Origin of the sequence: Alteromonas sp. KS69, from assembly GCF_003989595.1 — a bacterium.
Taxonomy (GTDB): Bacteria; Pseudomonadota; Gammaproteobacteria; order Enterobacterales; family Alteromonadaceae; genus Alteromonas; species Alteromonas naphthalenivorans.
In genome coordinates this window covers 230686-288356 of the sequence record NZ_PYHU01000005.1, presented here as the reverse complement: position 1 = coordinate 288356, position 57671 = coordinate 230686, and the positions used below count along the sequence as shown (strand labels likewise).

49 protein-coding genes, 1 tRNA gene, 3 pseudogenes and 1 riboswitch (2 of these 54 only partly in view) are annotated in these 57671 nt (G+C 42.9%); of the genes and pseudogenes, 42 read left to right on the top strand and 11 right to left on the bottom strand.

The annotated features are described in order from the left end of the window. Both C7Y69_RS04595 and C7Y69_RS04590 read left to right on the top strand, forming a co-directional pair. Positions 1-938: pseudogene (locus C7Y69_RS04595) on the top strand (tryptophan 2,3-dioxygenase family protein); it begins 151 nt to the left of the window's first position. A gap of 298 nt (positions 939-1236) precedes the next feature. Beyond that, on the top strand, positions 1237-1443 hold the full coding sequence (locus C7Y69_RS04590) for a hypothetical protein (protein ID WP_126871947.1): 207 nt from the start codon (positions 1237-1239) through the stop codon (positions 1441-1443). Between the two features lie 145 nt (positions 1444-1588). On the opposite strand, the gene C7Y69_RS04585 is transcribed toward C7Y69_RS04590, so the two are convergent. Further along, the gene (locus tag C7Y69_RS04585; RefSeq protein ID WP_126871946.1) at positions 1589-2761 is read right to left on the bottom strand and encodes a hypothetical protein; all 1173 of its coding nucleotides are present in this window, start codon (positions 2759-2761) and stop codon (positions 1589-1591) included. Positions 2762-3108: 347 nt separating this feature from the next. Here C7Y69_RS04585 and C7Y69_RS21785 point away from each other — a divergent pair. From C7Y69_RS21785 to C7Y69_RS04555, 7 genes and pseudogenes are all read left to right on the top strand, one after another. Then, positions 3109-3234, top strand: a pseudogene (locus C7Y69_RS21785) (carboxypeptidase-like regulatory domain-containing protein); the annotation flags it as partial. 3 nt (positions 3235-3237) lie between these two features. Beyond that, positions 3238-5859, top strand: coding sequence for a TonB-dependent receptor domain-containing protein (locus tag C7Y69_RS04580; protein ID WP_312847915.1), 2622 nt, complete (start codon positions 3238-3240; stop codon positions 5857-5859). Positions 5860-6166: 307 nt separating this feature from the next. Next, the gene (locus tag C7Y69_RS04575; RefSeq protein ID WP_013785041.1) at positions 6167-8971 is read left to right on the top strand and encodes a TonB-dependent receptor; all 2805 of its coding nucleotides are present in this window, start codon (positions 6167-6169) and stop codon (positions 8969-8971) included. 67 nt (positions 8972-9038) lie between these two features. Further along, positions 9039-10160 carry a prolyl hydroxylase family protein gene (locus C7Y69_RS04570; RefSeq protein ID WP_126871945.1) on the top strand — a complete coding sequence of 374 codons (1122 nt, stop codon included), beginning with the start codon at positions 9039-9041 and terminating at the stop codon, positions 10158-10160. Positions 10161-10173: 13 nt separating this feature from the next. Beyond that, positions 10174-10446, top strand: coding sequence for a hypothetical protein (locus C7Y69_RS04565; protein WP_126871944.1), 273 nt, complete (start codon positions 10174-10176; stop codon positions 10444-10446). A gap of 34 nt (positions 10447-10480) precedes the next feature. Next, complete coding sequence (locus C7Y69_RS04560; RefSeq protein WP_126871943.1) at positions 10481-11482, top strand: aspartyl/asparaginyl beta-hydroxylase domain-containing protein; 1002 nt, start codon at positions 10481-10483, stop codon at positions 11480-11482. Further along, positions 11482-13284 (top strand): putative 2OG-Fe(II) oxygenase, encoded by a 1803-nt coding sequence (locus C7Y69_RS04555; protein ID WP_126871942.1) that lies wholly within the window; start codon positions 11482-11484, stop codon positions 13282-13284. Before C7Y69_RS04560 ends, C7Y69_RS04555 begins: the two co-directional genes overlap by 1 nt. A 7-nt stretch (positions 13285-13291) precedes the next feature. Here the strand turns inward: C7Y69_RS04555 and C7Y69_RS04550 are convergent, their stop codons facing one another. Next, the gene (locus tag C7Y69_RS04550) at positions 13292-13849 is read right to left on the bottom strand and encodes a 2OG-Fe(II) oxygenase (protein ID WP_126871941.1); all 558 of its coding nucleotides are present in this window, start codon (positions 13847-13849) and stop codon (positions 13292-13294) included. 306 nt (positions 13850-14155) lie between these two features. Between C7Y69_RS04550 and C7Y69_RS04545 the strand changes: the two genes are divergently transcribed. The 7 genes from C7Y69_RS04545 (at position 14156) to C7Y69_RS04515 (ending at position 19619) form a co-directional block, all read left to right on the top strand. Then, positions 14156-14359: a 2OG-Fe(II) oxygenase family protein gene (locus C7Y69_RS04545; protein WP_083820159.1), complete on the top strand. Its 204-nt coding sequence runs from the start codon at positions 14156-14158 to the stop codon at positions 14357-14359. A 316-nt stretch (positions 14360-14675) separates the two neighbouring features. After that, positions 14676-15437, top strand: coding sequence for a DUF3450 domain-containing protein (locus C7Y69_RS04540; RefSeq protein ID WP_013785035.1), 762 nt, complete (start codon positions 14676-14678; stop codon positions 15435-15437). A gap of 6 nt (positions 15438-15443) precedes the next feature. Beyond that, positions 15444-16802, top strand: a complete 1359-nt coding sequence (locus C7Y69_RS04535; RefSeq protein WP_126871940.1) for a MotA/TolQ/ExbB proton channel family protein — start codon at positions 15444-15446, stop codon at positions 16800-16802. Between the two features lies 1 nt (position 16803). Then, entirely contained in the window at positions 16804-17328 is a 525-nt protein-coding gene (locus tag C7Y69_RS04530; protein WP_013785033.1) for a MotA/TolQ/ExbB proton channel family protein, read from the top strand. A gap of 11 nt (positions 17329-17339) precedes the next feature. Continuing rightward, entirely contained in the window at positions 17340-17738 is a 399-nt protein-coding gene (locus tag C7Y69_RS04525; RefSeq protein ID WP_013785032.1) for an ExbD/TolR family protein, read from the top strand. A gap of 1 nt (position 17739) precedes the next feature. Then, a complete protein-coding gene (locus tag C7Y69_RS04520) occupies positions 17740-18351 on the top strand; it encodes an energy transducer TonB (RefSeq protein WP_013785031.1) in 612 nt (203 codons plus the stop codon). Between the two features lie 2 nt (positions 18352-18353). Beyond that, positions 18354-19619 (top strand): tetratricopeptide repeat protein, encoded by a 1266-nt coding sequence (locus C7Y69_RS04515; RefSeq protein WP_126871939.1) that lies wholly within the window; start codon positions 18354-18356, stop codon positions 19617-19619. Positions 19620-19696: 77 nt separating this feature from the next. Here C7Y69_RS04515 and C7Y69_RS04510 read toward each other — a convergent pair whose 3' ends face one another. Then, positions 19697-22075, bottom strand: coding sequence for a GNAT family N-acetyltransferase (locus C7Y69_RS04510; protein WP_126871938.1), 2379 nt, complete (start codon positions 22073-22075; stop codon positions 19697-19699). A gap of 68 nt (positions 22076-22143) precedes the next feature. Here C7Y69_RS04510 and C7Y69_RS04505 point away from each other — a divergent pair, with 68 nt between their 5' ends. The 10 genes from C7Y69_RS04505 (at position 22144) to C7Y69_RS04460 (ending at position 29754) form a co-directional block, all read left to right on the top strand. Further along, positions 22144-22572, top strand: a complete 429-nt coding sequence (locus C7Y69_RS04505) for an acyl-CoA thioesterase (protein WP_013785028.1) — start codon at positions 22144-22146, stop codon at positions 22570-22572. A gap of 113 nt (positions 22573-22685) precedes the next feature. Beyond that, positions 22686-22795: riboswitch (TPP riboswitch) on the top strand. Positions 22796-22849: 54 nt separating this feature from the next. Then, positions 22850-24949, top strand: coding sequence for a TonB-dependent receptor (locus C7Y69_RS04500; protein WP_126871937.1), 2100 nt, complete (start codon positions 22850-22852; stop codon positions 24947-24949). Between the two features lie 9 nt (positions 24950-24958). Then, positions 24959-25237 carry a hypothetical protein gene (locus tag C7Y69_RS04495; protein ID WP_013785026.1) on the top strand — a complete coding sequence of 93 codons (279 nt, stop codon included), beginning with the start codon at positions 24959-24961 and terminating at the stop codon, positions 25235-25237. After that, complete coding sequence (gene pnuC / locus C7Y69_RS04490) at positions 25234-25878, top strand: nicotinamide riboside transporter PnuC (protein ID WP_013785025.1); 645 nt, start codon at positions 25234-25236, stop codon at positions 25876-25878. The genes C7Y69_RS04495 and pnuC overlap by 4 nt, the downstream gene beginning before the upstream one ends. After that, the gene (locus C7Y69_RS04485) at positions 25835-26626 is read left to right on the top strand and encodes an LPS biosynthesis choline kinase (RefSeq protein WP_013785024.1); all 792 of its coding nucleotides are present in this window, start codon (positions 25835-25837) and stop codon (positions 26624-26626) included. The genes pnuC and C7Y69_RS04485 overlap by 44 nt, the downstream gene beginning before the upstream one ends. A gap of 115 nt (positions 26627-26741) precedes the next feature. Beyond that, positions 26742-26818: transfer RNA gene (locus tag C7Y69_RS04480), tRNA-Trp, on the top strand. Positions 26819-27015: 197 nt separating this feature from the next. Then, positions 27016-27675, top strand: a complete 660-nt coding sequence (locus tag C7Y69_RS04475; protein WP_013785023.1) for a hypothetical protein — start codon at positions 27016-27018, stop codon at positions 27673-27675. 23 nt (positions 27676-27698) lie between these two features. Next, positions 27699-28148 carry a ribosomal protein S18-alanine N-acetyltransferase gene (gene rimI / locus C7Y69_RS04470; protein WP_126871936.1) on the top strand — a complete coding sequence of 150 codons (450 nt, stop codon included), beginning with the start codon at positions 27699-27701 and terminating at the stop codon, positions 28146-28148. 179 nt (positions 28149-28327) lie between these two features. Then, positions 28328-28627, top strand: coding sequence for a 2OG-Fe(II) oxygenase (locus C7Y69_RS04465; RefSeq protein ID WP_126871935.1), 300 nt, complete (start codon positions 28328-28330; stop codon positions 28625-28627). A gap of 191 nt (positions 28628-28818) precedes the next feature. Then, positions 28819-29754 carry a DMT family transporter gene (locus tag C7Y69_RS04460; RefSeq protein WP_126871934.1) on the top strand — a complete coding sequence of 312 codons (936 nt, stop codon included), beginning with the start codon at positions 28819-28821 and terminating at the stop codon, positions 29752-29754. 62 nt (positions 29755-29816) lie between these two features. Here the strand turns inward: C7Y69_RS04460 and C7Y69_RS04455 are convergent, their stop codons facing one another. Then, a complete protein-coding gene (locus C7Y69_RS04455) occupies positions 29817-30704 on the bottom strand; it encodes a LysR family transcriptional regulator (RefSeq protein WP_126871933.1) in 888 nt (295 codons plus the stop codon). A 636-nt stretch (positions 30705-31340) separates the two neighbouring features. On the opposite strand from C7Y69_RS04455, the gene C7Y69_RS04450 reads away from it, so the two are divergent. The 5 genes and pseudogenes from C7Y69_RS04450 to argS all read left to right on the top strand — a co-directional run bounded on the left by C7Y69_RS04450 (position 31341) and on the right by argS (position 36107). Continuing rightward, positions 31341-32180, top strand: a complete 840-nt coding sequence (locus C7Y69_RS04450) for a type IV toxin-antitoxin system AbiEi family antitoxin (protein ID WP_126871932.1) — start codon at positions 31341-31343, stop codon at positions 32178-32180. Positions 32181-32182: 2 nt separating this feature from the next. Beyond that, a pseudogene (locus C7Y69_RS21780) lies at positions 32183-32328 on the top strand (nucleotidyl transferase AbiEii/AbiGii toxin family protein); the annotation flags it as partial. Between the two features lie 21 nt (positions 32329-32349). Beyond that, complete coding sequence (locus tag C7Y69_RS21775; protein WP_244360026.1) at positions 32350-32610, top strand: hypothetical protein; 261 nt, start codon at positions 32350-32352, stop codon at positions 32608-32610. Positions 32611-32772: 162 nt separating this feature from the next. After that, the gene (gene prfC, locus C7Y69_RS04440) at positions 32773-34362 is read left to right on the top strand and encodes a peptide chain release factor 3 (protein ID WP_013785014.1); all 1590 of its coding nucleotides are present in this window, start codon (positions 32773-32775) and stop codon (positions 34360-34362) included. Between the two features lie 14 nt (positions 34363-34376). Beyond that, the gene (gene argS, locus C7Y69_RS04435; RefSeq protein ID WP_126871931.1) at positions 34377-36107 is read left to right on the top strand and encodes an arginine--tRNA ligase; all 1731 of its coding nucleotides are present in this window, start codon (positions 34377-34379) and stop codon (positions 36105-36107) included. Positions 36108-36211: 104 nt separating this feature from the next. On the opposite strand, the gene C7Y69_RS04430 is transcribed toward argS, so the two are convergent. Beyond that, complete coding sequence (locus C7Y69_RS04430) at positions 36212-39400, bottom strand: EAL domain-containing protein (RefSeq protein ID WP_126871930.1); 3189 nt, start codon at positions 39398-39400, stop codon at positions 36212-36214. Positions 39401-39748: 348 nt separating this feature from the next. Here C7Y69_RS04430 and C7Y69_RS04425 point away from each other — a divergent pair, with 348 nt between their 5' ends. After that, a complete protein-coding gene (locus C7Y69_RS04425) occupies positions 39749-40330 on the top strand; it encodes an NADPH-dependent FMN reductase (protein WP_126871929.1) in 582 nt (193 codons plus the stop codon). Between the two features lie 73 nt (positions 40331-40403). Here C7Y69_RS04425 and C7Y69_RS04420 read toward each other — a convergent pair whose 3' ends face one another. Continuing rightward, positions 40404-41312, bottom strand: a complete 909-nt coding sequence (locus C7Y69_RS04420; protein ID WP_126871928.1) for a LysR family transcriptional regulator — start codon at positions 41310-41312, stop codon at positions 40404-40406. Positions 41313-41408: 96 nt separating this feature from the next. Here C7Y69_RS04420 and C7Y69_RS04415 point away from each other — a divergent pair, with 96 nt between their 5' ends. The 4 genes from C7Y69_RS04415 (at position 41409) to C7Y69_RS04400 (ending at position 44526) form a co-directional block, all read left to right on the top strand. Next, positions 41409-42617, top strand: coding sequence for a TauD/TfdA family dioxygenase (locus tag C7Y69_RS04415; RefSeq protein ID WP_013785009.1), 1209 nt, complete (start codon positions 41409-41411; stop codon positions 42615-42617). 3 nt (positions 42618-42620) lie between these two features. After that, complete coding sequence (locus C7Y69_RS04410; protein ID WP_013785008.1) at positions 42621-43241, top strand: HD domain-containing protein; 621 nt, start codon at positions 42621-42623, stop codon at positions 43239-43241. Positions 43242-43368: 127 nt separating this feature from the next. Beyond that, entirely contained in the window at positions 43369-43995 is a 627-nt protein-coding gene (locus tag C7Y69_RS04405; protein WP_013785007.1) for a DUF6515 family protein, read from the top strand. A gap of 93 nt (positions 43996-44088) precedes the next feature. After that, entirely contained in the window at positions 44089-44526 is a 438-nt protein-coding gene (locus tag C7Y69_RS04400; protein WP_013785006.1) for a DUF2177 family protein, read from the top strand. Positions 44527-44616: 90 nt separating this feature from the next. On the opposite strand, the gene C7Y69_RS04395 is transcribed toward C7Y69_RS04400, so the two are convergent. Then, positions 44617-44964, bottom strand: coding sequence for a DUF6768 family protein (locus C7Y69_RS04395; RefSeq protein WP_013785005.1), 348 nt, complete (start codon positions 44962-44964; stop codon positions 44617-44619). Beyond that, a complete protein-coding gene (locus C7Y69_RS04390; protein ID WP_013785004.1) occupies positions 44954-45511 on the bottom strand; it encodes an RNA polymerase sigma factor in 558 nt (185 codons plus the stop codon). The genes C7Y69_RS04395 and C7Y69_RS04390 overlap by 11 nt, the downstream gene beginning before the upstream one ends. A gap of 508 nt (positions 45512-46019) precedes the next feature. Between C7Y69_RS04390 and prfB the strand changes: the two genes are divergently transcribed. Together prfB and lysS are read left to right on the top strand one after the other, a co-directional pair. Further along, a protein-coding gene (prfB, locus tag C7Y69_RS04385; RefSeq protein WP_126871927.1) for a peptide chain release factor 2 occupies positions 46020-47118 on the top strand; the annotation gives its coding sequence in 2 pieces (ribosomal slippage) (positions 46020-46094 and positions 46096-47118; 1098 coding nt in all). A 25-nt stretch (positions 47119-47143) separates the two neighbouring features. Beyond that, positions 47144-48700 carry a lysine--tRNA ligase gene (gene lysS / locus C7Y69_RS04380; protein ID WP_126871926.1) on the top strand — a complete coding sequence of 519 codons (1557 nt, stop codon included), beginning with the start codon at positions 47144-47146 and terminating at the stop codon, positions 48698-48700. 90 nt (positions 48701-48790) lie between these two features. Here the strand turns inward: lysS and C7Y69_RS04375 are convergent, their stop codons facing one another. Genes C7Y69_RS04375 through C7Y69_RS04365 form a run of 3 tightly spaced genes read right to left on the bottom strand, consistent with a single transcriptional unit; the run spans position 48791 to position 51267 of the window. Beyond that, entirely contained in the window at positions 48791-49867 is a 1077-nt protein-coding gene (locus C7Y69_RS04375; protein WP_260563421.1) for a ketopantoate reductase family protein, read from the bottom strand. Positions 49868-49872: 5 nt separating this feature from the next. Next, the gene (locus tag C7Y69_RS04370; RefSeq protein WP_126871925.1) at positions 49873-50709 is read right to left on the bottom strand and encodes a pseudouridine synthase; all 837 of its coding nucleotides are present in this window, start codon (positions 50707-50709) and stop codon (positions 49873-49875) included. Further along, complete coding sequence (locus C7Y69_RS04365; protein ID WP_126871924.1) at positions 50710-51267, bottom strand: Hpt domain-containing protein; 558 nt, start codon at positions 51265-51267, stop codon at positions 50710-50712. It abuts the gene before it with no gap. 230 nt (positions 51268-51497) lie between these two features. Between C7Y69_RS04365 and C7Y69_RS04360 the strand changes: the two genes are divergently transcribed. The 4 genes from C7Y69_RS04360 to C7Y69_RS04345 all read left to right on the top strand — a co-directional run. Further along, a complete protein-coding gene (locus C7Y69_RS04360) occupies positions 51498-54335 on the top strand; it encodes a M16 family metallopeptidase (RefSeq protein ID WP_126871923.1) in 2838 nt (945 codons plus the stop codon). Between the two features lie 91 nt (positions 54336-54426). After that, positions 54427-56025, top strand: a complete 1599-nt coding sequence (gshA, locus tag C7Y69_RS04355; protein WP_126871922.1) for a glutamate--cysteine ligase — start codon at positions 54427-54429, stop codon at positions 56023-56025. A gap of 66 nt (positions 56026-56091) precedes the next feature. After that, on the top strand, positions 56092-56730 hold the full coding sequence (locus C7Y69_RS04350; protein WP_013784996.1) for a hypothetical protein: 639 nt from the start codon (positions 56092-56094) through the stop codon (positions 56728-56730). Positions 56731-56984: 254 nt separating this feature from the next. Beyond that, a protein-coding gene (locus C7Y69_RS04345) for a transposase (RefSeq protein ID WP_041452569.1) crosses the window boundary here: on the top strand, positions 56985-57671 show its 5' portion. Its footprint extends 261 nt past the window's final position; only the first 687 of its 948 coding nucleotides appear in the window; its start codon is at positions 56985-56987; the stop codon falls past the right edge of the window.

Sequence of the window (57671 nt, the reverse complement as noted above, 5' to 3'; positions counted from 1 at the left end):
TTAAGCAACTGTTGCACGAACTCAATGCGGTTATCGACACATTCAATCAAGCAGCAGTAAAAGATCAGCAACTCACTTCAGTAGTACATAGGCTGCACCGTGTTATACAAATTCAAAAGCTGATGAATGACCAAATAGGTATTATGGAAACCATGACGCCTCAACAGTTTCTTTCATTCAGAGATTATTTGGTTCCCGCCTCAGGCTTTCAAAGTATCCAATTTAAACAGCTTGAAATTTCATTAGGCCTTAAAAGGGAATATCGTATCGATTTCGATAAGCAAAGTTTTTATAACCGATTAAGTGATGATGATCGCAGCCTATTGGAAGCGTTAGAAGAAAAACCAAGCTTGTTTGAACTAGTGGATAAGTGGTTGGCACGTATGCCACTACTTAAAACCGAGGATTTCCACTTTTGGGATTACTACCGAAATGCAACAGATGAAATGCTTAACGATGACAAAGAAACCATAGAAAAGAATGCGTTTCTGTCGGAAGTAGAACGTCGACAAGAGCTTAAAGACTGGCAATCGACCAGAGAGAACTTTGACGGGCTATTTAATCATGATACGTATGAAGCCCTTCTTAATCAGGGTAAATTCCGCTTATCACATGAAGCATTATTGTCGGCTTTATTTATAAAGCAGTATTCATAAGAACCCGTTTTTAATCTGCCTTTCCAACTCATTACCGCACTAACAGAAATTGATGAACAATTAACGTTGTGGCGTTATCGCCATGCCATGATGGTACAACGAATGCTGGGAACAAAAATAGGAACGGGCGGCTCATCCGGCCACCATTATTTGAAGAAAACGACGGAATCTAACAGGGTGTTTTTAGACTTTTTCAACATGGCTACGTTCCTTTTACCAAAAAGTTCACTTCCAGAACTGCCTGAATCGGTGAAACGACGCTTAGGCTTTTATTTACAATAGACGAAAAATGCGACATTTCTGCATTTGCGACGAATGTAATTCGTCGCAAATGGGGAACTTCGTTAATACCCCCCCCAAGGCCAAGCCACTCAATAGATTGCGTGGAATTTCCCTACTTCACGCCCATGCCATTCATCGTAAAAATTTCCATTTACGCTTGCTTTATCCCCTTTACATATGTCAATTATACTTTCGGATAATCATAAAAATCCGTATAAAAAACAATCGTTTAGATTATCTTTATGGTTTTTTTAAATAAAGTTAAGACTAACGAAAACACACATCCAGGGAGTTATACATGCTTCAATATAAAAGAAGTGCAGCGGCTTTTGCCGTAGCGCTCAGTCTTGGTGTTTCGGCACCAGTATTTGCAAACGACACAAATGGTTTTATTCAAGGTAATACTGCAGAAATTAGCGGTGCAGAAATTAGTGGCGTTACTGTAACTATCACTAATGTTGATACAGGTCTAGTTCGTACAGTTACCACCAGCAATTATTGGTGAATAGGGATGTTAATGGGCAACTAAGACTTTTAGCTTAAATTTCAACCTAAAGTTCAATGGATTTAGCTGCTCCACCTAATTTCACTTTATTTCAGGCACCGTTAATCCTACGCCACAGCGCATTCTATTTTTCTTAACTTAAAGCTTAGGGTCGATAATAACTTTCCTCCGTGATGTCTGGATCAGATAACAGGTTTTCCATCAAGCCCTCCCAGTCATCAAATAGTAAAAAACGAACTGTGACTCTAAAGTTCTCCCACATATGGGCTTTTGAACCATAACGCTCTCGACAGGCTTGATACATGCCATCAGTCAGCTCAAAGATTTGGTGAAAATAAAATGCCAATAATGTCAGGATATACATGTTGTCACTGAGGTGCTTTTTCCCATGACCGAAATTGTGCGTGATGTGATAACCTTGATTTTTTAAGGTGTTAAAACACTCATTCTCAATTTTCCATCTACAACGACCACCACTGACTAATTGTTCAATATTATCTTGTGTCACTTCAACATCTGTCACCCAGCTGTTTTTATAGGTAACTTTCTTTTTTGAATTAATTAGCTGATAAGCTAAGTAGTTAACTGTTATTGCCTTTTCTCCTCCATGAAGCGGAACTTGGTTTTGCCATTGGTATCGGTGAGTTCGCCCTTTTTCATCTTTAAACTCAACACTCGGTATGTCTTTGTACGCTGCTATCCATTCCATCATATAGGTGTGGTCATCTGGCTTAGCCACATACAGAAAATGCATGCCCTGTGCTAAGGCTTCTTCTATCATGGGTTGATGCGAAAATAAGCCATCACCGCATATCATTAGCCTTAACCGTGGATGGGTTGCTCTTAATTGGCCTATAAAACGTTTAGCTGCATTGGTTTCACAGTCCTGCTTTTTATGACCATCTTCATTTCTTATCATCTCTGGCATCAAGGGGATAACTTGACGTTGGGATGGGTGCATTATAGCTCCCTGTAATACGCTGTGACTGTAGGTGATACTCCCGTTTCTATGTTGTTTATGTAAACAATGTTCACAATTTACTTGTTTTGAGCTGTGATGCTGAGTGCCATCGATTGAACATAAATAAACCCCAGAAAGAAGTTCAAATTGTTTTAAATGGTTGTGTCGACGTAGTCGTTCAAACAAGTCTGAGAATATATCGGTAAATTGGTGAGTTGGAATTTCATCTAAAATATCTCTCAGTTGTGTTTCTTTGGGTATGCGCTTTACATCAAATAGGGTTTTAATATTGCTGCTCTGATATTTGCTTTCTAGTCTTCTTTGATAAGCTAAGAATGAAGGGTCTTGAAAATACATACAACCAAAAGCGCTCATTAGGGCGTCATGTTGGCTATATTCACACTTTCCCTGCTGTCTTGGATCAGGTATGGCTCGAACTATTTTTGAGAAACTTTCTCTTAGTGCCGTGAATTTCAGATGCTTTTTGGGTTTCTGTTTAGGTATCAAAGGCAATGACGACTTAAATTATAAGTAATATGTTTGATCTGATCGTAGGTTTTGGAAAAAGTTCCATGAAAAGTTATTTTTTTTGAAAAAAAGCGATGATATATCAAATAGCGCGAAAATTATTTTTTCCTAATGGCTAATAAGCCCTAAATATAAGGTGTTAGGATTACACAGATAATTGCTGAGTTACCACAGATGCTAACGGCGATTTTCGTTTTCCATTGTTACCGCCAGGTATCTACAATGTGGTTGCTGAGAAAGACGGCTTTCGTAACACCATCCAAGAATCTGTAAAAGTTGGTATTAGTGGTAAAACTAACTTAAACATGAAACTTGCCGGTGACGATGTTGAACGAATCGAAGTAACTGGTTCAACAATTGCCATGGTAGATGTAACAAGTTCAAGCACTGGTATCGTTGTAGACACTGTTACCCTTGATAGAGTTCCTGTTCCTCGTAACTTAACGTCAGTTGCGCTATTGGCACCAGGTACAACCCAAGGTGACTCAGCGTTTGGTGACCTTCCTTCCATTGGTGGTGCATCAGTTGGTGAGAACGGTTATTACATTAATGGTCTAAATATTACTAACTTTAGAACGGGTGTGGGTTCAAGTGAGCCACCTTTCGACATGTACGAAACCTTTGAAGTTAAAACCGGTGGTTACTCAGCGGAATACGGCCGTGTAACTGGCGGTGTTATTAACGCTAAAACTAAAAGTGGTAGCAACGAATTTAAAGCTGGCGTTAATGTTTACTGGGAGCCTGATGCACTTCGTGAGCAGAAAAGTTCTTACAGAAGAACAACTGACGGCAATTACCGCATTGATAATACCGGCGATGAAAAAGATTCGTGGGATGCAAACGTGTGGGCTAGCGGCGCGCTAATTGAAGACAAATTATTCTTCTATGCGTTGTTTAACCCGCGCTCTGTAGAAGAGAAATTCGTAGGTGAACAGCAGATAAACAGTACTGGCTTAGTTCAGAACGGTTTTACAGAAACCGATGAAGATGCGTTTTGGGTAGCGAAAGTTGATTGGTATGCTACTGAAAACAACATATTGGAAGTGACAGTATTTTCAGATGAGCGTTCAACCGAAATCCAAACGTTTGATTCGACTGATGGCGTTTTTACCACAGACTCGAGAGTTGGTTACGAAGATGAAGGTGGCCTGAACTACACGGCTAAATGGACCAGTATCATCAATGATGATTTCTCTATCTCTGCCCAGTACGGTGTGAACAAGCAAGACCGGACCGTGCGCAGTGAATTAGATGCTAATCCAGTAGCATACTTTACTTACGATAGTACTGGTGCTTTTGTTCCAACAAGCACGTGGGCTGGTTTTACTGTTGAGCAGGGGGACGATAAACGCGAAGTTATCCGCATTGATGCTGACTGGTATATTGGCGACCACTCAATTCGCTTCGGTTACGATTACGAAAACTTAACAGCAAGTAGTTATACGATTAACTCAGGCGGCGCATACTATCTTTATTATGTAAATGATGACGATTTAGCTAACGAAGAAATCTACCAAGTGCGTCATAGAGATTACGAAGTTGGTGGTGATTTCGATTCAGAAAATATTGCATTCTACGTACAAGACCAATGGCAGGTTACTGATGACTTAGTGATTAATGCCGGTATTCGTAACGACTCTTTTGAAAACTTCAATGCAGATGGTGAAACCTTCGTAAAACTTGATAACCTTTGGGCACTTCGTTTAGGTGCGGTATGGGATGTGCGTGGCGATGGTGAAACGAAAGCATGGGCAAGTTTCGGTCGTTACTACCTTCCAGTTGCAGCCAACACGAACATTCGCTTAGCCGGTGCAGAAACCTATACGCAAGAATACTATGAGTTTGACGGATACGCTGATGAGTCTTTATTCATTCCTAATCTTACCGGTGATAAAACTCAGCCTGACGATGTTTTCGCTAACGGTGAAGCAAAATCTCCAGCTGAATTAGTTGATCAAAATATTTATGCAATGTACTCAGATGAATTTATTGCTGGTTATCAGTTCCAATTGAACGACGAGTGGAGCATGGCGATTCAAGGTACTTACCGAGAATTGGCGACTACTGTTGAAGATATGGCAATTGATGCAGCGGTTATCGAATGGGCTGCGGCTAATGGCTACGGTGACGTTTCTGGTATTTGGGACGGTTTCCATCAATATGTATTAACTAACCCCAATGTAGACATGCGTATTGGTACCACTGAATTGCCAGGTACTAACGGCGAATTGGTTTATATGGATTTGTCAGCCGAAGACTTAGGCTACCCAGATTCAGTACGTAAATATGCAGCCGTTGACTTTACCTTCCAACGTGCTTGGGACGGCGTTTGGATGTTCAATGCTGCCTATACGTGGTCGCATAACTGGGGTAATAACGAAGGTTTTGTGCGTTCTGACAACGGTCAAGATGACGCAGGCTTGACAACATTGTTTGACCAACCTGGATTGTTAGATGGCGCCTACGGCGACCTTCCTAACGATCGTCGTCATCAAGTTAAAATGTACGGTGCCTATGCGGTTACCGAAGACTTAACGTTAGGTGCTAACTTGCAGTTCTGGACCGGTAAGCCAGTGAATGCATTTGGTTATCACCCGACTGATAAATTTGCACAAGCATATGATTCAGAGTCATTTTATGCCGGTGGTGAGCTTGCCCCTCGTGGCTCTCGCGGTCGCACAAGTAGCTACTACTCAATTGATGTTTCGGCGTCATATAATATTGATATTGGCGAAGATCAAACATTGGTTGTTCGTGCAGATGTCTTTAACGTGTTGAACAACGATAAAGTGACAGAGGTTTATGAAATCTATGACAGTGAATCGTCTCAAGACCCATTAGACCCAGATGTAGATCCTAACTATGGAACGCCTACACAATGGCAAACTCCTCGTTATGTTCGCTTTAGTGTGAACTATACGTTTTAAGACCTAATGCTAGGGAAGTGCGACTTATCGCGCTTCCCTAGCAATTCATCCTGTATAGGTCGAAAAATAATCGCTTCAAGACTTTAGTTGTAATATTTACGTAAATTGTAAGTAAACATTTACAGAAAAAGTAAAAAAACTTAAAAAAAGTTGAACTTTTAATTATTCCTCTCCCGATCTCAGTTGACCGTTTACGCTTGTTGTGTTTATTATCTTAGTGAGGCTTTGACCTTACTAATAATAATTCGTTATAAACGATTTTAGAAATACACACTAAACAAGTTTTAGTGGTCCAGGGAGACAACACATGTTTACAAATTCTAAGCTGGCTAAGTCAGTTAGGTTGGCCTGCGCGTTCGGCGCGGTTTCAACAATAAGTTTTTCTGGTGCAGTTGCTGCACAAGAAGCCGAAGAAGCAGCCGATACTGTTGAAAAAATCGAAGTAACCGGTTCACGTATCCGTCGCACAGACATTGAAGGCGCTAACCCAGTAACGGTTATGTCACGTGTAGATATCGAAAAATTCGGTATTACTTCAATCGGTGATGTTCTTCAAGCTATCCCATCTGCTGGTTCAGCAATCAACACAAACAACAACAACGGTGGTAATGGTACAACTACTATTAACATTCGTGGTATCGGCTCAAACCGTACTCTTGTTCTTGTAAACGGTAAGCGTTGGGCTCCAGGTCTAACAGGTTCAGTTGATTTAAATAACATCCCAGCATCAATCATTGAGCGTATCGAAGTACTTAAAGATGGTGCTTCAGCGGTTTATGGTTCTGACGCAGTAGCCGGTGTTGTAAACATCATCACTCGTCAAGATTTCGAAGGCGTTCACGCTTCTGGCTATATCGGTCAATATGACGAAGGCGACGGTAACAAAGAACAGTGGGATGTTGGCTTTGGTGCTGCGAACGACAAAGGTAACGTTTATTTCAACGTTAGTTATGTAGAAGAAGAAGCGACACTTGCTGGTGACCGAGCTATCTCTGCAGTTCCAGTTTTCGGTACGCCTGAAGGTTTCGGTGGTTCATCTGCGCCGCCTCAAGGTCGTTTTTGGACTTTTGATCAAGCTGGAACGTCTTTTAGTGAGCAAGGTGATAGTGCCGGTGGTTTAGAGCCATGGGTTGAGCCAGATAGCCGATTCAACTTTGCTCCTTTCAACTACCTATCTACGCCACAAGAAAGAACAAATATTTACTCTCAGGCGCGTTACGAGTTAACAGATAACCTAAGTGTAAACGTAACTGGTTTCTACGGTAACCGTAAATCAGAACAGGCTTTAGCACCTACACCTTTGTTTATCGGTACGGCATTTGGTGATTCAGGCTTTACTCTTTCTGCTGACAACCAATACAACCCATACGGTGTTGATATTTCTACAGACCAATCAGTTCTAGATGCAGATCCAAATGCACGTGAATTGTTCTTGTTTGGTCGTCGTATGATGGAAGCAGGCTTCCGTAGCTTCAAACAGAACGTTGACCAATTCCAGTTTAATGGTGGATTTGATGGTGTTCTTGAATTTGCAGACAGAGAATTCTACTGGGATGCAAACTACACTTATGCTGATATCACTCAAAACCAGTTAACAGATGGTCTTCTTAATATGAACCGCGTTGCGCTTGCAATCGGTGACCCAGCTAACTGTACTGGCGATTGTACTCCGCTAAACCTATTTGGTGGTTCTACTGCTCTTGGTGAAGGTACAATCACGCAAGAAATGCTTGATTACATTACTTTCACTGCACAAGATGAGCAGAGCACATCGCTAGAAAGTTACTCTGCAAACATCTCGGGTGAAGTACTTGAATTACCAGCAGGTTATTTAGCATTTGCTGCTGGATACGAAAAGCGCTGGCAAGAAGGTTACGACCAACCAGATGCAATTATTGCAGCAGGTATAACGTCGGGTAATGCACGTCAACCAACTGAAGGTTCGTTCAGCGTTGAAGAAGCATATCTAGAGCTAGCTATTCCACTTCTTTCAGACCTTGAGTTTGTTGAACAGTTAGACCTTGAACTTGCTACACGTTACTCGGACTACAGCAACTTCGGTGACACTACAAACTCTAAAGTTGGCTTGAAGTGGCGTGTTAACGACGACTTAATCATTCGTGGTACGTGGTCTGAAGCATTCCGTGCACCATCTCTAGATGAATTGTTCTCTGGTAACAGTGATAGCTTTGCTCCGCTTACCGATCCATGTAACGGCGGTGCAGCAGCAAACCCAGACTTACCTGGATGTGCTGGTATACCAGCAACGTATGAGCAGCCGAACTCACAAATTCGCACGACTGTTGGTGGTAACGCTAACCTTCAAGCGGAAGAAGCTGAAAGCTTTACTTACGGATTTGTATACTCTCCAGAGCAAGTTGATGGCCTATCAATCACGTTTGACGTATTTGATATTGAAGTAGACAACGCGGTTTCAACAGTAGGTGCGCAAACTATTCTTAACGCATGTGCGGAAACGGGCGTGAACTTATGTTCACTAATCACTCGTGGTGCAGGCGGTAACGTTGTTGACTTGTTCAACGGTGCGGTAAACCTAGGTGGACAAACTACTTCAGGCTTCGATTATAACGTTGCTTATAACTTCGAAACTGACTACGGTGATTTCCGAGTAAACTGGGATGGTACGTATGTTGACGAACGTACAACTATCGTTATCGATCCAGTTACCAACACAACCGCTGAATTTAACGATGCTGGTTTAGCGGGCGACCGTGATGTTGTTCCACGTATTCGTACTAACTTAGCAGTAACGTGGAGCTATGAAGACTTTACAGCTAACTGGTTGGTTCGCTTCATCGGTCATACTACTGAACTTTGTTCAATTGACGGTGATGTGTTAGATCAACAATTATGTAGCGACCCAAGTCTAGAAGTTGGCGGAACTAGCTACAATGAGTTAGATGACATGGCCTACCACGATGTGTCACTAGGTTATGCGGTTAACGATAACCTTCGTATCACGCTAGGTGTTAACAACTTATTTGATACAGATCCTGAGGTTTCTTACTCGACGTTTGCTAACAGCTTTGACCCGTCTATGTATGAAATTCCTGGACAATTCTTCTACACACGTTTGAATGTAAACTTCTAATTTAAAGTGTAGTTTGAATCTTTAAAAAGCCTCTTCGGAGGCTTTTTTGCTATATGGTGCATACGTTATGAATATTCAACAATTGATCGCTAAAGCAAATAAAGCACATGCTGCGAACGATATCTCTTTGGCAATGGGTTTTCTGAAGCAAGCTGGCGAAGCAGGAGACATAAATGCCGCTTTAGATTATGCATATTATCTATCGCACGATAAGCCTATTGAGTCTGTTCAATATTTAGAGAGCCTCTCATGCGTTGAAAGTCCAATTGTTCAATATCACAAATTATTGATAGCTTATTTCTACGATCTGATTACAGATTCAAATTGTGTAGCAAAAAGCTTAATTGATCTTGGTGAGAAGGGGGTGATTGAAGCATATTTAGTTGTTTTGTCTTATTTAGAACAGAGTAGTAGTGAGTTTTCTTTTATATCGAATAAAGTGAAAAAAATTGCACCAAATATATTCAGCCAGCTAAAGCTCAATGAGCTTGTAAATGACAAAATTAGTGAGTCAAACAAAGAGAAAGTTGCTCAGAGCTTGGAGACTAAGCTGTTCGAGCTATTACCAATACCGACGACACTTGACGAAAGACTCCCTATAAATTTATTTGAAAGTATGTTGTCGGATTTTGAGTGTAATTACCTAATTGTTAAGTTTAGTGGGTTATTACAACCGTCAATGGTGGTAGACCCAATTACAGGTCAAGGTCGAATAGACAAAATTAGAACCAGTTACGTAGCATTAATTTCGCCGGAGCACTGTGACTGGCTAACCCGTAAAATTGATAAGCTCGTTGCCAAAGCGACTGAAACACGATTCTGTCAGGGTGAGGCTCTAAATTTACTTAGATATGTTCCTGGCCAAGAGTACAAACCCCATTATGATGCTTTGAATAGATTACAAGATGTGAAGACTTTCGAAGATGGGGGACAAAGAACAAAAACTGCAATTATATATTTAAATACAGTTAGTGAAGGTGGCAATACCACGTTCCCCAAATTAGACATTCGGGTATCTCCTATTAAAGGAAACATGCTTGTTTTCAATAACAGTGATGACAAGGGCAACATTTTGACCAATAGTTATCATGCTGGAGAATTGACTCAAAAAGAAAATAAATGGTTAGTTACAAAATGGATTAGAGAACATAAAACAAATTATGGTAAATTCTTATATGGTAATCACTAAAAAGGGAGTAGGGATGAAAAAGCTAAATCAGGTATGTCTAGTTGTAGGTCTAGCGTTAACGCTTGGCGCTTGTGGCTCAACGAGTAATGAGTCTTCTCAATATGCTAAGTCTGATAGTAATGCTACAGATGATGGTATGAAGTGTAAGATGGAAAAGAAGATTGGCTCCAATCGCATGCAGCGTGTTTGCTATTCGGCAGAAGAAAGAGAACAAATGCGTGAGGCAGGTAGAGAGGGTTGGACCCGAATGCAGCGCGGCACAGAAACAAGTGGCGGTGATATGTAATTGACAGTCATTTTAGTTTAAGATGGGAGGCAAAATGCTTCCCACTTTTATGAATCAGAAAAAAAGCAAAATAGACTCAATACTCGCTAACATTGCCAATTTGATTGAAAATGGCCTTTACGACACTGCTCTTGCGGATTATAGGCGTCTGTATCAGCAGGCACCAAGTTTTTTAGAACCCTCTGAAGAATTTTCCATCACGAAGTCGCAAGCGACTCATATACATAATGCCGCAAACTTGGCACGTCGTGATCTAATCATCAAGACAAAATCCATATGCTCGACGAAAAGAATTGAAGAATCAGTAAGTGCGCTATGTGGGTTGTCTCAAAAAGCTTTTGACAAGCAGCACCAGTCACCTAGTTTTCTGTTTGTACCCCAACTGCCATCTAGCCCTTTTCCATCAATAGATTCCGTTGAAAATCTTCGCGACTTTATCCAGCAACTTTCGTATCACAAGGGATATTTTTTATCGTGTGTTTCAAAGGTAAATGAAAAGTATATACACGATATAGATGAAGTGCCGGATACACAAGAATGGCGTAATCTAACGAAATGCTGGAATTCGTTGCATTTAATGAAAGGTGGCAAGTTGACTCCTGTTGGAGAAACGTTGCCTGATGAAATTAAAACGATAATAAGATCCCCCTTATTAGCAGATTGTCCGGAACATGCTCCCGAGATTGTTATTTCAGTGCTTGATGCAAAAACCAAAATACCACCGCATTTTGGTATATCTAATATTAAGTGGACACTTCACATACCTCTGTTAGTCAATGAATTATCATACATAGAAGCCGCTGGTGAGCGCCAATATTGGACACAAGATAAAGAAGCTCTTCTATTTGATGATAGCTACAAACACAGCGCGGAAAACGGGGCCGATGAAAAAAGAGCAGTATTGATTTTAGACATTTGGAATCCTCACCTGTCCATAGAAGAGCGTAGTGACATTAAAGCCCTTATGGAACTATATAGTAAATGGTCTTCCGATTACGGCAGCTTAGCATCACTGGATCGGAGACTTTATAAGTAATGCAGAATTCCCCTTCTATAATTATTCCTCAACTTATCCAGACGTTTAATAAACGCGAATATCATGTTGTGTTAGATACGATTAAATTAAATCCAACTTTGTTGCGTGTAGATGCAGTTGTGCCTCAGTTACAAGCAAGTGCTTTGCGAAAGTTGGGCTTCGTCAATGAAGCAACGAAAGCTTACGAAAAAGGGCTAAAGCGCTTTCCTAATGCGTGTGATTTAATGAATAGTTACGGAAACCTGTTACTTGAGGTGGGGCAGAGCAAAAAAGCACTACTGTTATTTAGCAAAGCCAATAAAATAAATCCAAAGGCCTATGATTATAAATACAATTTGGCGAGAACTCTTTTTGCTGAAGAACGTTTTGATGAGGCTGAAAAACACGTACGGGAATTACTAAAGGTTCACACAGTAAAGTTGGACCTGCTATTAATGCTATCGTCTATTTTGAGCCAGAAAGGGCAGAACGTAGAAGCAGAAGAGTATTTACTAAAAATAATAGAGATTGATCCGGTTAACATAAAGGCGCTCAATAATTTAGGCAACATTAAACGTAGCATTGGGCTACAAGACGAAGCGCTCATTTTTTACAGACGCGCCATGGATACTGGCGCAGCTGGTGCAGAAATATACCAGAATCTTGCGGCTTTATTAGCACTTAAAGGCATCCACAAAGATTCACTTGAAGTCTATGAGCAGGGATTGTCGAAATATCCTTTGAATGTCACGCTTCATAAGGAGTATGCGCATTTTGCATGGATACAAAATACTGATAGTCCCTTTGCGCTTTTAGAGAAAGTGTTATCTACTGAGCAACCTGGTTTAGTATTAGCTTATGCGGAATTGATGCTCAAGGTCGATGATTTTGAAAAAGCTAAACTTTGGTTAGAAAAGCTTGTGGCGAAGCAAGACCCGTCAATTCAAATTGCAGCAGTAGCTAGTCTATCTAATGCTTTGAGGGGGCTTGGTCAATTCCAAGAAGCGCTCGATGTTATAAATAGCCTTCCTAGCACCAATAGTGCTGAGTCACTGCCATTATTTATCGAAAAAAGTTATTCATTGTTGAGCCTCGACCGAGCTAAAGAAGCGATCAGCGTACTCGAATTAGTATGTCGAATTGCTCCTTTGAATCAAGGCTACTGGACACTGTTATCTACTGCTTATAAAGCAAATGGTAATGAGGCAAAATATGAAACGCTTTGTCATTATCAAGATTTTGTGAATGTCACATCGCTATTAGAAAATTCAGAAGAAAACACGCTCTTTATTAATGAATTGGCTGGATATCTAAATTCATTGCATAGCAGTACCAAGCATCCCATAGGGCAGTCGCTGAGAAATGGCACTCAGACATTTGAAAACTTACTAGACAGTGAGCACTATTTAATTCAAACCCTTAAGACTGCCCTTAAAAAAAGAGCAGAGTCGTTTGTATGCTCTCTTCCAACGGTAAAAAAACATCCTTTTCTATCTCGTATTCACTCTAACTTAGCGTTTATTGGAAGTTGGTCAGTTAGGCTTAGAAAGGCGGGCTTTCACAAGTCGCATTATCATTCTGAAGGGTGGTTGAGCGGTGTGCTTTACGTCGATGTTCCTGATGAAGTAAGGGAAAATGGCAACGGTTGGCTGGTGTTCGGACGCCCTGATATTAAGGGTATCGATATGTTAGAAGACTTCGCCATTAAGCCTAAAGCCGGAAATGTTGTCTTTTTCCCATCTTACATGTGGCATGGAACTAATCCAATTTACGCTGATACCCAAAGATTAACCGTCGCATTTGATATAGTACCTGAGTCATAACCAAAAGTTATGCAAGTTCTAATTTAAAGGCCAATGTGAATCTAGGGGTATAGCAGATTCGATTTGGCGGCCTGCCTACATGTTTGATCGCGCCATGAAATATGACAGTTCGACCAGGTTTTGGACTGCACGCGAATTCACAGTCATCTTCTTGGTTGTAAAATAAAGTTTCTCCACCCCATTCGATATCCCACTCCGGACACAAGAATACCAATACGGTGAGTTCATCAGCTTCGGGCATACAATCAGTATGGGTGAAAAGCATATCACCATAGGATGCATAGTTAACATACCCACGATAAGCACGATACTGTTTACCTGTAGTATGACTAATTTGACGAATAGCTCGTTGATAAACGGCTAAGCCCCTAATTTGTTCTTCAGAAAGAGAAACGGCCCAATGGCGGAACTGAGCAGTATCTGGGCGAGCAACTTCGTTTCGTTTAAATGCACTGATTTCTAACCCTTTAAAAATAGTATTTGTTTCATCTATTGTGCATAGGTTATCAAAAACCCATATTGGCTTATCATTAATCAGGCAACTGTATTTCGGTGTTTGATTCATAAATAATTTTGATTAGTTGTTTTATTGTTTAAGGCATTCGTATTATTACCAAATCAAAACCCATACGCCAATAAATCGTGCGCAAATGAAAAAGATAAAAAATTGAATCTCGGTGCGAGATTGTTTCTATGCTTTAGTGATATTAAATAAAACTCCCACATAACTAAAAATTCTCAGAAATGGGATAACTAAAAGTACGACAGAATTTAAAGGGTTATAACGAACATATAAAGCGCAGTGGTCGGTTGATTTTCAAGCGGGTGTGAAATGATAAGGGTCAATAATGGGCGTAGATAGGACAATGTCATAAACCTTGCACCAAAATGGCACCCTGATTGGGGAGGTTTGCTTCAATACTTTGAACCAGATGGTACAACGACCGAATCTTGGTCACCTGAATTTAACACTTTGAGCTTATTTGATGTAAAACACATTCATAGTGTGACTTATGTCACTCCATTTGCCAAACAGCCTCGATATGCCCTGACAGGTTGGATTAAAGCAAGGTAAAAGCGGGGTTTATCTTTGCTCGTAAACAAAAAAATAACCGTGTATTTGCCAGTTATTTGTACGTTGGAATGAATTCTGCAGGAGAATTCGAACGTATATTAAACAGATGATAAAAAATCTACTTGGTGTAAACAGGGTGTTACTTGACTCAGTGCTGTAATCCGTGTGAGTATAATACGTTCGTAGTACTGGAAGCTAAGGTCCGTGCTACATTCCTAAAACATAATTGTGAAAGTTTAATACGCCCCTTGCCCGAACGGTTTTCCTTTATCGGCGAGGATTCAAATAAGAAATTTGGTTGGGAACTATGTCCAAAATGAGCAAGAGAACTCTTATTGCTTCTACTGTTATCGGTGCTTTCGCACTAACAGGTAGTGCAGTCTCTGCAGATACGCTTGAAGACCTTCATAAAGAAGAAGCGAAAATCCACGCAGCTGCAGCGAAATCTCAGGAAAAAATCAACACGTTGTTTGAACAGTCTCAAGAATTACTGGTTGAGTACCGTCAAACAGTAGATGAGACAGAAAACCTCAAAATATACAATGACTACATTGCGAGTCTTGTAGCAGATCAACAACGTGGTATTGATTCTTTGCAACGTCAAATTGACAGCATTGAACAAACTAAGCAGGGCATCGTTCCTCTTATGTTCCGCATGATCGATAGTCTTGAGAAATTCATCAAACTTGATCGTCCTATTCACTTAGACGAGCGTCTAGAGCGTGTTCAGCGTTTACGTGATGTTATGTCTAACTCTAACGTAACTGTTTCAGAACAGTTCCGCCAAGTAATCGAAGCATACTTGGTTGAAGTTGAGTACGGCACTAAGATTAACTCTTACCAAGGTACTATTGATAGCAACGGCACTGAGGTGACGGTTGACTTCTTTAACCTAGGTCGCACTGCACTAGTAGCATTGTCTCTTGACCAAGAAAACGCTTGGGCATGGAACAATGAAAGCCGCGCTTGGGAACAACTTGGCGACGAATATCTGTCATCAGTTGTTGACGCAGTTAAAATGGCTAATAACGTCATTCCTGCGGATCTGATCAAACTACCAATTAGTGCAGCGGAGTAATTGTTAATGAAACCAGTATTCAAATCTCTTTTAACCGCTGCCACTCTTGCGGTTGTAGCAACCGGAGCTCAGGCTCAGGAAGCAAAGAGCCTTAAAGAACTTTTAGACCAAGTTCAGGATAACCGTGTTTCTGAAACACGTATCAACAAACAGCGTGAAGCAGAGTTCCAATCTGCTCGTGCAGACAAGCAAGCGCTTCTTCGTAAAGCAGAATCTGAATTGAAAGCTGAACAGGGTCGTGGTGACCGTCTTCAACAACAATTCTCTGACAACGAAGTAACGCTTAACGAAAAAGCCGCTGAGCTTGACCAGGCAACTGGTACACTTGGTGAGATGTTCGGTGTGGTTCGTCAAGCTTCTTCAGAAGCTTATGGCCGTGTTGCTACATCAATCGTTAGTGCTCAATTCCCAGGCCGTGGTGAGTTCCTAGCTGGAATGGCAGAAGATTCTAAAGGTCTTCCTAACATTCAAGAACTAGAAGACCTATGGTTTGCTCTTCAGAAAGAAATGACTGAAGGTGGCGAAACAGTTCGTTTCACTACAGAAGTTGTAAACCTTGACGGCGGTTCTTCACAGCAAGAAGTTGTTCGTATCGGTACTTTCAACCTTGTAGGTGAAGACGGCTACCTAACTTATGATGCTGAAAACGAAATCGTTCAGCCTCTAGGTCGCCAACCAGATAGCCGCTTTGTAGGTTCAGCTGACGATTTAATCGCAGCGACTTCAGGTATGGTTCCTTTTTATGCTGACCCTTCTCAAGGTGCAATCCTTGGTCTGTTGAAGCAAAAAGCAACAATGTCTGAGCGTTATCATGCGGGTGGTGTAGTAGGTTACACAATCACTGTAATGCTAGCGATTGGTCTACTTATCGGTCTTTACAAGCTAATTACGCTTACCGTAGTTGCTGGTAAAATGCGTTCACAGCTTAAAAACCCAGGTAACCCTTCAGATGGCAACCCACTAGGTCGCATCTTGAAGGTTTATCAAGAGAACAAAGCTGCTGATGCTGAAAACTTAGAACTTAAACTTGATGAAGCTATCCTACGTGAACTTCCACGTATCGAAAGCGGCATCAACGTAATCAAGATCTTTGCTGCAATCGCTCCGTTACTAGGTCTACTTGGTACGGTACTTGGTATGATCGCAACGTTCCAAACAATCACATTGTTCGGTACAGGCGACCCTCGTATGATGGCTGGCAGTATCTCTATGGCGCTTGTAACTACGGCTCAAGGTATTATCGCGGCGTTGCCACTGATTCTTACTCACAGCATCGTAGCTTCACGTAGCAAATCAATCATCCACATTCTTGATGAGCAAACTGCGGGTATCGTAGCAGCTCATTCAGAGTCGGAGAAAGCGTAATATGAATTACCTGATTGGATTAGTTGAATCGGTCAGGGATTTTATCGCTACCGGCGGTGACGTGCTTTATTTCGTTGCTGCCGCGCTCTTTCTCATGTGGGTTTTAATGATTGAGCGTTATTGGTATTTAACCTCGGTCTTCCCAACGGTGAAGAAAAACATCATCAAAAATTGGGATGCCCGAGCAGATACCACATCTTGGTATGCGCATAGAATCCGTGACGCGTGGATTTCTCAGGCGTCAGATGATCTGAACGCTAGAATGCTGATTATTCGCACCATTATTGCAATGTGTCCGTTAATCGGGCTACTGGGAACAGTAACCGGTATGATCGGTGTTTTCGAGACGATGGCGACACAAGGCACCAGCAATGCACGTTTAATGGCAGCTGGTATCTCCATGGCAACAGTCCCGACTATGGCGGGAATGGTAGCCGCGCTTTCTGGACTGTTCATCAGTTCTCGTCTTGAAGCGAAAGTGAAGCTGGCACGCGAAGGGTTAGTTGATAGCCTGCCACATCATTAGAGAGAGATATTATGGCTCGAAAAGTCAGAATCGAGGAAGAAGACGCACAGATTGACATGACACCCATGTTGGATATCGTGTTTATCATGCTGATCTTCTTTATCGTTACCACTGTTTTCGTTAAAGAAGCAGGGATTGAAGTTAATAAGCCCGACGCGAGCCAGGCGGTTCTTCACAAGAACGCAAACATTTTCATAGCGGTAACAGAAGATGGAAGCGTTTGGTTAGATAAACGTGAAGTAGCGCCGGACAGCGTTAGAGCGAATATTGAACGACTGCTTACCGAGCAGCCAACTGACTACGTAATCATTCAGGCTGATGTTAAAGCCAAGCATGGTTTAGTAGTAGAAATTATGGATCAGGTTAAAGCTGCAGGCGTTAATCGTGTTTCGGTAGCGGCAAGGGGTTAAGATGTTACGTATAATTGTATCTATATTCTTAGGTGCTGGTGTTGCATTTGCCCTGTTCGTACTTATGGCTAAGTTGATTGAAAACTCAGCCAGACCTGCGGACGAAGTACCTGAAGCACCGGTAATCGATATTGTGATGCAGGAACCAGACGATCAGACGCAAACGCGTCAACGTGTTCCGCCTCCACCTCCACCTCCGCCTCAACAGCCTCCTAAAATGGAGCTTGTTGAGCCAGAAGCAGCTGAACCGGATGCAGATGGCTTTAGCCTAGCAATCCCAGCTATTGATACGGGTGGTGTTGGTGTAAACATTGGTGGTGTTGGCGCTATGCAGCGTGATGGCGATGCTACTCCAATCGTTCGTATCGATCCGAAATATCCGCCTGATGCAGCCCGTGATGGCCGTGAAGGTTGGGTAAGATTGTCTTTCACTATCAATGAAATTGGTGGTGTAGACGACATCGAAGTAATTGAAGCTGAACCTAAGCGTGTATTCGACCGTGAGGCACGACGTGCATTACGTAAGTGGAAATACAAGCCTAAGATTGTTGACGGCAAAGCTGTTAAGCAAACTGGCATGTTCGTACAGCTAGACTTTAAACTGGAGCAATGATCATGATGAAAAATAAATTCAAAATGTCTGCATTTGCTTTAGTGCTTGGTGCCGGTGCAGTATTTACTGCGCCAGCGGCACTAGCACAGTCTTCACCTGTAATGTGTCCTGGTTACGAAAAGCCAAAAACAACCTTAGTAGGCGAGCGTACAGGTAAAAAAGTTCAAAAAGCGTTTGAATTTTACAACGAAGATCAAGTTGATGAAGCGTTAAACATTCTATATGAAATTGACCCTTCTGAAGACTTCGATGCGGCGTATGTAAATCGCTTTATTGGTAACTTATTAGCTGCACAAGAAGGTAAAGGCTCTAAAGCACTTGGTTATTTGAACCAGTCTGTAGAACCGAAAGTATTGAATGATCTCGAGCATTCTCAAACACTTAAGTTATTAGGTGATTTGAACATGCAAGAGAACAAATATACTGATGCGATTAAATGGTATAACGCGTGGATGGACTTTACGTGTAAAGAAGATGCGGACGTTTATACCCGTTTAGCGCAAGCTTATTATGAAGCAGGCCAATTGGATAAGATGATTGAGCCAGCTGACAGAGCAATTGCTTTGTATGATAAGCCAAATAAAAACCCTTATGTGTTAAAGCTAACGTCATATTACGAACGTAAGATGTTTCCTCAAACAGTGGCAGTTGCAGAAGAACTTGTTCGCAACTTCCCTGAGGAGCCGCGTTGGTGGACTCAGCTTGGTTTCTTCTATCTTTCAGTAGAAGACTTCGAGAAAGGTTTGTCTACGTTCGAAATGGCTTACATTCAAGGTTACCTTAAGAAAGTAAATGAGATTAAAACGTTATCTCAGTTGTTCCAAACCAACGGCATGCCTTTTAAAGCTGCTCAAATTTTGGAAAAACACGTTAAATCTGGTTTACTTGAAGAAGATGCCGATATGCTAGCGAGTATTGCTAACGCATATCACCAGGCGAAAAACTATGACAAAGCAGCTTCGCTTTACGCTAAGGCTGCCGCGAAAAGTTCAGATCCTGAGCATTACAGAAAGCAAGGTACCTTGTTGTTAGTTGCTGAAGATTACAAAGGCGCGATTAAAGCATTAAACAATGCATTAGAGCGCGGCGTTGAAAATCCTGGCAAAGTTCACTTCACCCTAATGGAAGCGAACTTCTACGCAGGCGACTTCAGAGAAGCTTATAAGCACATTCAAGAAGCGAAGAAAGATCGCTCACTACGTCGTAATGCGGCGGCTTGGGAGCCTTACATTAAAGAGAAGGCTAAGAACCGCGGTATTAACATTTAGTAGTTATATCGATAAATAGAAAGGCCTCCGTATGGAGGCCTTTTTTTTCGTTTAGTTTGCTTAAAACAATTAATGCCTCAGGTCATTACACAGGACAACAAATAGCGTACTTTTTTTCTTAGTGCGTCGGTTAATGCCTTACGACCACTTACGTTTAACAGCTGAATAAGCTGATTAGTGGGGAGGGGGGATGAGCCAAGTAATAAAAGAAGTTGAGGTGTAACTGCTTCAGTTTCATTCTTACACATCTTAGTTGGCATCTTCGTAGACTTTTCAGCATTGCTAATATACTTATTAGATACAGATAGCTCAGCGGCCAGCGCGTTTATCGCAAAACCAACTTGGTTTAGCGGCCTAGTAGCATTCACAAAATGCTGTAGCTTTTTCATTAGCGTTTTTCTTACGATATCCGGTAAGGCACTCAAAAGTACGCTTTCGTTTTTTTGGCTATAGGCAAACAAGCAAGATAGTATTTCTTGTTGCGGCCGATAGCGTTCAGATATGGCTTTTACCACCAACGCACTAGTCTCTCCACTTGCTTTGTTAGGTTTTTCACCCATATCCACAAGTTTGAATCCGCATTGTTGCCAAAACTTATTAAGCTTATAAGAGGTGCCATAGGAGCTTGTCAGTGCATCAATGTCTTGTGAAAGGGCTTGCGATTTAATAAAGCGTATAAGGCCTGTACCTATACCTTGGCCTTGAAGATAAGGAGCTACTGCTATGCGGTTTATTCGCCAATAACGATAAGCTGCAGTCTCCGGATGGGCCGTGAGTAGCGTAAGCCTTTGCGCACCTAAATGTCCTTTAGGCCGGCGGGAACCATCTGCAATCCCTTTTTGTACATCAGCTAAAACCTCGCCGCCTTCACAATTTATTACTGCAGCTGCGGTTAAACGACTTGCATTCCATTCGGTGAACAATATGATATCTGGGCTGTCACAGAGCCGCATGAAGTCATCGGGTGTGGTCTGATAGTGGGCAGTGGCCAACAGTTGCATAACACTCTGTAATTGGTGTTCTGATAATGCAGACACCAAACCCATCCTGTAGTCATTGCTACATTTATTTGTCGATGGTTTATGCGGTACTTCTATCGGTACTTCTCTTGGTACTTCTTGCGGTGCTTGCCGCGATACTTCTTGTAATACTTGCCGCGGTGCATCACTGACAGTATTTAATGATTCTGTACCTTCAAATAAGCAAATATTATGTATCAGGTTTTCTAGCTTATCGTGCTTAGGCCAGCGCAGCGGTGTGCGCAATGAAAGGTGTACAGCGCCTTCAGTTTCAAAAGCAGGTAGCATGCGTTGCATAAAGCCTTGCCCACTCCCTTCGTATCCCTGCAATGTTGTGGTGATCACATAGTTATCATGAGCGCCAATTAACAAGTTAAGAACAGGCAAGGGGAAGGATGCTGCTTCATCAATAATAAGTAAGTCAAAGTCACCATTAATAAGCGTGGGGTTATCTGGTGCAAGCCACTGTGCGCTGCCGCCTTTCTCAATACTAAAAATCTCTTTAGTGGCCGATTTAGCCGCGTTTGGCTCAGTGTCATTACTATCGGGGGGATTAGCAGTGCAGTCACTAGACTGACCTGCTTGGTCTTTGTCCTCTGAATTAAGTAAACCCATGCCTAGGCGAATATGCTTAAAAAGGGTGGTAGTGTTGTCACGAATGACGCTTGTGATAGCTACTTTCTCGCCTTTATTCAGTCTTGAAGCAACAAACAGCCCTACCAGCGCAGACTTTCCTCTGCCTCTAGGCGCTGTGATGACAGCTTTACGAATATCTTGCGACCACCTATTTGTTAGGCAGTCAAATGCCAGCTGTTGATCCAGTGATTTAAACTGTGGTCTACGGGTTTCATCATCACCTAGTGGCTGAGTTGCTTGTGCATTTTTTGAGACTCTCGGATAAATCGAGCCTTCGGGTTCAATCGGGTTTACATTGTTTGATGAATCAGGCGCATCGCTCCCCACTAAATCGGGGATATGGCAATGGTTACCATCCCATACAGCTACGTCTGCATTGCTTTTTATTATTGCGACAAGCCTTTTTATATAAAGGCTTTGGGTTGCTTTAAACCCGTGAGATAGATGAGTATGTTTGGCGTGTAAATGCCAAGAGGCTAACGCAGGGCAGCATAAAATGAGACACCCACCCCAACGAATAGTGCCTGCAATGGCCATCATATTTCCCGGATTAAACCCTTGATGTGAGTGTACCACCCCAATATCGCATTCATTACCTAGCAGATGTTTACGAAGGAGTGAGGTCTCCCCGCCTATTTCTTTAACGATAAGTGAAGGGGGAATATCGCTCAAAAGAGACGTTAAACGCTGGTTAACCCATTCATAATCGCCAGTAAGCACGAGTAGACGTCGATGCTCGGTATCTCGTGCTTGCGAATAAAAAGGGTTAAACAACCATTGAGTTAATTCCGGTGGCGCCATAGATGTGTTTTTTCGGTATAATTAAGACTTTCTGTGCTTATAGTAACTACTTATCTAAAGGAATTCGAATGCGCTTTCTTTCTCGGCGTCTAGTGATGCCAAACGACTTAAATTATGCCAACTCTTTATTTGGTGGCCGTGCGCTTGAGTGGATTGATGAAGAGGCTGCTATTTGGGCAATTTGTCAATTAGAAACCAATTGTTTGGTCACCAAACATATAGGGGAAATTAGTTTTGAGTCGCCTGCACTGCAAGGGGATATTGTTGAGTTTGGTCTTGAAACCAAGGCGGTTGGTAGAACGTCGATTACCGTAAGTTGTTTAGTGCGCAATAAAGCCACTAAAAAGACGATTTGTTTTGCTGACGACATCGTCTTCGTTAAAGTTGATCCAGAATCACGCCAACCTGCAGCGCATGGTAAAACACTTGAAGCGTTAGTGTCTCAAACTAACGAAGAAGTACGAAAGCTCAATCTAGAATTAGAAGAACAAAAATAAAGTCATAAGACCAAAATACGATGCCTACTGTTACGCCAAGTTAACCGTTTAATATCTTGACGGTTTTGGCGTAACTGGTAGACTCCTCGCTGTATTCGGTATTCTAACTGAATGCATATACCAAGGGGTGTCCGTACCGCGGACTGAGATTCACATCAACACTGTGAGAACCCTTACACCTGATCCGGATAATGCCGGCGTAGGGATGGTTGACCACATAGTCGTATCACCTGCCGTACACCCGGATCTTTTTTCTTAGAAAAGAATAAGAGATCCCATGCAAAAACCAATATTTTGTCTTTCTTTAATTGCTGCATCGCTTTGTGCTAATGCGCAAACCAATGATCAAGAAACACAACTTGAAGACGTTGAACGTATTGTCGTTAGCGGAGACTTTCGCGAAACCGTATTAGACCAACTAAGTGCCAGTGCGACCATTTTGGGCGCCAAGCGCTTAAGCAGTCGCCAGCCTACCCATATTGATAGTGTGCTAAACAGTGTGCCGAACGTTAATTTCGCCGCAGGCGCCTCACGTGGACGCTTTGTGCAAATAAGAGGTATCGGTGAACGTAGTCAATTTGTAGAGCCTATTAACCCTTCTGTTAGTTTCATCGTTGACGAATTTGATTTCTCTGGTCTAGCGGCAGCGGGACTTATTTTTGATACGCAGCAACTAGAAGTGTACCGAGGCCCACAGGCCACTTTATTTGGTTCTGGCGCGCTAGCAGGTGCAGTGAAGCTTTCTAGTACGCCTGTAGGTTCAGAAGGCGCTGACTATGTTGAATTAAGAGCTGGTAACAAAGATAGTTATCGGGTGGAAGTGGCTACAGGTGATGATATCAACCAAGACTGGGGATATCGCGTCGCACTAATGCATAACCGTAGTGATGGTTTTGTAGAAAATACCGTGGTTAACAGCAACGGCATTGAGCAAAAGCGTGATGATACCAATAATCTCGATGAAACCGCCGCGCGCATCAGTATTGCTGTAAATATTGACGAAAGAAGTACCTTGGCGCTGACATATCGTTGGTATGACATCGACAATGGGTATGATGCGTTCTCTCTAGACAATAATAATCAGACCTTATCTGATGAGCCTGGTTTTGACACCCATCAAACTCATGCGGTAAGTGCGAAATCTACTACCTCGACTAATGGCGGTGACTTTATTCTCATCGCCACTCATGCATCACACAATATTGGTTATGGATATGACGAAGATTGGACTTATGAAGGTTTTCACCCTTTCGGGTATACCTCATTCGACGCGTATTTCCGCGATGTAGACACACAAACCGCAGAAGTACGCTTTGTATCATCAGACAATGCCGCGCTATTTGATGGTGCGACCGCTTGGACGCTTGGCGCTTTTTATAAGACAAGCGAAGAAGATTTGTTACGACAGTACACCTATGCATCAGGTGATTTCACCAGTGTGTATGAACCCACCACCAAAGCAGTATATTTACAAACTGAATCTACGCTTACCAATAGCCTAACGTTAGTGGCAGGGTTACGTGTAGAAAATTATGGTTTTGACTACTCAGATAACAATGGCCTTGAAAGTAGTCATGATACTACGATGACAGGCGGGAAAGTGGCATTGCAGTACACCGCTCGGAACCACTTTTACTACGCCAGTATTTCTCGCGGTTACAAAGGGGCAGGGTACAACCCTGACGAACGAGTATCAGATGATCAGCGATTCTTTGATGAAGAATACAACTGGAATTATGAGCTTGGTGTTAAAGGACCTTTGCTAATATCAGAACTTACCATGCGAGCCGCCCTTTTCTATATGGATAGGGACGATACGCAAGTGAGTAATTTTGATGTTCAAATTCGAGAAGACGGCACACCTGATTTTATCGACATTATAGACAACGCTGATATAGGCACTAACAAAGGTGCTGAGCTAGAGTTAAGTTGGCTGGTAGATGCAAACTGGACCATGAACATGAGTTTAGGTTACCTAGATGCTACCTTTGAAGATTATACGCTGACCGACGGCACTGTGATTGAAGAACAGCGCCAAGCACAAGCACCTAAATATACGGCTAACTTATTTAGTGAGTTATCTATCACTGATGATGTGCTCTGGCGTATTGATATCGACTTTAAAGACAGTTATCGCTTTTCTGATGGGCATGACGTAGAGGCCCCTTCGACCACGTTAGTGAACAGTGAAATTGTATGGTTTTCCAATGATTGGCAAACTAGCGTGTGGGTTAAAAATGCCTTCGACAATGAGTATTACACCAGAGGTTTTGGTGGATTCAGTAACGATCCTCGTGATGAGTATGCGTTTGCAGAACCTTACTATCAATTAGGTAATGGCCGCCAGTTCGGCGTTACCGTTAAATACGAATTCTAGGAGTACGCTATGCAAGTCATGGTTGAGCTATCGCTATACCCACTAGTAGGGGAATACATTGAGCCCATTCAGCAATTTATCGATCGCTTAAATAGCTACGGCAATATTGGCGTGTTAACGACTTCCACCAGTACGCAAGTATCCGGTGATTACGGGCATGTGATGACTATTCTTGGTAAGGAAATGCAGCGAACTCACGAAGAAGTCGGGCAGGCTATTTTTGTGGCGAAATTTCTAAACTACGATGCCATGCAGGCTAATAAGCAAGCCAGAAAAGCTGAAGCATGAGTGCATTTTTTACTGAGTTTTTGTCGCAGATAGCAGCTACATCAAAATTGGAATGGCTAGCAGTAGTGCTTGCCATTGCCTATGTGTTGCTTGCGGCTAAACAGAATAGCTGGTGTTGGCTTTGCGCCTTCGCCAGCACGGCTATTTATACCTGGCTGTTTTGGCAGGTGACGTTGCCGTTTCAGTCCATGCTGAATTTTTTCTATATGATAATGGCGGGCTATGGTTATTATCAGTGGTCAAAAGGGGGAGACGAGGGCACCGAGAAGCCGGTACGTTCATGGCCGCTGTGGATACATCTAACGATAGTCCCGGTGCTGTTATGCTGTGCGTGGGGATTGTCTAAATTAGTGACCGCCCAATTTAACAGTGATCATTTATTGCTAGATGCGAGTATCCAACTGTTAAGTATAGTTACCACTTTCATGGTGGCACACAAAGTTCTACAAAATTGGATTTACTGGTTTTTTATTAATTTGGCCTCCGCCTTTTTATATTTTCAAGTGGGGATGGCATTATCAGCATGCTTGTTCCTTGGATACGTAGGATTCTCGATTTTTGGGTATCTACAATGGCAAGCGCAGTGGAATAGGCAAGATGAAACCGGAAACTATCATTCCGCTTTTGAAAGAAGCACTTAATTTATCTGATTCGGCCACAGTGGAACGTCACCCTGCAGGCTTGGTGAATCAGGTATATCATTTGAAAGACGGTACGCGTGGGTTTGCGGTTAAATGGGTGGGAGAAGATGCTTTCAGCGGCATCGACAGATTCCATCAATTTGTATTGCAACAGCAACTTGCAGAGCGAGGCATTGCACCAGAGCCTGTTTGGTTAAGCGATGATGAATTAATTTGGGTAGAGCAATGGGAAGAAGAAGCCGATCCTCATCCCAGTATTCGTTCACCCGAAGCGTTAGCATCAGTACTTGCCCGTGTGCATAGGCTGCCTATCACCGCTAGACCACTCAACTTATTTTCTCGTTGGTTGCACTACATGCATGCCGCTGGTTTAAAAGAGGGAGATACGCTTTTCGACCAGGCGATTCAACTTCGCGCAAGCTTAGTGAAAAGTGAAGGCAACACAGACGACTATGTACTGTGTCACAACGACTTACTTGCTCATCATGTGGTACGTGATTCCACGCCTTTCATTGTTGATTGGGAGTACTCCGCCATGGGTAATCGTTATTTCGATGTAGCAGGGTGTGCAAAGATAAACGCAATGAGCGAAATACAAACACAGGCATTAGCCATCGCCTATGCAAAAGAAGTCGGTAAAGATGAAAGTGAGGTCTTATCGCAAGTTCAGCTACACATGGAAATCGTTAACGTGACTAACGATTTGTGGCAGGCAGCCCTTGAGGCTAACAAGCAAACTGCTGGCTAAAGTACGCTTTTTGTTTGTTTTAACAGCGCTTTGTTTGTTTAATAAGCGGTAGTGCATAAGGTAGTAGAAAAATGCTTTACCTTTTTAATGTCATCCGTATAATGCACAGCGCGCTAGGGGTGTAGTTCGAATTGGTAGAACAGCGGTCTCCAAAACCGATGGTTGGGGGTTCGAGTCCCTCCACCCCTGCCACTTTCCCTTCATGTTTTTTAAATTCATCTTTATCATCTTTTGCTATTCTCAAGCTAAGTTAAATTCAGCAAGTTAATCATTCCGTATCTGCCATTTTTATTCTGGTTTCCACTTCTACTGTCGTTACCTTTTATTCTCGTTACCTTTTTTGTTCTCGTTAATATACAATGTTAAGCAATTAAACGAGGTTGGATTTTATGTCGCTTTCTACTTTTCAGCGTGCTGTGTTGCAAGAAATGGGGATCCCGGTATGGGTGAGCCAGTCATCGCTGCAAGATGAAGACTCGCACTCAGTTGCGGCTGATGTTGCTAATAAGCGCTCTGCCAGTGCTTCTTTTGTAACGACTAATAACCATTCTGCAGCTATGCCTTCTAATGAAGAAAAGCAAAGTCGGTTGGCACAACTTCGTGCGCAGGTATCATCAGATTCTCCCAAAGCCTCTGGCCAAACTAAATCTGCTGGCCAGAACGCCAGTGGTTCACCGTCATCGGCGCCGCAATCGATAGCTAGCAGTGCAAGCCAAGGGCAGTTTAAATCTGAGCCTACTCCATCATCGAATCATTCGCCGAACTTTTCATCCAATCCTGCTCCAAGTAGCACACCTGCTATAGTTGAATTAACCCAGGTGCAGCGATTACAGGGTAAACAGTGGCTACAAGATTTAGATGTTGCGCTAGCGTATCTTCAACTCTCCTTTACCAGCACTCAGGTAAAGATAGGGCAAGCTGTAGCAGTAACGCACGATGGCATCGTTTTACCATCAGCGCCTCACTTGCTTAACGCGGGAATGCAAAAGCAGCTGTGGAAAATGCTTTGTGCTTTATCCAACAATACAAGTTCGCCTGAAGCGCGTTAAATTCCCTAACTCGGTTGTCTATTTTGCATATCCAATTAGTTTCAGATTCAAGTAGTGCTGGCGCATTAGCGCAAGCCTACGGTATTCACGAAGCGTCCCAATTCAAACCTTGGTCTTATGACACGTTTGCTGATTGCACAACGGCTCCTTATTTCGGTGTCCTTGCCATAAAAGAAGATCAAGTAGTGGGTTACGCACTAGTACTTGAAGTGGTTGATGAAGCTACTTTAATGGATATTGCGGTAGACAAGCGTTACCGCCAAGAAGGGATTGGGCGGACGTTAGTGGACTATGTAAAACAACACGCTCAGCAAAACAAAATATCGTCCATGTGGTTAGAAGTTCGAGCCAGTAATGTTGGGGCAATTAACCTTTACGAAAATGCTGGTTTTGAACATATCGAAGTAAGAAAAGGCTATTACCAAACGGCAAAGGGCAAAGAAGACGCCAAAATAATGAAGGCTTCTTTCTAAACCGAGCATGCTAAACCGAGCATGCTAAACAAAAAATACTAAACAGAACACGCTAAACTGAATACATAATCGCACAAGTTATACCTTCTCGATCTACCCGTATACTTACGTTCCACACCTGTTCTTTGAGACAATACCACCCAATGTTTACTTTGTTAAAAACTAACTAATGAGGATAAATGCCAAAGGTTATCAATCGTGAGATTGTGCGGTTCAAACGGTTTGCAATTAATCTGGTGACCTATCCTGAAGGTCTTCGGGTAATGAGACATAACGACCCTGTTAGCGAAGGAAAATACTATAAGTTCAATGTGGTATTAAAGCAGCCAAAAGTAGGTGGGCAGTTCTGCGCCGACAAGGTTATCTTTAACCTGTTTAATCGTGTGTATTTCTTCAGGCCCGATTTATACAGTCATAGTGTCACGCCCATTCAAAAGGGACAGCGTAAGCTTTTGTCGGTAGCTATACTTTTACCATAGCCATAGCCATAGCCATAGCCATAGCTTTAGTTGCTTTTGCCTTCATGCGCGATAAGGCACCTAATTATGTTGTTAAGGTTTATTTTTTGTTCAACGTAATTCCCGTATATTGCGCGCCTCAGTAAAATTTCACTTACTGTGCTTATTTTTTGTGAAACTGCCCATGCTTTTTCATTTTACAGGTATCTACTATGTCTTCTGCGTTGCCAGCTCCGTCCGTTCAAGCCAAGGGCATTAAAATGCTGTTTGTTTCAGTGTTGTGCTTAGGCTTAAGTTGGCCAGCAATGAAACTAGGCTTAGATTCCGTAAGTGCGTATTGGATGGTGGCACTTAGGCTATTATTTGCGTTACCTGTTATCGCCTTATTTGTGTTTATCACCAAAAAACGATTACCTACTTTTTCACGCCCAGACCGCGCGGTTATCTTTACGGTAGCGGTGGTACAGTTTATTGGCTCTATGGGGTTAATTACGGTTTGTTTGCAATATATTCCAGCAGGTACGGCGAGTATTCTAATTTACACCACACCATTGTGGATGTTAGTCATTGATACCTTGTGGTATCGACAGCGTCCTACAGCAAAACGATTATTACTAACCAGCACATCCACATTAGGTGTGGCTATGATCTTGTTTGCATCTGGCCAGCCTGGAGCTTGGTTACCTTTGTTTGGCATGCTGTTAGCATCAGGGCTATGGGCAGTGTCTATAAGGCGTGTATCATTTCACAAATGGCATGGCAGTGTTATTGATGCGGTGTTTTGGCAGTTCGCGTTGGCCGGTGTGGTAATGCTAGCTGTTGCGTGTGTCATCGAGGGTGTCCCCAATTTTTCTGAATACGGCTGGCGAGGCTGGTTGTCACTATCTTACATTGGGCCAATTGCCACGGGCTTAGGTTTTGGTCTTATGGTCTCTGCTGGGCCTAAACTGCCTCCCGAACGCATAGTACTTATTAGCACATTAACGCCTATTATTGGCTACGTCAGCTCGGTGATTCTACTCGGTGAAACTTTGCTGCCAATGGTGATTGTTGGCGCCACCGTTATGCTTTGTGCGCTGACCCTCAATGCGTTGCCAAAGTCGGCATTAAAAAAATTGATATCAAAGGTGCCCGGGCAAACTAAATAAATAGGTAAACAGGGCGAACAAATAAGCTGGTGCTCTGTTATACCTGTACTAGAACGAAGTCGCTATAGCGTGAGGCGTGGTTGTATAAAATCTAAGAAAGCCGAGATACGTGAGGATACTGAACTGTTTCGGTAGTACACCGCTTGTACGGGTTCTCGGTTGTTTGGCGTAAGTAAGTGCTCGCCTAATACGCTGATAAGTTTTCCGTTTTTTAAATCATTTGCCACCATAAAGTGCGACAGCAGGGCAATGCCTTGGCCTGCCAAGCATAGTTGCCTGATAGTTTCCCCACTAGATGCCTTTAAGTCGAAGTTGAGTTTAACCTCTTCTGATAAAGGCCATCGGTTCAAGCTTGCGCTACTGGAAAACCCAATGAGTCGATGTTTGCCCAATGAAGACAGCGCAACATCAACGTTCGAGCTAGCGAGATATTCTGGACTTGCCACTATATGAAGCGCGCTTCGCCCCAAGGTTTTTGCATGTAGGTTAGAATCGCTAAGGTCACCGATTCGAATGGCAATGTCGGTTTTGTGTTCAAGCAAATCTATAATATTGTCGTGACTGGTGATATCGAGTTTTATTTCTGGGTACGCTTCGCGAAACTCGCCAATCAACGGGGTTATCTGATGCAGAACGAATGGGCTTGCAGCGTCTACTCTTAATAATCCAGGAGGCTTTTGATTTAGCAAACGTAGCGCTTCTTCGCCTCTTTCCAACAAATTCAAACTATCACGGGCGTACTGTAAATAGACTAGCCCTTCTTCGGTTAGCTCTAATCGGCGGGTGGTACGATTGAGTAGGGTGACATCAAGTACACCTTCTAAACGTCCCACAGCGCGAGACACTTTAGCCACTTGCTGACCGAGCAATTCAGATGCGCGAGAAAAGCTGCCAGTATCTACAACAGCAACAAAGGCTTCGATATCTTCGGTTTTGGCATTAACAGGCATAGGTTTCAGTCTATTTACTATTTTAGAAGCTCAAGTTTGAAAGACTAAAGCTTTCAAGGCTAATATACGAGAGGGCGTGTTAAGAGGCCTGCCAGTCCACGGTTGGATTATAAGCGCCCGAGTATTCATCAACACCTACTCATCGCGGTCATTAATACCATAGTTTACACAGTACATTATCAATAACGACAAAAGTATTTTGGTATTATTACTGTTTTTAACAACCAAAACAATCTGCACTACACGCCCTAGTTAAAGCAAAAATTCAATGGTTTCACGCGCAATGAATTATCACAGGCTGGGCATTACGTCTTGCGATGCGTAAAAAGCGATTGAAGACAATTATTGTGGCTGTTACGCCATGCAGCCTACATGGCTCATACTTCGCATGTCTTGTCTCCGCTGTCGTCAAGCTGAGCGCTAAAAGTGTAAATAATGCTGGATATCGGTATTGTTAATACTGAAAGCACTTTTGTTTCAAATGATACCGGTTTATATTTCGATTAATTTACGGCGCTATACGCCGTAAAAGTTAATAATAGTAAACCGCTATTTATTATGTTAGTTTATGTATGTTGTTTTTTACGGCGATTAGCGCCGTAAGTAAAGCTAATAGTAAACTAGAGGGTTGTCCGCTTGGTTAATAGCACTACTTCACATGATGATGTAGCAAAAGGGGCTTACAAACAGTCTCTTAAAGCACTTCTACCTTATGGCATGCTGGCTACTAAAAAGTGGCTGGCTGAACAAGGCTTAAATACCCATGCCATCGATAACGCAGTGAAAACAGAAACTTTATTATTACTGGCTACTGGCGTATATAGCCAGTATTCCCGCTCATTGAGCTGGGAAGGAGTGGTCGCCTCAATGCAGCGTATGAATATGCACCACTCGGATAATCTACCTTCAGTCATCGTCGGCGGATTGTCGGCATTGTCTTTGTCGGGGTTGTCGCAGTATCTTTCGTTAGGCAGCACGCCACATATACATCTATATGCACAAGGCAAGTTGCCATCATGGCTGGGGCGTTTGTCGTTGCCCGTTGTCTGTGAGGGGCATAGTACTAATACCTTATGGCCAGAATGGCTGACAAAAGATAAAAGTTTTATCAGGCTGCATGAATGGGGCGCCGAACTTCCCCCTGTATATTTTTCATGTCCTGAAAAAGCGTTATTGGAACTGCTGGTGGATTTGCCCAATGCCGTAAGTTTTGAACATGCTGATGAGATAATGCAGGGGCTAGTGAATTTATCACCCAGAAAACTCGATACACTTTTAAAAGCTTGCAAAAGTGTAAAGGTAAAACGCTTGTTTTTTTGGTTGGCTAAACGTCAGAATTATCCTTGGTTTAAGAAGCTAGGCGAAACTAGCTACGATTTAGGTTCAGGTAAGCGTGTTGTGGCTAAAAGCGGAAAGCTGGATACAGATTATTTGATCACTGTGCCGTCACATATGGCAACGGAAAGCGAAAGTTAGCTATGGATAGGAACAGTATTTATTACAAGCAAGTGCAGTTATTGATGCAAGTGTTGCCATTTGTCGCTAAGCAAGAATGCTTTGCGCTTAAAGGCGGTACGGCGTCAATCTCTTTGTCAGAGAGTTTCCGCGCTTATCGGTTGATCTTTATGCCGGTGAATTTGCAAATATGAGCGAGACGGATGTACCGCTTAAGGAGCTGGTGGCCGTGAGAGAGCGTTTGGTAGCGCTGATTCACCAGGGGCTGACCAATAGTGAAAAAGGTTTTTTATTATCGTTTAAGAACCGAGAGCCGAATTGGGGATTACTTAATCTAGACGATGTAAGTGAACTTCCGGCCATTAAGTGGAAACAGATTAATCTGGCCCAAATGCCAGATGAAAAACATAAGCTAGCATTAGATAAGCTTAAAGAAGTACTGAGTGTTTGATTTATAGTACTTAGTTATTTTGCTAGAATAGCGCTCAAATTTTTCAATGCTTTGATGGAAGGTTTTGCTGGGTGTAGGCTATGGCAATCTGCTTGATGATCAGGGCGTAGAGTTAACTTTATTTTTTGTACAAATAGTTGTACAAAATAGGAATTTAGATACATGGCAAATGCCGATTTTCTTAACGAAATCAATAAGCGAAGAACGTTCGCTATCATCTCGCATCCAGATGCGGGTAAAACCACCATTACTGAAAAAGTACTGTTGTTCGGAAACGCACTGCAAACTGCAGGTACGGTAAAAGGTAAAAAGTCTGGCCAACATGCTAAATCAGATTGGATGGAGATGGAAAAAGAGCGTGGTATATCTGTAACTACCTCTGTAATGCAATTTCCTTACAACGATCATCTGGTTAACTTACTTGATACGCCTGGACACGAAGATTTCTCGGAAGATACCTACCGTACACTTACCGCAGTAGATTCTTGCTTAATGGTTATCGATGCCGCGAAAGGGGTAGAGGATAGAACCCGTAAGTTGATGGAAGTCACTCGTTTACGTGACACACCTATCCTGACCTTTATGAACAAGCTTGACCGCGATATTCGCGATCCACTAGAAGTGATGGATGAAGTTGAGAGCGAACTCGATATTCTCTGCGCACCTATTACCTGGCCAATCGGTTGCGGTAAAAGCTTTAAAGGGGTTTATCACCTTTATCGTGATGAAACCATTTTGTATCAAAGTGGCCATGGGCACACTATTCAAGAAGTTCGTATCTTAAAAGGGCTAGATAACCCTGAACTTGAAGATGCCATTGGCAGCGACCTAGCTGAAACTTTACGTGACGAGCTAGAGCTTGTGCGCGGTGCATCAAATGACTTTGATAAAGAGCTCTTTTTAGACGGCCAGCTTACGCCAGTCTTTTTCGGTACCGCATTGGGTAACTTTGGTGTCGATCATATGCTTGATGGCATGGTTGAATGGGCACCTGCGCCCCAAGGCCGTGAGACCGACGAAAGCCCCGTTGAATCGACAGATACCAAGTTCAGTGGTTTTGTATTCAAAATACAGGCGAACATGGATCCTAAGCACCGTGACCGTATCGCGTTTTGCCGTATTGTGTCTGGCAAGTACGAGAAGGGCATGAAAATGCGCCACTCACGACTTGGTAAAGACGTGCGTATTTCTGATGCATTAACCTTTTTGGCCGGTGATAGAGCCTTGCTTGAAGAGGCGTATGCGGGAGATATTATTGGCCTGCATAACCACGGTACCATTCGAATTGGCGATACCTTCACCTCAGGCGATAACTATCGCTTCAGTGGTATTCCTAACTTCGCACCAGAATTATTTAAGCGCATTCGATTGCGAGATCCGCTAAAACAGAAGCAATTGTTAAAAGGCCTTATCCAGCTTTCTGAAGAAGGTGCAGTACAGGTATTTAGGCCACTTGCCAATAATGACCTAATTGTAGGTGCGGTAGGTGTGCTTCAGTTTGATGTGGTCGTCGCCCGCTTGAAGGCAGAATACAATGTTGATGCGTTGTACGAGCACATTAACGTAAATACAGCCCGATGGGTGTACTGTAAAGACGAGAAAAAGCTGGATGAGTTCCGCCGCAAGGGTGAGCAAAACCTTGCACTAGATGGTGGCGATAATCTTACCTATATCGCACCTACTAGAGTGAACTTACAGCTGTCTCAAGAACGTTTTCCAGACATCGAATTTAAAAACACGCGCGAAAATTAAGATAAAGAACAACTATGAATATACATGCATTATTAATTAATCGATTTAGTGAAGCTTTAGAAACAATGGGTGTTGAAAACGCACCTATTCCAGTATCGCGCAGTGTTCGTCCTGAATTTGGTGAATATCAATTCAATGGCGCAATGGCGTTGGCGAAACAACTTAGACAAAAGCCTCGCGATATTGCAGAAAAGATTGTTGAGATTGTAAAACTTGACGATGTAGCCAGTAAACTAGAAGTGGCTGGCCCTGGTTTTATCAATGTCCATTTGAACAACGAGTGGCTGGCAAATCAGTGTGAGCTAGCGCTACACGACCCACGTATTGGTGTAGCAAAATCGCCAGAGCAAACCGTAGTGGTCGATTACTCTTCTCCAAACCTAGCCAAAGAAATGCACGTAGGGCACTTACGTACCACCATTATTGGTGACGCTGTAGTTAAAGTGTTGGAGTTTTTAGGTCATAAAGTCATTCGCCAAAATCACATGGGTGATTGGGGGACGCAGTTTGGTATGTTGTTGGCGCATTTGTCAGACAAACTGGAACAAGAAGTGGCTGAAACGGCGTTATCCGATTTAGAAGACTTTTACCGTGAAGCCAAAGTGCGTTTTGATGACGAAGAAGGCTTTGCCGATCGTGCCCGAGAATACGTGGTTAAGCTTCAAGGCGGTGATGAAAAGTGCCTGAGCTTATGGGAAAAATTCATTGATGTGTCTATTGCACACTCTGAAGACGTTTATAAGAAATTAAACGTAAGCTTAACCCGTGCTGATATTATGGGTGAGTCTGCCTATAACCACGATTTAGCTAACGTGATAAGCGAGTTAAAAGAAAAAGGTATAGCAGTAGAAGATCAAGGCGCTCAAGTAGTATTTATTCCTGAGTTGGCCGACAAAGAAGGCAATCCTGCGGTTTATATTGTACAAAAATCCGGTGGCGGATATTTATATGCCACCACAGACTTGGCCGCCATGCGCTATCGTAGTGGTACGTTAAACGCCGACAGAACGCTTATTCTTACTGATGCTCGCCAAGCGCTACATTTCAAGCAAACCGAAATAGTAGGTCGTAAAGCGGGATTCATGGAAGAGGCACAAACCTATGAACACTGCCCATTTGGCATGATGTTAGGCAGTGATGGTAAGCCGTTTAAAACCCGTACCGGCGGTACGGTTAAACTGGTTGAATTATTAGATGAAGCAGTAGAACGTGCAGGTAAATTGATTGCCGAACGTGACAACGACTTATCAGAAGATGAATTAGCCGAAGTTGCCCGTAAAGTAGGTATCGGCGCAGTAAAATATGCCGATTTAAGTAAAAACCGTACCACTGACTATATGTTTAACTGGGACACCATGTTGAGCTTCGAAGGTAATACTGCCCCGTATTTGCAATACGCTTACACGCGGGTTAAAAGCTTATTCAGAAAAGCAGGTGTTGCTATTGAAACCATGCCAGTAGATATCAATATTGTTGAAAAACAAGAGCATGCTTTGTCGGTACTGTTATTGCAGTTTGAAGAGGTGGTAGGCTTGGTATCACGTGATGCCACGCCACATGTGTTGTGTACATACTTGTACGAACTAGCTAGCGCCTTCATGAGCTTCTACGAAGCCTGCCCAATGTTAAAAGACGGCATCGATTTGAAAGTAAGAGACAGTCGTCTTGCTTTATCAGCGCTAGTTGCCAATACGTTAAGCCAAGGGTTGAACTTGCTTGGTATCGAAACATTGGAAAAAATGTAATTCAGATAGCGTAAGCGATATCGGCTGAATATTTGCGAATGCACATATTCAGCATGCAATACCTATGTTTTTACTTAAAAAAGCTGACACTCGTGTCGGCTTTTTTATGCCTCGTTGTCGAGAAGCTGTGGTGTAGGAGATTTCCACTCGGTTTTAGTGGACCAATGTGCTATCCATTCAGGCATATCAGTGGCGGGCATAGGCCGAGCTATACCGTACCCTTGTGCTAGCTCGCAGCCTAAATTTAATAACGATGTGCCATGGGCAATAGTTTCCACCCCTTCAGCAATAACACTGCGATTAAATGATTTGGCTAGGGCGATAACCCCCACTACAATAGTTCTATCTTCAGGATCGATTAACATATCACGCACAAAGGTTTGGTCTACCTTGATGACCTTTGCCGGCAATCGTCTTAAGTAAGTGAGAGAGGAATAACCGGTTCCAAAGTCATCAATGGCAAACGTGACCCCTAGTTTTACGCAATCATCCATAATTTCCGCGACTTTTTTAATATCGCCTAGCTTACTGGTTTCTAATACTTCTAACTGAAACGCTTCAGGGGGAACATTGGGAACTTTAGCCAACAGACGAGATAAGCGAATAGGAAAGTTTCTTTGCTGAATCTGCAACGCAGAAATATTCACACTAATGGGAATATGAACCCCTAATTCCTTCCAGCGACTAAATTGCTGCAATGATTCTTCGATAACCCATTCACCAATGTCTATACTGAGCTGGTGATTTTCAATAAAAGGTAAAAAAGCTGCAGGGGAAAGTATGCCGTCAACAGGATGTTTCCAACGAATAAGGGCCTCTGCGCCAATAATTTCTCCAGTGCGCATATTCACTTTCGGTTGATAGTAAAGCACGAACTCTCTGTTGTGTAAGGCTGTTGTTATACTCTGGAGTATTTCATGACGTGCTTTTATGGCGTCCTCAGACTCTATATCAAATAGGTGATAGCAATTTTTACCTTTCTGTTTTGCCACATACATCGCTTGGTCAGCGTGGCGGATAAGCTGGTCGGCATCGGTGTTGTCTGCAGGGTAAAGCGTTACCCCGATACTGGCAGATACTTTAAGTTGATGCTCACCAATTTTTACCGGTTCAGATGCGACTCTGAGCATATTCTTAACGATGGCAGCAAAATCTTGAACTTGCTTTAGGTTGGCCAATACCGCAACAAACTCGTCACCTCCAAAGCGTGAAATAGTGTCAGTTTCTCGCAATGTTCCTTTTAAGCGGTGAGCCAAAATGACAAGTAGTTCATCACCTACACTATGGCCGAAGTTATCATTTATTTCTTTGAAACCATCTAAATCGAGTAGGGCGACTGCCACAAACCCCCTGTCAGATTTACACTGGGCCAGTGTTTTATCTAGTCTCTCAGCAAGCAATGAGCGGTTAGGCAAATTAGTTAACACGTCATAATGCGCCATATGCTCTAATTTATATTGCTGTTCTTTGGCTTCAGAAATATCGCTAAATATAGCGATGTAATTCTTAACATTACCTTCATCATCATTAACCGCGCTAATGGTTAAAAGTTGAGCGTAAACTTCATGATTTTTACGTTTATTCCAAATTTCTCCCGCCCAATAGCCTTTGCTTATAATAGATGCCCATAGGTGACGGTAGAACTCAGGAGACTGCTTTCCAGATTTAAACATATTGGGCTTTTTGCCTAACACTTCGTTTCGCTCATAGCCTGTTATATCAACGAAGGTTTCGTTCACATCTATAATATTGGCGTCGCTATCTGTGATGAATATGCCTTCTCTTGCGTGAGAAAACACACTTGCTGATAATTTTAGTTTTTCTTCTAGATGCTTGTTCTTAGTTATGTCCTGAACTAACGAGGTTACGCTTATCACATTGCCAGCTAGGTCAAGAATAGGAGTGCTATACCATTCGCAGATTATTGGGTGACGTAGTTTAGTAACGTTTTTATTTATTTTTCGCTTTGGCGCCTTTTTCTTAAGCAGTTGAGCGAATCCGTTGTCTATTTCCGTTTGAAGTTCAGGGGGGATAATGAGCTCCGAGGCATGTTTACCAATCGCTTCTTCTTTTTTATAGCCAAAAATAAATTCTGCCGATTTATTCCAATCGGTACAGATAAGCTGAGGATCCCAGGCTATGCACCCTAAAGGCGTATTTTCGATATGACTTGCTAATATATTTTTACTTTCCAGCAAGGAAGCTTGGCTATCGATGAGTCGTTTTTCTGCCTCAAGCCGTGTTTTTGCCATCGAAGTGAAGCGTTGCTGTAGTTTAACCAACTCAACACTACCATGCATCGGCGCGTCGCTTACCTCTTTGCCCTCAGCAAGAGCTTTAGTAGATTGAAGTAAAGTGCGTATTGGTTTCAGTACATTTCTTCGCACCCCCCATACTGAGACACCTACAAGTAGCATGACTATCGCGGTCAAAATTCCCGCCGTTTTAATCAATCGTTTATTAATGGCTTCAAGGGTTTGTTTAAGAGGAATGCCCACCGTGATATTGATTTGCTTGCCATCTTCAAATAATGGGCGTTTTACATAAACCCGTTGATAGGGGGCATTGCTAACAAAGGCGCTGGAATTAGTTGCAGTATTGGAACTATCTATTGCAGCGCTGGAGGTGTTTAATGGGGTCCCTAAGAGGCTATTGTTCGTTGGATATGCGGCAACAATTTTATTCTCGCTATCGGTAATGTAAGCCACGGTATTATCAGGTAAATGGGACTCAGAGAGTGCTTCACTCCACCATTCTAGTGAGATAACCGCTACCACTAACGCCACCACAGAATCGTTTGTAGTGTTCATTACCGGATAGGCAAAATTCACACTGGTAAGGTTAGTTGCTCGGTCTATTTGAAATTCACCTATCGAAAATTCACGAGTAGCTAGCGCCTCTTGAATGTAAGCGCGATCGAAGACATTTACGGGGGTTTTTATGGGGTGGGCGTTACACAGTAGTTCGCCATCTGCCCGTGGTACGCCGAGGTTAATATAGTTACTATTTACCTTAAGTACATCGGCAAGAAATGCACTGCATGCTTGGGAGTTTGGATTTTTAACCGCATCGAAGCTGGCAAGGTTTTGCAGAAAAATACGTGTTTTATCAATAAGCGCAGATTGGAATTTTGAAGTGGCTTGGGCGGTATTAACCGATTGGCTTATGGCAGCTTCTACAGCGCGCTCTCTTTCAACGTATGAGTCGTAAAAAACACCAATCAACCCTGGTAGGGCAACCATAATGATGAGAAGAATTATTCTCGACTGCAGTGTTTGAAAAAGATACGCCATGTAATTTTTTATAAATCCATTTTACGAAGGTGACTACGAAAAATGTAAGATTTATCGTAGTGTATAAACATAGCAAACCGTGCGTTATCTTTGGTTGTATTGCAAGCGCACTGGCAACTGGGGTAAGTATAGTAATAATACTATAAAAGCGTTAACTATGATTAACGTGTTGCTTTAACTAAATTTTATTGAATGCGTCACGACTTGTTTACTAATAGAGTAGGGAACTATTTTACAGTAACGTTTAATTAATAGGCCCGCCCTTCGCATTTTTATGTTCAATAATGTAGTAATGTATCCGCAACGGCACGTTAAATTTGTAATGACACCAATACAGGAATTTATATTATGACGAAGCTACTTGCTTTTGCTGGAAGCACACGGAACGGCTCTTTTAATCAAGCGATACTCACGGTTGCAGCTGAAGGAGCTCGGGAGTCGGGCGCCAAAGTAACTGTGGTTAATCTAGCCGATTATCCAATGCCTCTGTTTAATGAAGATGAAGAGAAAGTGTCTGGCGTGCCAGAAAATGCAAGAGCCTTCAAGCAGCTGTTAACTGAACATGATGGTTTCTTAATTGCTTCTCCAGAGTACAATTCGAGTTATCCTGCACTACTTAAAAATGCCATAGATTGGGCTACTCGCATGGAAGAAGGTGATAAACCCATGCAGGCTTTTAAAGGCAAGACGGCAGGGATTATGGCTGCATCTGCCGGCGGTTTGGGCGGAATGAGAGTATTAGTGGTTTTACGCATGCTATTGGCAAACATAGGCGTTACGGTGTTACCAGCACAACTTGCTGTAGCCAAAGTGAATACCTTAATGGATAACAATGGCGTAGTAACCGACGAGAAAACCATCAAACAACTTAAAAACTTGGGTAAACAAACCGCTGAATTAACGATGAAAATGACCGCACAGGTTCTATAAGGTAGGGCTAGTGCTCAGGCGAGGGGGCGACAAATCGTCGCCTCTATTTTTTCTCAATCTAGCCTTTTGTAATTTAGTCTTGCTCTACTTCATTAATAAACCACTTGATCACATTACCTATTGCAAAGTTAGCATATTGGTCTGAACAAATCTGATATCCCCGAGTTTCAGATTTTAATCGCGGCCCTAACTCAACAAGTTTACCATCTTCTATAAAAGGGTTTATTAACCCTTCCCATCCTAAACAGAGACCATGCCCGCCAATTGCCGCTTCAACAATAAGGGGGTAATTGTTGTAACGAAATAAAATTGGACTAGAAGAAGGCTTCACATTTAACGCTTGTGCCCAGCGTTGCCAATTTAACCACCTAGAATCATCTACATCTTTATGCAGTAGAGGAAGGTTTCTAAGGTCACTAAGCATTTGGCCGGCCTTTAAACCATGATTAATAGCGAAATCCGGAGAGCAAACCGGGAAAACCACTTCGGGAATTAACATCTTTTCAAACTGGTATTTACCAATTTTTGATGAGAAGTGAAATAATATATCTGCATGTGCAGTGGTGAGGTCGCTTAAGCTATTCGTGGGTTGGATTTCAAAAAGATAAACAGGAAAGGCTTGTTGTAAACGTTGTAGCCTAGGCATTATCCAGTGAAACGCAAAGCCAAAATAGGCACTAATAGATATCTTTGTTTTTGTATCGCGAAAATCTTTACGAGCATTATCAGTAGCACGCAGAATAGATGATGTAGAGCCTCTTAACTCGTTGTAATACTTAAGCCCTTCAACGGTAGGGGTAACGGGTTTCTTACTACGGTCAATTAAAATACCACCTACCACATCTTCCAGGGCGCGAATTCTTTGGGATACCAATGGCTGTGTAATACCAAGATCTTCCGCTGCTAATGTCATAGAGCCATGTCTTACCGTTGCTTCAAAACACAATAAGCCGTTAAGGGTAGGTAACTCAGATTCTTTCATTATTACTAATTTGCATGTTAGCTATAAGGCTTTGCTACTGTAATATAAACCACGATTACTTGATACTTCTCTTATTGATTTTTAAGGGAGATTCTCGTGCAGCAAATAGACTATGTTATCAACGAAGCGAATGCTTCCGTGTCAGCGATTGTAAATGGACAACACTATCCTTTACCCGCATTGTGGCTTCGAGAGCGTTGCCAAGATTCTGAAAATCTTGATAAAACCACCAAACAGCGCTTTTTTGACCCACATCAGCTAGATGAAAATGTGTCGCTGACCAAGGTAGAAAAGAAGCACAATACCCTAGCTAACCTTACGTTTAGTGACGGGTATTCAGGTGAGTACGATTTGAATGAGTTCGCTGCCGACTTCGATGTTTGGGACGGTGCGCCTAACGATATAGCGTGGAAAAGCGATGTAGACAAGTCATTGTTTCATATTGATTTAGCTACATTGAAATCACAAGAGGGTTTAATTAAAGGAATAGAAATATTTTTAACCTACGGCGTATTAATTGTTGATAACGTGCCTACTGAATCCGACGCGGTATTAGAAGTAGCAAATTTATTTGGGCATGTAAGGGAAACTAACTTTGGTAAGTACTTCGAGGTATTTACCCGTCCAAATTCGAACGATCTTGCCTATCGCTCTGTGCCGTTAGGGCCGCATACTGACAACCCTTACCGTAACCCCATGCCGGGTATTCAACTTCTGCATTGTTTAGAAAATCAGACTACCGAAGGATTGTCGACGTTGGTCGATAGCTTGTCAGTTTTAGAACAGCTGAAAAAGGAAGATCCGGAAGGTTTCGCCCTGCTTTGCAAGGTACCTGTTCGTTACCGTTATTACGACAACGATGTTGATTTGATAGAAAGACGTACCATGATTGAGTCTGACCCTAGTGGCAGAATTACGGGTATCGCATACAGCCCTCGCTTGGACTATTTGCCGCTGTTACAAGATGAAGACATGATTATATTTCATCGAGCCCGTAAACGTTTGGGGCAGTTGTTATGTTCGCCTGAATACGAATGGCGCTTCAGATTAGAGCCGGGGCAATTGCAGATGTTCCACAACACCCGCGTATTACATGGGCGCACCGGGTTCGACCCGAGCGAGGGGCGACGTCACCTGCAAGGCGCTTATATTGATATTGATGCGCCGAAAGGCCGTTACAATGCGCTTAAAAGAAAGCAAAGCTCTATTCGCATCCAGGATGAACTCGAAGCAGAAAATACGAACGGTGAGTTTAAAATAGTTAATAGCAAGGCTACAGCAGAAACAGCAGAAATGAGAGGTTAAGAAATGGAAACTGTTCAATTTCGCCAAATGAAAGACGGAACAAAAGAAGAGTATTTGTTTCTTACCAAACATGAAGATGAATACGCGAAAGGCTTGCCCGATAGAATATTGGAAGCGCTTAAAAATTTAGAGAACACCTTATCGGGTTATCAGGTTTCACGGCTTGGACACTCACTACAATCAGCAACTCGTGCTGAAGCCGATGGTGCCGATGAGGAAATGATAGTCGCGGCACTTATCCATGATCTTGGTGATGACTTAGCGCCGCACAATCACTCACAATACGCGGCTTCAATTTTGCGCCCCTACGTACGCCCCGAAGTAACTTGGATTATCAACCAGCATGGGTTATTTCAAAACGTGTACTACGCCCACTTTTTAGGGGGCGATCCGAATGAGCGCGACTATTTAAAAGATCACCCTTGGTATCAAGCTTGTGTGGATTTTTGTGAAAAGTGGGATCAGTCGTCATTCGACCCTGATTACCCAACTAAACCACTCTCACACTTTGAGCCCTTAGTCAGAAAGATATTCTCTAGAACGGCTTTCGATCCTCAGTATGTAGGTGAACAAACCATGGGGAAAAGTGCAGTAGATATCGCTATGTCGGGGACGAGTGAGTAAATGGTGTAAGCCTTGTAAATGTTAGGTAAAGGCATAAGTGGTTCTGTTCTTGTGTTGGTCTATACCCCCATATAACTAAGTGCACGGCATAGTCGCCGTACTCTTAATTTGTTGGGAGTAATACTTTATGAAACTACTTATGAAATTACGCTTAATACCCATTATTTGCTCAATCACTTTGCTAAGCGCGTGTGCGGTGCCGCTGCATGGAGGTGGTGCTCGTGGCGGCTTTCACGGTGGAAATGCCGCACTAAGTATCGGCGCTGGCATTGCGGCAGGGGTTGCTGTCGCCGTGCTTGCATCTCCGCGATATGAGCCGGGGCATAGGGTGAAGCACTTACCTAAAGACGCTGCCTTTATCCGCCATCGAGGCATAGACTATCGATATAGAAATGGTGTGTATTATCGCAAAATGGGGGGCGATTTTACGGTAGTGCTTCCACCCCCTGGTGTCATCATTCACACCCTGCCTGACCACCCTGATACTATTTTTGTCGATGGGGAAACTTACTATGTTGTAGAAGGGGTGTACTACAAGCGCATAGATGGTGAGTATATCGTAGTGAAGGCTCCTGTTGAGTGGCCGCGAGCAGAAACCAACGAGTATGAAGCAGGCAAGCGCTATGATGTCCTTCCCGAAGATGCGCAGCCAGTAAAAGTACATGGCACTCAATACTTTTTGTACGGTGGTTTATATTTTCTTCCCCAATCATCTGAAGGGAAAGTTAGCTATCTAGCGGTAAGATTGAACTAGGGTTGTGAGGGCACCAATTTTTCATATTGCTATTTTATTCATAGACATGACACACTGAAAAACTACGCTTGTTTATGAATGGAACGTGAGTTCATGCTACAAAAAATTATTACGTTTTCTTCCAGTATTTTGCTGTCGATACTGGCTATTTTATTGTGCTTTGGTGTGTTAGATGCATTATGGCTAGGTTGGATAGCCCGAGATTGGTATACCACTGAAATGGCGACCTTACTGCGGGAAAACTATATTACCTGGCCTTGGGTGGTGTTCTATTTAATGTATGGTTTTGTCGTCTTTGTATTAGCCGTAGTGGCGAACAGAGATAAACCACTTTACTACGCAGGTATTGATGGAGCGCTGCTTGGGCTCGCCAGTTATGGTGCTTATAACCTAACCAACTACAGTATTGTTGAAGGCTTTACGCTGTTTATAACCGTGGTGGATTGGGCGTGGGGCACCTTCTTAACCAGCGCAAGCGCAATGGCTGGCTGGGTAGGTTTTCAAAAAGCGAGAAAGCCAGACAGCATCTGAACTGATCGTTCGAAAAAATAGTTAGCTTTTAAAAAGAGGGTTTACGACATTTTAAAAGCGTAGCGAGCAGGTTCATTGCTGGCTACTAACTCATGAATTACGCGCGGCAAGCAAGCGCAATTCTTTTGAGATATACATTCTGTTGGTTTGCATGTAAATCCATAGTTTGGTCGCAATTTGTGCCTGAAAGCTCAGTATTAATAATACCCCCCAGAATACTTGCTCATTCTGGTGAACCGTAAAAAACTGATAGCCAGTGTAAAAAAGAGCAATAGAAAATAGTACACCTAAGCCGTAAGCTGCTTTCATCATCCAGCCCATGTTGCTACTGAAACCTAGTTTAAGGTAACCGCCTAAACTTTTGTTTTCACTCATTAATGAGTCAAGTTCTTCTGATTGCTTATTAAGATCTTGTTTTAGCTTTTGTTCAAAGTTCATAGTTAGATTCCTCGTATATAGAAGTGCGAAGCGTTTCTCTTGCGCGTGATAACCGTGATTTAACGGTTCCTTCTGGAACATCCAGCGCAAGCGCGGTTTCCTGAACTGAAAGCCCATTTAAGTAATGAAGCTCTACTACGTCAGCTTCAGATGCAGGCAAGCCTGCTAGTATTGGCATAAGCTGGCCCATGTCCAAAGCTTGGTCTGCTACTTGAGAGTCGCTAGCGTCTTCATGAGCGCTATTTGCTAATATTTTATTTTTACTGCTTTTCACCCAGTCAGAAATTTCCCACTTCAGTGCTTTGAATAACCAGCTTCTAAACAGGGTGATATCGTCAAGCGTTTTAATTCTCTTACTGATTTTTAACCACACATTTTGTACAAGATCTTCGGCTAACATAGTGTCGTTAACCCGCACAAACGCAAAGCGCTTCATAGGTATGAAAAAGTGCGTGTAGAGCATATTAAATGCACGGTCATCACCATGCTTTGCTTGCAGTACAAGCAGGTTAATCATGTCTAAAGTTAACGCTGTAGATTTGCTCATAAATACCGCAAAATTAATTCAATAAGTCCTTTCAATAAGGCCCTCAAAAAATCCAGTAGGGCACGTAATACATCACTTGAAAAAGTACAGAGTCCATGTCGTTTGGTAGCCGTTTTCTTACTAGTACTGTTACTAATCTTGGCGCGGCTTTTGGGGCTAGTATTGTAACGATAAGTATTGATTTTGTTGTTAGTATGGCAGCACATTTTCATTCGATGTCACTATAACAGTGTGTATTAATTATTAAAGACGACAAATACACTCACTAGGTTCGTACACTTTTAACTTTTTATTCTAGATTTTGCCTTTGTCCTAACCATGCTCTTCATCTTATAGGACTCTGGAATTTGTTTTTTTAGATATGACACCCATTATCGGGTTAATGAAATTCTTACCAAGTCGCTAAATAAACCTGCTCAGGCGACTGTTTTATTTCTCAAAGCCCCTATCAAATTTCGTCCAAATTCGGTACTATCCGCGGTCTTATTTTACAGTTGATAAGCGGACTATGTTTGAAGTAAACCCCGTTACCAATGCGATAAAAGATATCCGCGAGCGCACCGACGCGCTTAGGGGGTATCTTTGACTTTGATGCGAAGTCAGAGCGCTTAGAAGAAGTTAACCGAGAGCTTGAAAGCTCCGAGGTTTGGAACGAGCCGGAACGCGCACAAGCGTTAGGCAAAGAAAAGGTGGCCTTAGAGCTGGTTGTAGAAACGATTCACAACCTTGAGCAGGGCACCGAAGACGTTGAAGGTTTGCTTGAACTCGCCGTTGAAGCAGAAGATGAAGAAACTTTCGATGAGGCCAACAAAGAACTAGAAGGCCTGCTGGAGCAACTTGAAAAGCTTGAGTTTCGCCGTATGTTTTCCCAGCCTAACGATGCCAACGATTGTTATATTGATATTCAATCTGGCTCTGGCGGTACAGAAGCGCAAGACTGGGCGAATATGCTCCTTCGCATGTACCTTCGTTGGGGTGAAGCCCACGGCTTTAAGACCGAACTTATTGAAGTGTCTGATGGCGACGTAGCGGGTATTAAAAGTGCTACCTTGCGTATTGCGGGTGAGTACGCTTTTGGTTGGTTACGTACCGAAACGGGTGTGCATCGCTTAGTGCGTAAGTCACCATTTGACTCAGGTAACCGCCGTCATACGTCATTTTCATCAGCGTTTGTTTACCCTGAAGTGGATGACGATATCGATATTGATATAGACCCTTCAGATTTACGTATTGATACTTACCGCGCATCTGGCGCGGGTGGTCAACACGTAAACAGAACAGATTCCGCGGTGCGTATTACCCATGAACCTACAGGTATTGTAGTGCAGTGCCAAAACGACCGCTCGCAGCACAAGAATAAAGATCAGGCGATGAAGCAGCTGAAAGCTAAACTCTACGAGTATGAGCTTCAAAAGCAAAACGCCGAGAAACAAGCGATGGAAGACAGCAAGTCAGATATCGGCTGGGGAAGTCAAATTCGTTCATACGTACTAGACGACTCTCGCATTAAAGATTTGCGTACTGGCGTGGAAACACGCAACACTCAGGCCGTGCTAGATGGTGGCCTGGATAAATTTATCGAAGCCAGCCTTAAATCAGGGCTGTAATCCGAACAACGAAAGTGAATAGGTTATGACTGACCAACAAACCGACGAAAATAAATTAATTGCTGAGCGCCGAGCAAAACTAAGCGCAATTCGTGAGCAGTGCCGTGCAAATGGCTTCCCAAACAGCTTCCGTCGTGAAAACTATGCTGACGAACTTCAAGGCAAGTTCGGTGAATTAGATAAAGAAACCTTGCAAGAGCAGGGTAACAAAGTAAGCATTGCTGGCCGTATTATGGCTAAGCGTGGCCCGTTTATGTTGCTTCAAGACATGACTGGTCGCATTCAAGCTTACGCAGACAAAGACACCCAAAAAGCCCTTAAAGCGCAGTACGGTGCGTTAGATATTGGTGACATTATTGGTGTTGCTGGTGTTTTGCATAAGTCGGGTAAAGGCGACTTATATGTGAACACGGAAAAGTATGCATTGCTAACAAAAGCGCTGCGCCCTCTACCAGAAAAGTTCCATGGCCTAAGCGACCAAGAAACCAAATATCGTCAGCGTTACGTTGACCTTATTACCAGCGAACAAACGCGCAGAACCTTTATGATCAGAAGTAAGATTGTAAATGGTATTCGTAACTACCTTACTCAGCGCGACTTCCTTGAAGTAGAAACGCCTATGCTGCAGGTGATCCCAGGTGGTGCAACTGCGAAGCCGTTTGTTACACACCATAATGCGTTAGACATTGATATGTACTTGCGTATTGCCCCAGAGCTTTACTTGAAGCGTTTGGTAGTAGGTGGTTTCGAGCGCGTGTTCGAAATTAACCGTAACTTCCGTAACGAAGGGCTTTCAACACGTCATAACCCAGAGTTCACCATGTTGGAATTTTATCAGGCCTATGCTGATTTCAACGACCTGATGAACCTAACAGAAGACATGTTGCGTACTCTTGCCGAAGATATTTTAGGTTCTAGTGTTATTACTAACACCACTAAAGATACCGACGGAAACGTGGTTTCAGAAGTACAGTATGACTTTGGTAAGCCGTTTGAGCGCTTAAGCATGGGCAACGCCATTTTGAAATACTGGCCAGAAGCTAATGAAGCCGCTATTCGCGACCCAGAAGCGAACCTTGATGCACTTAAAGCCATGGCGAAACAGTTGCATATTAAAGAGCCTGAAGTTGATGGTATTTGGGGTGCTGGTAAATACTTATGTGAAATCTTCGAAGCCACTGCGGAAGAGAAGCTTGAACAGCCAACGTTTATTACCGAATATCCGTGGGAAGTATCGCCACTTGCTCGTCGTAACGATGAAAACCCATTCATTACCGACAGGTTTGAATTCTTCGTTGGCGGCCGTGAGCTAGCAAACGGTTTCAGCGAGTTAAATGACTCTGAAGATCAAGCTAAGCGTTTCTCTAAACAAGTTGAAGAGAAAGATGCAGGTGATGATGAAGCGATGCACTACGACGAAGATTATATTCGTGCGTTAGAGTATGGTTTGCCGCCTACGGCCGGTGAAGGTATTGGTATTGACCGTTTGGCAATGTTATTTACTGACAGCCCAACGATTAAAGACGTGATTTTATTCCCGCATATGAAACCTGAAGTGTCGAAAGGCGCCGAAGAAGAATAAGCTGCGCAAATAACGTTATGCGTTAGTTACTTTATATAAAGTAGCGTTATAAAATACTGCGTTATAAATTATAAAAACAGCTTACAGCGCTTATGTTAAACGCGCAGTGATTTGTTTTGTAAGAAGGGTATTGAGGGGAACTTCAATACCCTTTTTTTGTGCCATGCTAACAATGTAACCATTAATAGCTTCAATTTCGGTTTGCCTTTGGTTCTTCACATCTTGATGCATACTGGAGTAATTGCTGCCGGTAAGGCCAGCAACTTTAATTACCTGCTGTTCAATTTCAATAGCATCAAAAGACTGCCCACATGCGTTTGCCACTTGAGCAAACTCTTCACAAAGTATTTTACGTTCTTTCGCAAACAGATCACCAGCAATATGGCTATTGGTTATATTATTCAGCGCAGTTAGCGGGTTTATCACCACGTTAATAGCAAGCTTGGCCCACAACGCTTTCATGATGTCAGTTTGATAACGCACTGGTGGAAGTAGCGCATGTAAAGTGTGACACACACTTTTCGCCCACTCAGGCATAGTGAGTTGTTTGTGTGAAACCAAATGGGGAGCAATACCAATTTGGGTGTTGCCCACACCGGTGTAAATAACCTGAGTTGACGTGCGCTTCATTGCCCCATGGCTGGTGGTAGCAAGCAGCAATGGTTGCTGGGCTGGCAATATAGATTTTGCTATTTCATACCCACCCATACCATTGTGTAGAAGCACAACAGGGGTACGCTTATCGATAAGTGGCAGCCATTGAGTAAGCGCGGTTTTCAAGTGGTGCACTTTTAATGGCAATACCAACATATCGCTAGGCGAAAGATGTGGCTTGTTACTGTTGATTTGCCTAATGGGGTATTCGGTGCCGTCAGTCCATTCTACAAAATAGGGTGTGGGTGTCTCAGTTTTAGCGGGCTCAAATTCAGGTTTCTCTATACTCGCTTTGTTAACTTGAAACACTGGGTTTCTTGGGTAAAGCGCGTAAGGCATGGCTTGTTTTTCTGCAGCCCCAGCAAGTAAAGAACCAATAGCGCCACTGCCCGCAATGTGGATTTTTTTTATTTCGAGCTGCTCAGCCTTAAATTTGCCTTGTGCCTGCGACTTGCTCTTACCCAATAGGTTTTCTGTTCCTTTCGCACCTTGCTTGGCTTTTTGACCTTTCATAAGCTTTAGGTTTTGCTAACTAGCTGTAGTAAAGAAGGGGCAATCGCAGGCCAATTGAAGGTATCTGGCTCAGGTAATTCAGTAAGCCAACGCTTTACTTCGCTATCAGTAAATAAATCACCAGAGAGTATCGGCGCTTTCACTGAAATAGTGCGAGAGGGAAGGGGAATGCGTAGCCAGCCGGCATGTAAATGTAATCTGTCGGATGGTGCACCGCTATAAAGTGTGTCACCAAGTATCGCTGCGCCCACACTCTTAAGGGCGACTCGAATTTGATGGGTTTTTCCTGTAAGCGGTTTTACGATAAATCCGCGATAGCCAGGTTTGGCTGATTGACTAAAAAACTGGGTGACTGCAGGGTTATCTTTGCTTTTAAGAAGCATGAATTGGCCGCCGCGACGGTTTTTCATATCGCCTACAATAGAACCTTGTTTCTTTTTCGGCTTGTCGGCACTAATGGCTAGGTAGTATTTACTAACCTGACGGGATGCAAAGGCATCACCAATAAGCGCTGCTGTTTGGGCATTTTTGGCTAAGCACAGACAGCCAGAGGTGCCGGTATCTAAGCGATGACAAAGGTGAAGTTGGCTATAACCGGTTTGTTCTCGAAGTAGGGTGACAATACCAAATGCATGGGTGTCTATTTTACTATCTATTTTACTACCTATGTTATTGAGACCGCAGGCGTCAGCGCCTTCACCGGCGCTAATGTTCTCAGCAGTTCCAGTACTCTGGGTATTTGCAATATTGGCAGTATTAGCACAGTCATGCATGGCGATGCCGGAAGGCTTGTTGACGATAAGCACATCTTCATCGTCAACTAAAATAGGTATTTCGTTCACTTAGGCTTTTTCAAGCAGGGCGATGGCTTCGTCGTAGTCTAGTTCGTCTACCGCGTCTTCAATTCCTTGCTTCGTGTCAGCAGAAAGTGAAAGCACGCTTAGCCACTCATCAAGTGTCGATTGGGAAATGAATTCACTGGCTTTTAATGCGGCCATAAATTGCTCACGAGCTTGTGTAGCAACTGCGCTATTTGCTTCAGGCGCAGCGGGCTCAGGGGTTGCAGATAGTGCATCTACAGCCGCTATGGTTTCATCAACAAGAGCAGAAAAACTGGCGTAGTCATCAGGAAGGCATTTGTCATTTCTAACGCTTGCTTCAACGGGTTTACTGGCATGATGCAAAGCAAATAAGCCTAAGTTACCTGCCACACCTTTTAGCGTATGGATTAAAGAGTATGCCTCGTCGAAATTCCCTTCTTTCACTAATTGCTGTAAATCATCGTTTGCTGAGCGATATTCATCTGAAAACTTATTTAATAAGGTTAACAACAGTGTTTTATTACCACTTAGTTGAGACATGCCAAATTCAAAATCTAAGACTGTTGCGGGCTGATCCATATAAGTTCCTTTAACTACGTTTTTATACTGTGTTCTATGCCAGTGTATTTCAGAATTTTACAAATTAATACAATGATAGCAAGTCAGAGCAAGTAAAGCGTTAAAAAGTCTGGTAGTCTTCGATGAAACGTATGCCCCAGGCCATTGTCTCAACGGTTGTATTATTATAGACGCTAGTGTGATGCGAGTTAAATGTATTACAAAAGCGAGGCCACCTAGAAGGATCCAGCATGTCAGGAAGTTTGGCGTTTCGCCTTATTGTTGCAGTTTTTGCTATTAGCGTACTTAACGGATGCCAACGGGCAAAAGTAGATACCCCCGCCGATAGCTCCGCAGTTACTATCCCCTACGAAAAGTACACGCTCAGTAATGGATTAACGGTTATTCTTCACGAAGACCATTCAGATCCCCTCGTTCATGTAGATGTGACTTATCACGTAGGCTCTGCGCGTGAAGAAGTGGGTAAATCTGGTTTTGCACACTTTTTCGAGCATATGATGTTTCAAGGCTCAAAGCATGTAGCAGATGAACAGCATTTTAAAGTGATCACCGAAGCCGGTGGTAGTTTGAACGGTTCGACAAATACCGACAGAACAAATTACTACGAAACTGTGCCTGCTAACCAGCTTGAAAAAGTGTTGTGGCTTGAATCAGACCGCATGGGGTATTTGCTTGAAGCGGTAAACCAGGCTAAGTTCGAAAACCAACGTGAAACGGTTAAGAATGAGCGTGCTCAGCGAGTAGATAACCAGCCTTATGGGCTAAGACACGAGCTAAACGGCGAGGCTATGTATCCAGAAGGGCATCCTTATTCCTGGATGACCATTGGTTACGTTGAAGACTTAGACCGCGTTAATGTAAACGATCTTAAAGCCTTTTTTAAACGCTGGTATGGACCTAACAATGCCGTGTTAACCATAGGTGGTGACATAGATACTGCAAAAACCAAAGCATTAATAGCCCAATATTTTGGTGATATTCCAAAAGGACCTGAAGTTAAAGATCCTGAACCACAGCCTGTCACCCTATCTGAAACTCGCTATATGACGTTAGAAGATAAGGTTCACTTACCGTTACTACAAATTACTTTCCCAACCGTTTATGCACGTCACCCTGATGAAGCACCATTAGATGTATTATCTGACATTCTAGGTGGCGGTAAAACGTCTTTATTTTATAAAAATTTAGTGAAAGAAGGCATGGCTGTCCAAGCAGTAGTGTCACACCCGTGCCGCGAGCTGGCCTGTGAATTTCAACTAATTGCCTTGGCTAATCCAGCCAAAGTGCAGTCACTTGATGAGCTTCACAATGTAATAGAAGCTACATTAACTGAATTTGAAACCCGCGGTGTAAAAGCTGACGATTTAGCGCGAACCAAAGGTAGTATTGAAGCCTCAACAGTATTTGGCTTACAGAGTGTAGCTGGTAAAGTGACTGCGCTTGCGGCCAATGAAACTTTTTATCAAACGCCAGATTTAGTGTCTGAAGATATCGCACGATATAATTCTGTCACCGCTGAAGACGTGATGCGTGTGTATAAAAAATATATTAAAGACGCCAATAGTGTCGTGTTAAGTATTGTGCCTAAAGGTCAGCCTCAACTTCAAGCGGCAGAACCAACCTTTGAACGTCCTGTACGAACGTTACCCGAGACTGAATCAGACGAGCACGAATATACATCTTCAGCATCTAGTTTCGATAGAACTATACAGCCTAAAGCAGGCGAAGCGCCTGTGGTCACGGTTCCGGATTATTGGGAGCGTGAACTCAGCAATGGCGTAAATGTAATGGGGGTGACTATGAGTGAGACACCCACTGTCACATTAACCCTTAGCATGGATGGCGGTATGTTGCTAGACGCTAAGGGTAAAGCGGGTACAGCGTATCTCACCGCGTTAATGATGAATGAATCTACTCAAAACTACACGAATGAAGAATTAGCGAACGAACTTGCTAAGTTAGGCAGCTCAATTCGTTTTAGTGCGGCAGGTCGATACTCTCAGGTATATGTGTCTACATTAACCAAAAACGTAATGCCAACCTTGGCACTACTTAAAGAGAAGTTCTTCAACCCTGCTTTTGCACAAAATGATTTTATTCGAATGAAAGAGCGGGTGCTACAAGGTTTGCAGCAGCAAGCGAAAACCCCGTCTAGTTTGGCTCGACGTGCACGAGATTTAGTATTATTTGGTGCAGATAATCGTGTAAGTCTTCCTGATGAAGGCACCATTGAAACCGTCCAGTCCATCACACTTGACGATGTGAAGCAGTTTTATAATCAGTACTATTCCCCGAGTAAAGCGAGTGTAGTCGTTGTTGGCAATATGAGTTCTGATGCGGTAGTAGATGCATTAGATTTTGTGGCGCAATGGGAAGGTGAGGCATATACCTTTGAAGATTATGATGCGTTCCCTACCTACGACAAAAACCAAGTGTTTTTGGTAGATAGCCCCAGTGCGGTTCAATCTGTTGTTTATATCGTTAAACGCAGCTTACCTTTCGATGCCACAGGCGATTACTTTAAATCTCGTTTAGTGAACTTCCCGCTAGGCGGCGGCTTTAATAGCCGGATAAATCTGAATTTGCGCGAAGATAAAGGCATTACCTATGGCGCGAATAGTGCGTTTATGGGAGGCAAAACCCTTGGCTGGTTTGAAGTTGGAACCGATCTTACTGCTGCGAACACAGCCGAAGGTATTACTGAAGTCTTTAACGAAATAAATCAGTATATCGACAAAGGGGCGACGGACGAAGAAATTCAATTTATGCGCAATGCGTTTACGTTGAGCGATGCGTTAGAGTTTGAAACCCCCAATAGTAAGGCGCGCTTTCTTCGTCAATTGCAAAGCTATGGACTTGAAAAAGGCTACAGAACAGAGCAAATTGAGATAATTAATAGCATTAGCAAAGACGAAATTAACGCACTGGCTAAGCAGTATTTATCGACAGATGCGCTGCAAGTTATCGTTGTTGGCGATAAAAATGCGATTCTTGAGCAACTGGAGTCGTTAAATATGGCGATCATCGAATTATCGGTAGATACCAATAGTAGAGAACAGATAAACTAAGTGCCTGATAGCAAGTTATCAGTAATGGTGACTTGAATTTAATACGTTGTTCCCCATTTTGTGGGGAACAACTCATCCATGGATATGAACATTGACTGTAAACTCAACGTGTTTCAACAAGCGTTTGGCTGCGCTTAAATCACCTGAATTTTTATCGGCACTCACGCAAATAAAGCGCGGTGTTGAGCGTGAAGCGTTACGAATTAAGCCAAACGGTGCTCTGTCGCAAGAGCCTCATCCCAAAGCGTTAGGTTCAGCGTTAACACACGACACGATAACCACAGACTTTTCTGAATCGTTGTTAGAGTTTATTACGCCACCTGAAAGTAGCGCTGTTAAAACTATTACGCAGTTACAAGATGTTCATAAGTACACCATTGATAATATTGGCGATGAGCAAATTTGGCCGCTTAGCATGCCGTGTTTTATCGAAGATGAAGCGCATATCCCTATTGCTTATTTTGGCGAGTCAAATATTGGCAAAATGAAGCGTGTATATCGAATTGGGTTAAAAAACCGCTACGGCAGTATGATGCAGGCGATTGCTGGTGTGCATTTTAACTTTTCTTTCTCTGATGATTTCTGGAAGCAATGGGCTGAGCTTAATGGTACTGAACATAGCCAAGATCAGACGTCAGCCGACTACTTTTCTTTAATTAGAAATTACCGTCGTTACTGCTGGATAATTCCTTATCTATATGGCGCTTCGCCTGCGTTGTGTAGCTCGTTTTTAAAAGGAAAAGAACACGCATTGCCGTTTGAAAAAGTCGGTAAGGGCACGTATTACATGCCGTATGCTACCTCTCTAAGAATGAGTGACTTGGGATATACCAGTGCTGAGCAGTCATCGCTTAAAATCTGCTATAACCAGTTAGATAATTATGTTCGCTTACTTCGTGGCGCTATGGATACGCCGTCCAATCGTTTTAGTAGCTTTGCTGCTGGCGACGGTGGTAACTATCAGCAGCTCAGCCGTAATATTTTACAGATTGAGAACGAGCTGTATTCGCCGATACGCCCCAAGCAACCTACGCAATCGATGGAAAAGCCTACCGATGCCCTGGTAAAACGTGGCATCAGCTACATTGAAGTGCGTGCGTTAGATGTAAATCCCTTTTCGCCAATTGGTATTAGCCAAACCCAATTTGATTTTCTTGATGTGTTCTTGTTGACCTGTTTATTGAAGCCTAGTGCGGAGTTAGACGAAGCGCAGTTAAATGAAGCTAAAGACAACATGAATAGAGTGGTATTAGAAGGGCGAAAACCTAATTTGGCGCTTATTCGCGATAAAGAGGAAACAACATTAACGGCGTGGGCTTCATCATTGTTTGACGAGTTTGAGCAAGTGGCAGAGATACTCGACTTGGCAAATGACACAACACGATATAGTGACGCGGTTGCCGCAGAGTCGATGAAAGTGGCAAATCCAGCGCTAACCCCTTCAGGCGTGCTTTTAGAGGAATTGCTTAAACATGACAAAGATAATGGTGTTTACGGCCTAGAGTTAGCTGCACGTTATCAAGAGCAGATGAAAGGGTTCGCTTATCAGCAAACTACGGAAGCTATGTTTACAGAGGCTGCTGAGACGTCGTTAGCTGCGCAAGCGGATGTGGAAGCTGCAGATACCAAAGACTTCGATAGCTTTATTCGTGATTATTTCAACGAACCGTTAGCAAAAAAAAACGCCTGATAGAAATCAGGCGTTGAAGGTTCCAGGGAAACACACATTTTACTAGAACATAAGTTAAGACAAGCTATGCATCAAAAGTTCAAACCGTTGTGCATTTTTTTATCAAGTTTGGTCGTGCTTTTTCCGCTGTTTATCGCTGGATGCGCTACAACACCACCGAAAGACAGCAGTAATTTGTGCGAAATCTTCTTTGAGAAAGATGATTGGTACGATGCAGCAGCCGACGCGCGTGATAAATGGGGTGTGCCAATTCATGTGCCTATGGCGATGATGTATCAAGAAAGCTCCTTTCGCCACGATGCCTTGCCTCCCCGTGATTACGTATTTTTCGGCTTAGTCCCTTGGGGCAGAGTAAGCTCCGCTTATGGCTATTCGCAAGCTAAGACACCCACATGGGCTGACTATATGCGGGAAACCGACAACAGCGGCGCTGACCGCGACGATTTCGAAGATGCTATCGACTTCATGGGCTGGTTTATCTATAAGTCTCAAAAGGTGAATGGTATTTCGAAGTGGGATGCTTACGCCCAATACTTGAATTACCATGAAGGCTGGGGTGGCTATAAACGTAGAAGTTACGACCGCAAACCTTGGCTGAAGAAGGTTGCATCTAAAGTAAAAGCACGATCATTACGCTACGCAACCCAGCTTAAAACCTGCGAAGAAGAGCTAAGCAAAGGCTGGTTCATGAAGTTGTTTAGCTAGACATGCGGACACCCATTTTCAACATAGACACCCACTTAATAAATTTGGACACTCACAGATTTCCAAATTTTGGGCATTAATGGGTGTCCAAGTTTTTTGGTTTACTAGGCGAGAAAGGGGTGAGAAGAAACCCACATAAGGCGAAACTTAATCAATTAACCCGAAGCAGGTAGAAAAACTATCCCAAGGTTCGGTTTTTCTTTCTTGCGTATTAATCCACTATAAGCATCAAATATCCACACCAAAATTTAAGCATGCCGCGTCCTCGTAAGTCACTAATATGTTTAGAAGACACTCCTTACTATCATTGCGTTTCTCGTTGTGTGCGAAGAGCATTTCTATGCGGTAAAGACAAGTTTAGCGGAAGAAGCTACGAGCACAGAAGGCAATGGGTTGAGAATCGGCTGCTTAAGCTCGCAAGTGTTTTTGCAATCGATGTTTGCGCTTATGCAGTAATGAGCAACCATACCCATACTGTATTGCGTGTTGATAAGGGGCATGCGCTTGCAATGAGCCCTGAGGAAGTTCTGAGTCGGTGGCATACTCTTCACAATGGAACTTTGCTCACTCGTCAATTTATGAATAAAGAACAGAGGCCTGGCCTCTCTGAAGCGCAAGTGAAAACGGTACTATCTTGTGTGGAGATGTATAGAAAGCGTTTATACGATATCAGTTGGTTCATGCGGCTTCTTAATGAGTTTATTGCGAGAAAAGCAAACAAGGAGGATGAATGCACAGGGCGCTTTTGGGAAGGGAGGTTTAAGTCTCAGGCTTTACTAGATGAATCAGCGTTATTGGCCTGTATGGCCTATGTTGACTTAAACCCCATTAGAGCTAGTAATGCGAATACGCCTGAAAAGTCCATGTATACCAGTGTGAAGCGTCGTATAGCAAAGGCGAAAAAGAATAAACAACCCCAAGAGTTACTTCCATTTATTGGT

Excerpts from the sequence above, each read along its gene's own strand:
- C7Y69_RS04585 (WP_126871946.1), bottom strand. The coding sequence starts at position 2,761 with ATGTATTTTCAAGACCCTTCATTCTTAGCTTATCAAAGAAGACTAGAA.
- C7Y69_RS04555 (WP_126871942.1), top strand. The coding sequence starts at position 11,482 with ATGCAGAATTCCCCTTCTATAATTATTCCTCAACTTATCCAGACGTTT.
- pnuC (WP_013785025.1), top strand. The coding sequence starts at position 25,234 with ATGAGTGCATTTTTTACTGAGTTTTTGTCGCAGATAGCAGCTACATCA.
- C7Y69_RS04430 (WP_126871930.1), bottom strand. The coding sequence starts at position 39,400 with ATGGCGTATCTTTTTCAAACACTGCAGTCGAGAATAATTCTTCTCATC.
- C7Y69_RS04535 (WP_126871940.1), top strand. The coding sequence starts at position 15,444 with ATGAAACCAGTATTCAAATCTCTTTTAACCGCTGCCACTCTTGCGGTT.
- C7Y69_RS04510 (WP_126871938.1), bottom strand. The coding sequence starts at position 22,075 with ATGGCGCCACCGGAATTAACTCAATGGTTGTTTAACCCTTTTTATTCG.
- C7Y69_RS04515 (WP_126871939.1), top strand. The coding sequence starts at position 18,354 with ATGATGAAAAATAAATTCAAAATGTCTGCATTTGCTTTAGTGCTTGGT.
- C7Y69_RS04410 (WP_013785008.1), top strand. The coding sequence starts at position 42,621 with ATGGAAACTGTTCAATTTCGCCAAATGAAAGACGGAACAAAAGAAGAG.
- C7Y69_RS04570 (WP_126871945.1), top strand. The coding sequence starts at position 9,039 with ATGAATATTCAACAATTGATCGCTAAAGCAAATAAAGCACATGCTGCG.
- C7Y69_RS04520 (WP_013785031.1), top strand. The coding sequence starts at position 17,740 with ATGTTACGTATAATTGTATCTATATTCTTAGGTGCTGGTGTTGCATTT.
- C7Y69_RS04525 (WP_013785032.1), top strand. The coding sequence starts at position 17,340 with ATGGCTCGAAAAGTCAGAATCGAGGAAGAAGACGCACAGATTGACATG.
- C7Y69_RS04560 (WP_126871943.1), top strand. The coding sequence starts at position 10,481 with ATGCTTCCCACTTTTATGAATCAGAAAAAAAGCAAAATAGACTCAATA.
- C7Y69_RS04350 (WP_013784996.1), top strand. The coding sequence starts at position 56,092 with ATGCATCAAAAGTTCAAACCGTTGTGCATTTTTTTATCAAGTTTGGTC.
- C7Y69_RS04575 (WP_013785041.1), top strand. The coding sequence starts at position 6,167 with ATGTTTACAAATTCTAAGCTGGCTAAGTCAGTTAGGTTGGCCTGCGCG.
- C7Y69_RS04460 (WP_126871934.1), top strand. The coding sequence starts at position 28,819 with ATGTCTTCTGCGTTGCCAGCTCCGTCCGTTCAAGCCAAGGGCATTAAA.
- prfC (WP_013785014.1), top strand. The coding sequence starts at position 32,773 with ATGGCAAATGCCGATTTTCTTAACGAAATCAATAAGCGAAGAACGTTC.
- C7Y69_RS04565 (WP_126871944.1), top strand. The coding sequence starts at position 10,174 with ATGAAAAAGCTAAATCAGGTATGTCTAGTTGTAGGTCTAGCGTTAACG.
- C7Y69_RS04465 (WP_126871935.1), top strand. The coding sequence starts at position 28,328 with ATGCCAAAGGTTATCAATCGTGAGATTGTGCGGTTCAAACGGTTTGCA.
- C7Y69_RS04475 (WP_013785023.1), top strand. The coding sequence starts at position 27,016 with ATGTCGCTTTCTACTTTTCAGCGTGCTGTGTTGCAAGAAATGGGGATC.
- C7Y69_RS04580 (WP_312847915.1), top strand. The coding sequence starts at position 3,238 with ATGAAACTTGCCGGTGACGATGTTGAACGAATCGAAGTAACTGGTTCA.
- C7Y69_RS04425 (WP_126871929.1), top strand. The coding sequence starts at position 39,749 with ATGACGAAGCTACTTGCTTTTGCTGGAAGCACACGGAACGGCTCTTTT.
- C7Y69_RS04420 (WP_126871928.1), bottom strand. The coding sequence starts at position 41,312 with ATGAAAGAATCTGAGTTACCTACCCTTAACGGCTTATTGTGTTTTGAA.
- C7Y69_RS04495 (WP_013785026.1), top strand. The coding sequence starts at position 24,959 with ATGCAAGTCATGGTTGAGCTATCGCTATACCCACTAGTAGGGGAATAC.
- C7Y69_RS04405 (WP_013785007.1), top strand. The coding sequence starts at position 43,369 with ATGAAACTACTTATGAAATTACGCTTAATACCCATTATTTGCTCAATC.
- C7Y69_RS04365 (WP_126871924.1), bottom strand. The coding sequence starts at position 51,267 with ATGGATCAGCCCGCAACAGTCTTAGATTTTGAATTTGGCATGTCTCAA.
- C7Y69_RS04375 (WP_260563421.1), bottom strand. The coding sequence starts at position 49,867 with ATGAAAGGTCAAAAAGCCAAGCAAGGTGCGAAAGGAACAGAAAACCTA.
- C7Y69_RS04455 (WP_126871933.1), bottom strand. The coding sequence starts at position 30,704 with ATGCCTGTTAATGCCAAAACCGAAGATATCGAAGCCTTTGTTGCTGTT.
- C7Y69_RS04540 (WP_013785035.1), top strand. The coding sequence starts at position 14,676 with ATGAGCAAGAGAACTCTTATTGCTTCTACTGTTATCGGTGCTTTCGCA.
- C7Y69_RS04590 (WP_126871947.1), top strand. The coding sequence starts at position 1,237 with ATGCTTCAATATAAAAGAAGTGCAGCGGCTTTTGCCGTAGCGCTCAGT.
- C7Y69_RS04400 (WP_013785006.1), top strand. The coding sequence starts at position 44,089 with ATGCTACAAAAAATTATTACGTTTTCTTCCAGTATTTTGCTGTCGATA.
- C7Y69_RS04485 (WP_013785024.1), top strand. The coding sequence starts at position 25,835 with ATGAAACCGGAAACTATCATTCCGCTTTTGAAAGAAGCACTTAATTTA.
- C7Y69_RS04395 (WP_013785005.1), bottom strand. The coding sequence starts at position 44,964 with ATGAACTTTGAACAAAAGCTAAAACAAGATCTTAATAAGCAATCAGAA.
- C7Y69_RS04390 (WP_013785004.1), bottom strand. The coding sequence starts at position 45,511 with ATGAGCAAATCTACAGCGTTAACTTTAGACATGATTAACCTGCTTGTA.
- argS (WP_126871931.1), top strand. The coding sequence starts at position 34,377 with ATGAATATACATGCATTATTAATTAATCGATTTAGTGAAGCTTTAGAA.
- C7Y69_RS04550 (WP_126871941.1), bottom strand. The coding sequence starts at position 13,849 with ATGAATCAAACACCGAAATACAGTTGCCTGATTAATGATAAGCCAATA.
- C7Y69_RS04500 (WP_126871937.1), top strand. The coding sequence starts at position 22,850 with ATGCAAAAACCAATATTTTGTCTTTCTTTAATTGCTGCATCGCTTTGT.
- lysS (WP_126871926.1), top strand. The coding sequence starts at position 47,144 with ATGACTGACCAACAAACCGACGAAAATAAATTAATTGCTGAGCGCCGA.
- C7Y69_RS04530 (WP_013785033.1), top strand. The coding sequence starts at position 16,804 with ATGAATTACCTGATTGGATTAGTTGAATCGGTCAGGGATTTTATCGCT.
- C7Y69_RS21775 (WP_244360026.1), top strand. The coding sequence starts at position 32,350 with ATGAGCGAGACGGATGTACCGCTTAAGGAGCTGGTGGCCGTGAGAGAG.
- C7Y69_RS04505 (WP_013785028.1), top strand. The coding sequence starts at position 22,144 with ATGCGCTTTCTTTCTCGGCGTCTAGTGATGCCAAACGACTTAAATTAT.
- C7Y69_RS04360 (WP_126871923.1), top strand. The coding sequence starts at position 51,498 with ATGTCAGGAAGTTTGGCGTTTCGCCTTATTGTTGCAGTTTTTGCTATT.